The sequence below is a fragment of the Stenotrophomonas sp. CCNWLW57 genome (assembly GCF_037203925.1).
In the GTDB taxonomy this organism is placed as follows: domain Bacteria; phylum Pseudomonadota; class Gammaproteobacteria; order Xanthomonadales; family Xanthomonadaceae; genus Stenotrophomonas; species Stenotrophomonas rhizophila_A.
This window is the reverse complement of record NZ_JBBCBJ010000008.1, coordinates 1-57098: the sequence shown is the minus strand read 5'-3', so window position 1 is coordinate 57098 and position 57098 is coordinate 1. Positions and strand designations below refer to the sequence as shown.

51 protein-coding genes (1 of these 51 running past the window's edge) are annotated in these 57098 nt (G+C 66.9%); 18 read left to right on the top strand and 33 right to left on the bottom strand.

Going from position 1 to position 57098, the window contains the following annotated elements:
• The 5 genes from V9K91_RS17625 to V9K91_RS17605 form a co-directional block, all read right to left on the bottom strand.
• Positions 1–475 carry the 5' portion of an AI-2E family transporter gene (locus tag V9K91_RS17625; RefSeq protein WP_068848627.1) on the bottom strand. Its footprint begins 626 nt before the window's first position, so the window shows 475 of its 1101 coding nt (coding positions 1–475); the start codon lies at positions 473–475; the stop codon falls past the left edge of the window.
• Between the two features lie 95 nt (positions 476–570).
• Positions 571–1041 (bottom strand): protein sip-5, encoded by a 471-nt coding sequence (locus tag V9K91_RS17620; protein WP_336443672.1) that lies wholly within the window; start codon positions 1039–1041, stop codon positions 571–573.
• A complete protein-coding gene (locus V9K91_RS17615) occupies positions 1038–1544 on the bottom strand; it encodes a hypothetical protein (protein WP_093535002.1) in 507 nt (168 codons plus the stop codon). The genes V9K91_RS17620 and V9K91_RS17615 overlap by 4 nt, the downstream gene beginning before the upstream one ends.
• 6 nt (positions 1545–1550) lie before the next feature.
• Complete coding sequence (locus V9K91_RS17610; protein ID WP_068848632.1) at positions 1551–1913, bottom strand: hypothetical protein; 363 nt, start codon at positions 1911–1913, stop codon at positions 1551–1553.
• A 135-nt stretch (positions 1914–2048) separates the two neighbouring features.
• Positions 2049–3476: a Do family serine endopeptidase gene (locus tag V9K91_RS17605; protein WP_095362594.1), complete on the bottom strand. Its 1428-nt coding sequence runs from the start codon at positions 3474–3476 to the stop codon at positions 2049–2051.
• 256 nt (positions 3477–3732) lie between these two features.
• Here V9K91_RS17605 and V9K91_RS17600 point away from each other — a divergent pair, with 256 nt between their 5' ends.
• The 4 genes from V9K91_RS17600 (at position 3733) to V9K91_RS17585 (ending at position 9585) form a co-directional block, all read left to right on the top strand.
• Positions 3733–7014 (top strand): LAGLIDADG family homing endonuclease, encoded by a 3282-nt coding sequence (locus V9K91_RS17600; protein WP_095362595.1) that lies wholly within the window; start codon positions 3733–3735, stop codon positions 7012–7014.
• 181 nt (positions 7015–7195) lie between these two features.
• Positions 7196–8128, top strand: a complete 933-nt coding sequence (locus tag V9K91_RS17595) for a histone (protein WP_095362596.1) — start codon at positions 7196–7198, stop codon at positions 8126–8128.
• Positions 8129–8186: 58 nt separating this feature from the next.
• Positions 8187–8894, top strand: coding sequence for an NrdJb (locus V9K91_RS17590; protein WP_093534994.1), 708 nt, complete (start codon positions 8187–8189; stop codon positions 8892–8894).
• 10 nt (positions 8895–8904) lie between these two features.
• The gene (locus V9K91_RS17585; protein WP_320458444.1) at positions 8905–9585 is read left to right on the top strand and encodes a hypothetical protein; all 681 of its coding nucleotides are present in this window, start codon (positions 8905–8907) and stop codon (positions 9583–9585) included.
• 48 nt (positions 9586–9633) lie between these two features.
• Here V9K91_RS17585 and V9K91_RS17580 read toward each other — a convergent pair whose 3' ends face one another.
• On the bottom strand, positions 9634–9993 hold the full coding sequence (locus V9K91_RS17580; protein ID WP_068848644.1) for a DUF1428 domain-containing protein: 360 nt from the start codon (positions 9991–9993) through the stop codon (positions 9634–9636).
• A 710-nt stretch (positions 9994–10703) separates the two neighbouring features.
• On the opposite strand from V9K91_RS17580, the gene V9K91_RS17575 reads away from it, so the two are divergent.
• Positions 10704–11276, top strand: coding sequence for an Ax21 family protein (locus V9K91_RS17575; RefSeq protein ID WP_068848647.1), 573 nt, complete (start codon positions 10704–10706; stop codon positions 11274–11276).
• Positions 11277–11466: 190 nt separating this feature from the next.
• On the top strand, positions 11467–11892 hold the full coding sequence (locus V9K91_RS17570; RefSeq protein WP_093534986.1) for an NUDIX domain-containing protein: 426 nt from the start codon (positions 11467–11469) through the stop codon (positions 11890–11892).
• A 10-nt stretch (positions 11893–11902) separates the two neighbouring features.
• On the opposite strand, the gene V9K91_RS17565 is transcribed toward V9K91_RS17570, so the two are convergent.
• Genes V9K91_RS17565 through V9K91_RS17540 form a run of 6 tightly spaced genes read right to left on the bottom strand, consistent with a single transcriptional unit; the run spans position 11903 to position 20677 of the window.
• On the bottom strand, positions 11903–13006 hold the full coding sequence (locus V9K91_RS17565) for a sugar kinase (protein WP_336443673.1): 1104 nt from the start codon (positions 13004–13006) through the stop codon (positions 11903–11905).
• The gene (locus V9K91_RS17560) at positions 13003–14184 is read right to left on the bottom strand and encodes a GDSL-type esterase/lipase family protein (RefSeq protein ID WP_336443674.1); all 1182 of its coding nucleotides are present in this window, start codon (positions 14182–14184) and stop codon (positions 13003–13005) included. The genes V9K91_RS17565 and V9K91_RS17560 overlap by 4 nt, the downstream gene beginning before the upstream one ends.
• Before the next feature lie 29 nt (positions 14185–14213).
• On the bottom strand, positions 14214–14969 hold the full coding sequence (locus V9K91_RS17555) for a glucose 1-dehydrogenase (RefSeq protein WP_095362602.1): 756 nt from the start codon (positions 14967–14969) through the stop codon (positions 14214–14216).
• Positions 14970–15006: 37 nt separating this feature from the next.
• A complete protein-coding gene (locus V9K91_RS17550; protein ID WP_141236179.1) occupies positions 15007–16296 on the bottom strand; it encodes an MFS transporter in 1290 nt (429 codons plus the stop codon).
• Positions 16293–18530 (bottom strand): oligoalginate lyase, encoded by a 2238-nt coding sequence (locus tag V9K91_RS17545; RefSeq protein WP_336443675.1) that lies wholly within the window; start codon positions 18528–18530, stop codon positions 16293–16295. Before V9K91_RS17545 ends, V9K91_RS17550 begins: the two co-directional genes overlap by 4 nt.
• Entirely contained in the window at positions 18527–20677 is a 2151-nt protein-coding gene (locus V9K91_RS17540) for a polysaccharide lyase 6 family protein (protein WP_337308199.1), read from the bottom strand. The genes V9K91_RS17545 and V9K91_RS17540 overlap by 4 nt, the downstream gene beginning before the upstream one ends.
• A 409-nt stretch (positions 20678–21086) precedes the next feature.
• On the opposite strand from V9K91_RS17540, the gene V9K91_RS17535 reads away from it, so the two are divergent.
• Together V9K91_RS17535 and V9K91_RS17530 are read left to right on the top strand one after the other, a co-directional pair.
• The gene (locus V9K91_RS17535; protein ID WP_336443677.1) at positions 21087–23975 is read left to right on the top strand and encodes a TonB-dependent receptor; all 2889 of its coding nucleotides are present in this window, start codon (positions 21087–21089) and stop codon (positions 23973–23975) included.
• A 43-nt stretch (positions 23976–24018) separates the two neighbouring features.
• Positions 24019–24762, top strand: coding sequence for a FadR/GntR family transcriptional regulator (locus V9K91_RS17530; protein WP_068854509.1), 744 nt, complete (start codon positions 24019–24021; stop codon positions 24760–24762).
• A 7-nt stretch (positions 24763–24769) separates the two neighbouring features.
• On the opposite strand, the gene V9K91_RS17525 is transcribed toward V9K91_RS17530, so the two are convergent.
• Positions 24770–25159 carry a DUF6165 family protein gene (locus V9K91_RS17525; RefSeq protein WP_336443678.1) on the bottom strand — a complete coding sequence of 130 codons (390 nt, stop codon included), beginning with the start codon at positions 25157–25159 and terminating at the stop codon, positions 24770–24772.
• A 216-nt stretch (positions 25160–25375) separates the two neighbouring features.
• Between V9K91_RS17525 and V9K91_RS17520 the strand changes: the two genes are divergently transcribed.
• On the top strand, positions 25376–26041 hold the full coding sequence (locus V9K91_RS17520) for a TorF family putative porin (protein WP_095362651.1): 666 nt from the start codon (positions 25376–25378) through the stop codon (positions 26039–26041).
• 252 nt (positions 26042–26293) lie between these two features.
• Here V9K91_RS17520 and V9K91_RS17515 read toward each other — a convergent pair whose 3' ends face one another.
• Positions 26294–26764 (bottom strand): DUF1456 family protein, encoded by a 471-nt coding sequence (locus V9K91_RS17515; RefSeq protein WP_210133083.1) that lies wholly within the window; start codon positions 26762–26764, stop codon positions 26294–26296.
• 157 nt (positions 26765–26921) lie between these two features.
• Between V9K91_RS17515 and V9K91_RS17510 the strand changes: the two genes are divergently transcribed.
• Both V9K91_RS17510 and V9K91_RS17505 read left to right on the top strand, forming a co-directional pair.
• Positions 26922–27416, top strand: coding sequence for a hypothetical protein (locus V9K91_RS17510; protein WP_095362606.1), 495 nt, complete (start codon positions 26922–26924; stop codon positions 27414–27416).
• A 71-nt stretch (positions 27417–27487) separates the two neighbouring features.
• Positions 27488–28237 (top strand): SDR family NAD(P)-dependent oxidoreductase, encoded by a 750-nt coding sequence (locus V9K91_RS17505; RefSeq protein WP_093534970.1) that lies wholly within the window; start codon positions 27488–27490, stop codon positions 28235–28237.
• Here V9K91_RS17505 and V9K91_RS17500 read toward each other — a convergent pair whose 3' ends face one another.
• The 9 genes from V9K91_RS17500 to V9K91_RS17460 form a co-directional block, all read right to left on the bottom strand.
• Complete coding sequence (locus V9K91_RS17500) at positions 28238–28594, bottom strand: VOC family protein (protein ID WP_336443679.1); 357 nt, start codon at positions 28592–28594, stop codon at positions 28238–28240.
• Positions 28595–28629: 35 nt separating this feature from the next.
• Positions 28630–29304 carry an RES domain-containing protein gene (locus V9K91_RS17495; RefSeq protein WP_217539174.1) on the bottom strand — a complete coding sequence of 225 codons (675 nt, stop codon included), beginning with the start codon at positions 29302–29304 and terminating at the stop codon, positions 28630–28632.
• Positions 29305–29324: 20 nt separating this feature from the next.
• Complete coding sequence (locus V9K91_RS17490) at positions 29325–30218, bottom strand: hypothetical protein (protein ID WP_336443680.1); 894 nt, start codon at positions 30216–30218, stop codon at positions 29325–29327.
• Between the two features lie 171 nt (positions 30219–30389).
• A complete protein-coding gene (locus V9K91_RS17485; RefSeq protein ID WP_306989981.1) occupies positions 30390–31238 on the bottom strand; it encodes an SPOR domain-containing protein in 849 nt (282 codons plus the stop codon).
• Positions 31239–31256: 18 nt separating this feature from the next.
• Positions 31257–32945, bottom strand: a complete 1689-nt coding sequence (gene argS, locus V9K91_RS17480) for an arginine--tRNA ligase (RefSeq protein ID WP_068848682.1) — start codon at positions 32943–32945, stop codon at positions 31257–31259.
• Positions 32946–33099: 154 nt separating this feature from the next.
• Positions 33100–33798 (bottom strand): DNA repair protein RadC, encoded by a 699-nt coding sequence (gene radC, locus V9K91_RS17475; RefSeq protein WP_095362609.1) that lies wholly within the window; start codon positions 33796–33798, stop codon positions 33100–33102.
• A gap of 221 nt (positions 33799–34019) precedes the next feature.
• On the bottom strand, positions 34020–34430 hold the full coding sequence (locus V9K91_RS17470) for a hypothetical protein (protein WP_095362610.1): 411 nt from the start codon (positions 34428–34430) through the stop codon (positions 34020–34022).
• Positions 34431–34659: 229 nt separating this feature from the next.
• Positions 34660–36084 carry a hypothetical protein gene (locus V9K91_RS17465; protein WP_306989980.1) on the bottom strand — a complete coding sequence of 475 codons (1425 nt, stop codon included), beginning with the start codon at positions 36082–36084 and terminating at the stop codon, positions 34660–34662.
• Positions 36085–36173: 89 nt separating this feature from the next.
• Positions 36174–36407: a hypothetical protein gene (locus tag V9K91_RS17460; RefSeq protein ID WP_217538841.1), complete on the bottom strand. Its 234-nt coding sequence runs from the start codon at positions 36405–36407 to the stop codon at positions 36174–36176.
• A 226-nt stretch (positions 36408–36633) separates the two neighbouring features.
• Here V9K91_RS17460 and coaBC point away from each other — a divergent pair, with 226 nt between their 5' ends.
• Genes coaBC through V9K91_RS17445 form a run of 3 tightly spaced genes read left to right on the top strand, consistent with a single transcriptional unit; the run spans position 36634 to position 40717 of the window.
• Positions 36634–37890, top strand: a complete 1257-nt coding sequence (gene coaBC, locus V9K91_RS17455) for a bifunctional phosphopantothenoylcysteine decarboxylase/phosphopantothenate--cysteine ligase CoaBC (protein ID WP_068848698.1) — start codon at positions 36634–36636, stop codon at positions 37888–37890.
• Positions 37887–38360 (top strand): dUTP diphosphatase, encoded by a 474-nt coding sequence (dut, locus tag V9K91_RS17450; RefSeq protein ID WP_093532951.1) that lies wholly within the window; start codon positions 37887–37889, stop codon positions 38358–38360. The genes coaBC and dut overlap by 4 nt, the downstream gene beginning before the upstream one ends.
• 14 nt (positions 38361–38374) lie before the next feature.
• Complete coding sequence (locus tag V9K91_RS17445) at positions 38375–40717, top strand: phosphomannomutase/phosphoglucomutase (RefSeq protein WP_336443683.1); 2343 nt, start codon at positions 38375–38377, stop codon at positions 40715–40717.
• Positions 40718–40775: 58 nt separating this feature from the next.
• On the opposite strand, the gene V9K91_RS17440 is transcribed toward V9K91_RS17445, so the two are convergent.
• From V9K91_RS17440 to pyrE, 8 genes are all read right to left on the bottom strand, one after another.
• On the bottom strand, positions 40776–41495 hold the full coding sequence (locus V9K91_RS17440) for a response regulator transcription factor (protein WP_184126098.1): 720 nt from the start codon (positions 41493–41495) through the stop codon (positions 40776–40778).
• Positions 41476–44136 carry a sensor histidine kinase KdpD gene (locus V9K91_RS17435; RefSeq protein ID WP_095362619.1) on the bottom strand — a complete coding sequence of 887 codons (2661 nt, stop codon included), beginning with the start codon at positions 44134–44136 and terminating at the stop codon, positions 41476–41478. Before V9K91_RS17435 ends, V9K91_RS17440 begins: the two co-directional genes overlap by 20 nt.
• Positions 44137–44173: 37 nt before the next feature.
• The gene (gene kdpC / locus V9K91_RS17430; protein WP_249833616.1) at positions 44174–44851 is read right to left on the bottom strand and encodes a potassium-transporting ATPase subunit KdpC; all 678 of its coding nucleotides are present in this window, start codon (positions 44849–44851) and stop codon (positions 44174–44176) included.
• Positions 44848–46899 (bottom strand): potassium-transporting ATPase subunit KdpB, encoded by a 2052-nt coding sequence (gene kdpB / locus V9K91_RS17425; RefSeq protein WP_336443684.1) that lies wholly within the window; start codon positions 46897–46899, stop codon positions 44848–44850. The genes kdpC and kdpB overlap by 4 nt, the downstream gene beginning before the upstream one ends.
• Before the next feature lie 11 nt (positions 46900–46910).
• Positions 46911–48623, bottom strand: a complete 1713-nt coding sequence (gene kdpA, locus V9K91_RS17420) for a potassium-transporting ATPase subunit KdpA (protein WP_336443685.1) — start codon at positions 48621–48623, stop codon at positions 46911–46913.
• Between the two features lie 12 nt (positions 48624–48635).
• Positions 48636–48728 (bottom strand): potassium-transporting ATPase subunit F, encoded by a 93-nt coding sequence (locus V9K91_RS17415; protein ID WP_068848713.1) that lies wholly within the window; start codon positions 48726–48728, stop codon positions 48636–48638.
• Positions 48729–48872: 144 nt separating this feature from the next.
• Complete coding sequence (locus tag V9K91_RS17410) at positions 48873–49541, bottom strand: hypothetical protein (protein WP_068848715.1); 669 nt, start codon at positions 49539–49541, stop codon at positions 48873–48875.
• 15 nt (positions 49542–49556) lie between these two features.
• Positions 49557–50216 (bottom strand): orotate phosphoribosyltransferase, encoded by a 660-nt coding sequence (gene pyrE, locus V9K91_RS17405; protein WP_068848718.1) that lies wholly within the window; start codon positions 50214–50216, stop codon positions 49557–49559.
• A 163-nt stretch (positions 50217–50379) separates the two neighbouring features.
• Between pyrE and V9K91_RS17400 the strand changes: the two genes are divergently transcribed.
• The 3 genes from V9K91_RS17400 (at position 50380) to V9K91_RS17390 (ending at position 52794) form a co-directional block, all read left to right on the top strand.
• Complete coding sequence (locus tag V9K91_RS17400) at positions 50380–51180, top strand: exodeoxyribonuclease III (RefSeq protein ID WP_068848720.1); 801 nt, start codon at positions 50380–50382, stop codon at positions 51178–51180.
• Positions 51177–52472, top strand: coding sequence for an MFS transporter (locus tag V9K91_RS17395; RefSeq protein WP_336443686.1), 1296 nt, complete (start codon positions 51177–51179; stop codon positions 52470–52472). The genes V9K91_RS17400 and V9K91_RS17395 overlap by 4 nt, the downstream gene beginning before the upstream one ends.
• Before the next feature lie 94 nt (positions 52473–52566).
• Positions 52567–52794, top strand: coding sequence for a hypothetical protein (locus V9K91_RS17390; RefSeq protein WP_095362623.1), 228 nt, complete (start codon positions 52567–52569; stop codon positions 52792–52794).
• A gap of 10 nt (positions 52795–52804) precedes the next feature.
• Here the strand turns inward: V9K91_RS17390 and V9K91_RS17385 are convergent, their stop codons facing one another.
• Positions 52805–53929, bottom strand: a complete 1125-nt coding sequence (locus V9K91_RS17385) for an anhydro-N-acetylmuramic acid kinase (protein WP_336443687.1) — start codon at positions 53927–53929, stop codon at positions 52805–52807.
• Between the two features lie 66 nt (positions 53930–53995).
• Positions 53996–55459, bottom strand: a complete 1464-nt coding sequence (locus V9K91_RS17380; RefSeq protein WP_095362624.1) for a peptidoglycan DD-metalloendopeptidase family protein — start codon at positions 55457–55459, stop codon at positions 53996–53998.
• Between the two features lie 167 nt (positions 55460–55626).
• Here V9K91_RS17380 and tyrS point away from each other — a divergent pair, with 167 nt between their 5' ends.
• On the top strand, positions 55627–56838 hold the full coding sequence (gene tyrS / locus V9K91_RS17375; RefSeq protein WP_095362653.1) for a tyrosine--tRNA ligase: 1212 nt from the start codon (positions 55627–55629) through the stop codon (positions 56836–56838).
• The last annotated feature ends 260 nt before the right edge of the window (positions 56839–57098 follow it).

The window sequence follows — 57098 nt, the reverse complement described above, 5'->3', positions numbered from 1 at the left end:
ACGGGTCATCCAGCTGGGTGCGCACCACCTGCACCCGGCGGCTGCCCTCGCCACCCGCCACGCGCGCGAAATTCTCCGCCGCCTGGTTGGCCTGCTGCACCGGCTTGGTCAGGTTCTGCACCTGCCGGGCCACCTTGCGCAGCTGTTGCGGCGCTTCCTGTGCCCATTCCATCGCAGGGCCCACCAGCTGCACGCCCAGCGCGGCCGTGCCGCTAAGCCCCACCCCGATCACCAGCACCGCCGCCAGGAAGCGCGGAACCCACAGCCGGCCCAGCAGGCGCAGGATCGGGTTGCCGACCAGCGCGAAGAACATGGCCAGCAGGATCGGCAGGATGATTTCCTGCGCGGCCCACAGAGTGAACGCCACCGCCAGCATGGCCAGCACCACCAGCGACATCGGCGCGCGCGGGCGCGGCGGGGGCGGTACCGGTACCGGCAGGGGAGCGTCGGCAGGGGAGGGCGCAGGAACGCTCATGCAGGTCGCACGCTGGAGAGGAGACGCATTATTGGGCAACCCGGGTGCGTGCGGCGTGTGGAATGGGAGGGCCGGCCAACGGCCGGCGCTACCGGTTAACGTTCGGAAACGTCGGTGGCCGCTTCCGCTGGCAGTGGCTGCGGCTGCGCCGCCTCCTGCGTGGCGGTTACCCGTGCCCGCGGCGCAGCGGCATGGGCGGCGGCCCGAGCCGGTGCTGCAGGTGGCGTCGGGTCGACCGCTTCATCCACCTTGTCCGCAGCCTGTTCGGCGGTTTCGGCCGCCTCATTGGCCTGCATCGAGGCGAACGCCGCCTGTGCGCTGGCCATCAGGTTGGACACCGAACCAATCATCTGCAGCCAGCGGGCGCCGTGGAAACGGGTGCTGCCGGGCTCCAGCTTACCGGCCAGGAAACCACCGGCCAGGCCCACGCTGATGATGCGCAGCGGGGTCCAGCCTTCGCGCCAGGCCTGGCTCAGGGTGAACCAGCTGCACTGGGTCTGGTCGACCCGGATCGAGACCACCTGTTCAGCCCGCTTGACGCGGTGGCGAAGGGCTTCGAACTTCATGGCGTACGCTCCGGTGCCCGCACATCCGCATCGGGATCGTCTTCGGTGGGCTCATCGAACAGGCCCAGCCGCGACAACTGGCGGCGGGTGGCATGCATGCCGGTGTGGCGGAAGAAGAACGACACCCGCCAGATCGCATAGCCGGTCATCACCAGGCTCACCAGCGAGGTGATCAGCAGCGAATGGAACCAGGACAGGCCCCAGCGTTGCATCAGCGCAATCAGCGTGCCGGCCAGCAGCAGCCATGCCGAGGCGCCGAACACGATCGCCACCCCGCTCCACGCCAAGGCCCGACCGAACGCACTGCGTGCCAAGGCAAATTCAAAAGAGGCCAGACGGCGCAGCGAACGCAGCGTGTGCTTGGCCGAATCCACGGTTGCGCGGCCGGCCTGGCCGACCTCGCGGATGCTTTCATCCAGGCGCGGCGCGCGCTGCCCGGCATCGCCCTCCGGTGGAGGCGTTGCCGCCCCACCGTCAGGCGTCGACTGTGCTTGATCGCTCACGCCGACTTACTTGTCGCCGCTGCGGGCAAGCTTGGCGATGATCCAGCCGGCGGCAAACGCCACGCCGAACGAGGCCAGCGGGCGCTCGCGGATCAGCTCGGCGGCGCTGTCGACCAGGTCCTTGCCCTTGTCCATCAGCGCATCGACCTGTTCCTTGGCAGCAGCACCGCCGAATTCAGCAGCAGCCAGCCCGGACAGTGCGGTGTCGGAGAGTTCGGCCTTGACGTTGGCCTTGCCGATACGCAGTTCGTCGGTCGCCGCGCCGGTGGCGCCCTTGATTGCGCCGCCGGCAGCGGTGGCAGCCGACTTCAGGTGCGAACCGGCTTCACCCAGGTGTTCCTTGAGGTTTTCGGTATTGGTGGGGCTCATCGTGTATCTCCGTAGTAAGCGATGGGGAAGGTGACCGCAGGCCATGCCGGTCGAAGCGAACTGAAGGTAATAGCACTGGCAGGGTGTAGAGGGCGTCAGCTGGTGTGATCCGCGCGCGAAGGTTGCCTGACCGGTTCAGCGCATCTCCAGTTCGCCGCGCGCATTGCCGCGCACCACGCGCAGCACCAGCTGCTGCGGGCGCTGCTGGAAATTGGCGCGCCAGCTGGCCAGGTCGGCGAATTCACCCACGCTGGCCTGGATGATCAGATCGCCGGCGACCAGGCCCGAATTCGCCGCGCGGCTGCCGCGCTTGACCTCGCTGACCATGACCCCGCTGCTGCCGGCCTGGCGCAATGTCTCGGGCAGGTCGACGAAGGTGGCGCCGCTCAACCGCGGGTCCAGCGATTCACCGGCAACCGCGCGCGGCTGTTCCTTCAGCGTGGCCTTGAACGTCAGCGGCTTGCCATCACGGCGCACCTCCAGTGTCAGCGCGCTGCCCACCGGCTGCAGGCCCTCCACGTTGTGCAGCGCCACCGCGCCATCCACCCGCTGGCCATTGGCCGACACCACCACATCGCCCGGCTTCAGCCCCGCCGCAGCGGCGCCCGAACCGGCCAGCACGCGGGTGACAAGCGCGCCACGCGCTTCGCTCAGGCCCAGGTTCTGCGCCAGCGCCTGGGTGAGGTTCTGTGCTTCGATGCCCAGCGTGCCGCGCACCACCACGCCATGCTTGATGAGCTGGTCCACCACATCGCGCGCCAGGTTGGTCGGAATGGCCAGGCCCAACCCGATGTTGCCGGCCATGCTGCCCTGCGGGTTGAAGCTGGCGGTATTGATGCCCACCAGCTGGCCCTGCAGGTTGACCAGCGCGCCGCCGGAGTTGCCCGGGTTGATCGAGGCGTCGGTCTGGATGAAGTTCTGGTAGCCAAGCCCGCGGATGCCGGTACGGCCCACCGCCGAGACGATGCCCGACGTGACCGTCTGGCTGAAGCCGAACGGGTTACCGATGGCCACCACAAAGTCGCCTACGCGCAGCTGCGTGCTGTCGCCCAGCGGCAGCGCGGTGAGCCTGTCGGCCGGAATGCGGATCAGCGCAATGTCGGTATCGCGGTCCGAACCGAGGAACTCGGCCTTGACCGTGCGTCCGTCCGACAGCGTCACCTGCACATCGTCGGCGTTCTCGATCACGTGGTGGTTGGTCAGCACCAGGCCTTCGGCCGCATCGATGATGACGCCCGAACCGAGCGATTCATTGATGCGCTCCTGCGGCACTTCGGGGAACAGGCGGCGGAAGAACGGGTCGTTGAAGTACGGGTTGCGCACCCGCACCACCTGCTTGGTATTGACGCTCACCACCGCCGGCATCACCCGCTCCAGCATCGGCGCCAGCGACGGCACCGGCTGCCCGGCCACCGATGCAGGCAGCGCGGCGGTCGCCGGAATGGCCAGCGTGGCCGGCGCCGCTTCAGCGCGGTTGTCCAGATGGGCGTTGATGGCGGAAGCGACAAAGCCTCCGAAGGCGGCGGCAAGCGCGAGCGTGAGCAGGGTCGGGAGCGGTCGCATGGGAGTCCGGTGGGCGGAAAACACGTATACGGTAAATCAAGCTGAATGAGTCTGTGCGCTGCCGGCTAAACCGGCGATGAAATCGACCCCGGCCACTGCCGCCCCTGCGACCTTCCGTGCCGTTGACACGCCCCCGTGCCGGCGTAAGCTGGATCCAGGCCGGCCACTAGATGTTGCGTTGCCGACCCAGAGTGCCCCAAGGCGTTGGGTTCGCCAGCGGGTACACCCGGTGACCACGCGATGGAGCCTGCCTCGAATGCGTACGGTGCAAACGGACGTGATTCCCCCGGAGCTGGCCACGGGCGACGTGCCGCTGCAGCCGGCGTCGCTGGATATCTGGGACAAGAAGTACCGGCTCAAGACCAAGCAGGGCCAGGCGCTGGATGCGGACATCGACGCCACTTACCTGCGCGTGGCGCACGCCCTGGCCGACGCCGAACTCACCGAGGACAAGCGCCGGCACTGGCGCGAGCGCTTCACCTGGGCGCTGCGCCGTGGCGCCATTCCCGCCGGCCGCATCATTTCCAATGCCGGCGCGCAGGCGCACAAGCCGGCCACCAGCACCATCAACTGCACGGTCTCGGGCACGCTCGAAGATTCGATGGACGGCATCCTGCGCAAGGTCCACGAAGCCGGGCTTACCCTCAAGGCCGGCTGCGGCATCGGCTATGAGTTCAGCACGCTGCGCCCACGCGGCGCGTTCGTGGCAGGGGCTGGTGCACACACCTCCGGCCCGATGTCCTTCATGGATATCTTCGACAAGATGTGTTTCACCATCTCCTCGGCCGGCGGCCGCCGTGGTGCGCAGATGGGCACCTTCGACGTCTCGCACCCGGATGTGCGCGATTTCATCCGGGCCAAGCGCGAAGACGGCCGGCTGCGCCAGTTCAACCTGTCGCTGCTGATCACCGATGGCTTCATGCAGGCCGTGGACAACGACGCCGACTGGCCGCTGGTGTTCCCGCTGAGCCTGCACGAGGCGGGCGAGTTCGACCTGGCCGATCCGGCCGCCGTGCAGTGGCGCGAATGGCCCACCCACCGCGACTACGTGGTCCGCGAAGATGGCCTGGTGGCCTGCCGCGTCTACGGCCAGATCCGCGCCCGGCACCTGTGGGACATGATCATGGTGTCCACCTATGACTACGCCGAACCGGGTTTCATCCTGATCGACCGGGTCAATGAAATGAACAACAACTGGTGGTGCGAGGACATCCGCGCCACCAATCCCTGCGTCACCGCCGATACCTGGGTGCACACCGCCGCCGGGCCGCGCCAGGTGGCCGAGCTGATCGGGCAGGGGTTCCACGTGCGCGTGGAGGGGCAGGACCATGCCACCACCGATGCGGGGTTCTTCCGCACGGCGCGCAAGCCGGTGCTCGCCCTGCAGACCCGCGAAGGCCATCGGCTGCGGCTGACTGCCGACCATCGGGTTCGCCGGGTCACCCACCGCACCCGCTGGCAGGTGCAGAGCGAGTGGTGCGAGGCGGGCCAGTTGCAGGCGGGGGATGAGGTACTGCTGCAGGACCATCGCGCCGCCCCGCACTGGCCGGGTGCGCTGGCGCATGAGCAGGGTTACCTGCTGGGGCTGCTGATGGGCGACGGCACGTTGAAAGAGGAAGGCGCTGTGCTCTCGGTGTGGAGCCCAGCGGCAGTGGCCAATGGCGCGCCGGCGACGCCGGCACCCGGAGCGCTCGCGCTGATGGGTGAAGCGCTGCGCTGCGCGAAGACGCTGCCGCACCGGGCCGATTTCACCGGGTGGGCCGAGGTGGGCGGCCGGAGCGAATGGCGCCTGAAGTCCGCGGCATTGCGTGATCTTGCTCAGCAGCTGGGCATGTCCCCCGGTGATAAGCCGATTACCCCGGCGCTGGAAAAACTTTCCAGCGATGCCTGCCGTGGCTTCCTGCGCGGCCTCTTCGACGCCGACGGCAGCGTGCAGGGCAATCAAGGCAAGGGCGTATCCGTGCGGTTGGCGCAGTCTGATCGTCCGCGCCTGGAGGCGGTGCAGCGCATGCTGCTGCGGCTCGGCATTCCCTCCACCCTCTACGCCCGCCGTGAGGCCGGACACGCCGTGCTGCCGGATGGCCGCGGTGGCCAGCGTGCTTACCCCGCCCTGGCCCAGTTCGAACTCGTGATCAGCGGCGAAGGCATAGCCCGCTACGACGCGCTGATCGGGTTCGCCGACACCGACAAGGCCGCGCGCTTGACCCGGACGCTGGCCGCCTACCGCCGCACGCTCAACCGCAGCCGCTTCTTCGCCACCGTCGAAAGCGTGGACCCGGACGGGGTGGAAGACGTCTACGACGTCCAGGTACCTGGCATCCACTGCTTCGACGGCAACGGACTGCATGCCCATAACTGCGGCGAACAGCCCTTGCCCCCGTATGGCGCGTGCCTGCTGGGCTCGGTCAACCTCACCCGCTTCGTGCGCGAGCCGTTCACCGCCCAGGCCCGGTTCGACTGGGACGAATACAAAGAAGTGGTGCGGGTGTTCACCCGCATGCTCGACAACGTGGTGGAGGTCAACGGCCTGCCGCTGGAACAGCAGCGCCAGGAGATCCTGCGCAAGCGCCGGCACGGCATGGGCTTCCTGGGCCTGGGCTCCACCCTGGCCATGCTGCGCATGACCTATGGCGCGCCCGACGCCTGCGACTTCACCGAGGCCATCGCCCGCGAGATGGCCGTGGCGGGGTGGGAAACCGGGCTCAGCCTGGCCCGCGAAAAAGGGCCGGCGCCGATCATGCAGGAAACCTTCGAGGTCACCGCCGCCATGCTGCGCCAGCGCCCGGAAATGGCCGCCGATGGCTGGCGCGCCGGCCAGCAGATCGAGGGCAAGGTGCTGCATGCCCGCTACAGCCGTTACATGCAGCGCATCGCCAGCGTGGCCCCGGAGCTGGTGGAGGAGCTGGCCGAGATCGGCGCCCGCTTCACCCACCACAGCTCCATCGCGCCCACCGGCACCATCAGCCTGTCGCTGGCCAACAACGCCTCCAACGGCATCGAGCCCTCGTTCGCCCACCACTACAGCCGCAACGTGATCCGCGAGGGGCGCAAGAGCAAGGAGAAGGTGGACGTGTTCTCCTACGAACTGCTGGCCTACCGGCACCTGGTCAACCCGCAGGCCATGCCGTTCGCCGACGAGGATGGCGCCCGCCTGCCGGACTACTTCATTGCCGCCGACGATATCTCGCCCAAGGCGCACGTGGATGTCCAGGCCGCCGCGCAGAAGTGGGTGGACAGCTCCATTTCCAAGACCGCCAACGTCCCCACCGACTACCCCTACGAGCAGTTCAAGGACATCTACCGCTATGCCCACGCGCAGGGATTGAAGGGCTGCACCACCTTCCGTTTCAACCCCGCCGCGTTCCAGGGCGTGCTGGTCAAGGAGGCCGATCTGGAGAACACCACCTACCGTTTCGAACTCCAGGACGGCGCAGTTGTGGAGGTAAAGGGCAACGAACAGATCGAGTATGACGGCGAATTGCACACCGCCGCGAACCTGTTCGACGCGCTCAAGGAGGGCTATTACGGCAAGTTCTGATTGTGCAGCCGAAGCTGTTTTCAAGTGGTTTCATGCGTGATTCCCGTCCGCGCCGGATTCATGGCGCCGGCCGGGCAAGCACAAAGGCGGCTCACGGGCTGCGACAAGACCGTTCCACGATCGTCCGCGCCGGTATAGCATCGCCAGCGAAATCACTGACTGGCCCCTCAGGAGGCAAAACATGAGCAACGGAAATGGCGTCACCGCGACCCTGTCGCAGGGTGTGGAAACTGTGAAAGAAACCGCCGGCAACGTTGGCGAGACCATCGCCCACACCGCTGAAGAAGTGGTCGCCTCGGTGAAGAAGACCGCCAAGCGCGCGCGCAAGGCTGCCACCACCCAGGTTGCCAAGGTCAAGAAGGCTGTCAAGAAGGCCGAGAAGACCGTCGCCAAGAAGGCTGACAAGGCCGCCAAGTCGGTCGGCAAGAGCCTGGCCACGGCCAAGAAGAAGCTGGAAACCGCCAAGAGCAACGCCAAGGCCGAGGCCGCCGCGCTGACCAAGAAGGTCGCCAAGAAGAAGGCCGCTGCTGAAAAGGCCGTGACCAAGACCACCAAGGCTGCCAAGAAGGTTGCCGGCAAGAAGGTCGCCACCGCCAAGAAGGCCGTGACCAAGAAGACCGCCGCCGCCAAGAAGGTCGTGGGCAAGAAGGCTGCCACCACCAAGAAGGCTGTCGCCAGGAAGTCGGTTGCTGCCAAGAAGGCCGTGACCAAGAAGACCGCCACCGCCAAGAAGGTTGTTGGCAAGAAGGTCGCTACCGCCAAGAAGGCTGTCGCCAAGAAGTCGGCCACCGCCCGCAAGGTCGCTGGCAAGAAGACCGTGGCCGCCAAGAAGGTCGTAGGCAAGAAGGTTGCCACCGCCAAGAAGGCAGTCGCCCGCAAGTCGGCCGCCACCAAGAAGGCCGTGACCAAGAAGACCGCCACCGCCCGCAAGACGGTCGGCAAGAAGGTCGCTGTCGCCAAGAAGACCGTGGCCCGCAAGTCGGCCGCCACCAAGAAGGCTGTCGCCAAGAAGACCGCCGTTGCCCGCAAGTCGGTTGCCCGCAAGGCTGCACCGGCCAAGCGCGCCGCCAAGACCGTGGCCCGCAAGGCCCCGGCCAAGCGCGCCCGCAAGTAAGCAGGTAATGCACGGCGCCTGCCCCGCGCGGGCGCCGTGAACACCGAGGAAACGCACCATGGCTGTCAGGATCGATCAGAAGATCACCGGGTATGCCGTCGTCACCCCCGAGGAGACGCGCCAGGCAGCGCCCACCGCCGCCCCGCTCCCGGACGCCGCCAACGACATCGTGCAGATGCACGAGCGCATCGAGCGCCCCGACGTCCTGGTCGGTAACACCTACAAGATCAAATCGCCGATGGTGGAGCACGCCTTCTACGTGACCATCAACGACATCGTGCTCAACCCGGGCACCGAACACGAGCTGCGCCGGCCCTTCGAGGTGTTCATCAACTCCAAGTCGATGGAGCACTTCCAGTGGATCGTGGCGCTCACCCGGATCATGTCCGCCGTGTTCCGCAAGGGCGGGGACGTGACCTTCCTGGTCGAGGAAATGAAGGCCGTGTTCGACCCGCGCGGCGGCTACTACAAGATCGGCGGCGCCTACATGCCCTCGCTGGTGGCCGAACTGGGCAGCATCGTCGAACACCACCTCAAGTCGATCGGCCTGCTGCACGACCCGGAGATGAGCGCCGCGCAACGCGCGCTGATCGCCGAAAAGCGCCGCGAGTACGAAGCGCGGGAGAGCGAAGAGCTGGCCATCACCGGCGACGGCGCCAGCTTTCCGCCCAGCGCCAGCATGTGCGAGAAATGCTTCACCAAGGCACTGGTGTTCCTGGACGGCTGCGCCACCTGCCTGAATTGTGGGTATTCCAAGTGCGGGTGAGCTGACGCCGATGCGCAACCTGGACTTCAGCTCCTGGCAGGCCATGCTCTCCACCTTGGTCGGGCTGGCGGTCATCACCCTGATCGGCGTGGGCATCCGCCTGGTGTTCATGCAGACCCTGCAGCAGCGCCGCGAGCGCGAGAACCGCCAGATCAACGAGCGGCTGCGCACCCTGATAGCCGCCTACAAGACGCTCGGCGGGTCGTTCACCGGCGCGCTGCATGTCGATCCGCGCCACCTGCGTGACCTGCGCCAGGCACCCGGCGAGGGCGACGAAACGTTGAACCTGCCACTGAGCACCGGTAGCGACCGTGCACGCCGGATCCGCGATGCGGTGGAAGCGGCGCTCTCGGACATCGTGCTGCTGGGCACCGACGACCAGGTGCGGCTGGCCGCACATGCGGCCAACGAACTGGCCGCAGGCCGCGCGGTGCCGACCGCCGAGCTGGTGGTATCGCTGCGCGATTTCATCCGCGAGGCGCTGGACCTGGCGCCCATTCCCGCCAGCGTGGCGATTCCGCGCCAAGGCCCGGCGCGGCCTGCGGCCGGTGGTGCGCGGGGCAAGGCCGAGGCCGGCGACCGCGCCGGGGGCAAGGGCGGCGGCGGTGGTGGCATGGGCGGCATGGGCGGTGGGGGCGCCGGGATGGGCATGGGCCACGGCCAGGACGACGACAGCAGCCACGCGCGCTGAGCGGGGCGATGGCTGCCTGGGCCGTCGATTCGCCCGCTACAGCGCCTGCTACTTCCTGAGCTCCACGATCGGTACGAAGCCGCCATAGATCATCCGCTTGCCGTCGAACGGCATGGGATTGTTGGCCGGATCCATGCGCGGGTCCTTCATCATTTTCTCCATCCCCGCATCGCGGGTGGCCTTGTCCGGCCATTCGATCCAGGAGAACACGACCGTCTCATCGTCCTTGGCTTCTACGGAGCGGAAGAAGTCGGTCTGCTTGCCGTGGGTGACGTCATCACCCCAGCACTCCACCACGCGCAGCGCGCCGAATTCCATGAACACCGAATCGCCTTCGTTGGCGTGTTTGATGAATTTGTCTTTGTTGGCGGTGGGTACGGCCAATACGAAACCGTCGATATAGGACATCTGCAGCCTCCGGTAACCGGTGCACCACGGCGGGCACCTTCAAGGAATACGACGCGTGGGGGCGCGGGAAATCGACAGTGCCTCCACAGCAGGCTGGAGGCGGTGATGATTTCGTTAATCCGGCATGTGCAGTCGGAAAATCAACGGGTTAAGTCACTGATGCGCTGCATTGCAGCGAAGCAAGGGTAAGAAAACCCTTAACGACGGTGAGGAACATCCTGATATTCGCGCGCCGCTATCGGCCTCACTATGCAAGCGCCGGGCAGGCCACCCCAAGGGCCCTGCGGTTTGATGCCAGAGCTGCGTCAGCCGGTGCAACACGGAAGATGGACGCGTTAGCCGACTACTCCCCAAGAGCGGCTTCCCCAGCGCGTGACGCCCTGCAAGGGTATCGTCGTGACCGGATTCCCATCGCCCTGCCAAATCATTTCGGCATGAGTCCAGCGGCGATCTCTCGATCACTCCCACTCCCCTTGATCCAGGCGTTGTAAACGCGAGGTTCATCGTGTGCCGCGAACACACACAGCACACCTGAAAAATGCGCCGCGCGCGTATATGACACGACGCGTCTGAATGGTTGCCAAAAATTCGCGTAGCCGAAACCGGCTCACTTCAGGGCGCGTTGTGTCGAATAACGGAGAATTTACATTCCCGATGCAGAAGCCGCTTGTGCCACTGCACGAACGAAACAACAGAAAAGGTGTACCCCCATGAAGACCTCCTTGATTGCCCTGGCGCTCGCCGCCGCTCTGCCGTTCGGCGCTTCGGCCGCTGAAGGCCTGTCCTACAATTACGCCGAAGGCGATTACGTCAAGACCGATGCCGATGGTGGCAAGGCCGACGGTTGGGGTGTGAAGGGTTCGTACGGTTTCCTGCCGAACTTCCATGCGTTTGGTGAGTACAACCAGCAGAAGACCGACATCGGCAACTTCAAGGTTGACCAGTGGCGCGTCGGCGTGGGCTACAACCACGAAATCGCCACCAGCACCGACTTCGTGGGCCGCGTTGCCTACAACAAGTTCGACCCGAAGGAAGGCCTGGACTTCAACGGCTACAGCGCTGAAGCCGGTATCCGCACCGCGTTCGGCCAGCACGCCGAAGTCTACGCAATGGCCGGTTACGAGGATTACAGCAAGAAGCACGGCATCAATCCGGATGGCCAGTTCTACGGCCGTCTGGGTGGCCAGGTGAAGTTGAACCAGAACTGGGGCATCAACGGCGATATCAAGATGGATCGCCACGGTGACAAGGAATGGTCGGTCGGCCCGCGTTTCAGCTGGTAAGCGGCGTCTGATCGCTCCGCTGCGTGCCTGACTGGCGCAGCGACAAGGGCCCGGCACATTGCCGGGCCTTTTTTGTGGGCGCGAAAAGCGTACCGACCAACGGTCGGTACCTACCAGCACACCGGTAGGCGGCCACCGTTGGTGGTCGCGGGCCCGCAGGCGATAATGGCTCGGCCTCCCGGAGAACCCCATGTCCCAGCCGACCCCACTGCAACAACCCCGCGTCGGCTGTGGCGCCGTCATCCAGCGTGCCGATGGTGCCGTCCTGCTGGTCAAGCGCGGGCGTCCGCCCGAGCAGGGCCACTGGGGCCTGCCCGGCGGCAAGGTCGATTGGATGGAGAAGGTGGAAGACACGGTGGTGCGCGAAGTGCTGGAAGAGACCGGACTTCGCATCGCGTTGGAGCGGCTGCTCTGCGTGGTGGACCACTTCGAGCCGGCGCTGGGCCAGCACTGGGTGGCACCGGTCTACCTGGCGCGCACGCTGGACGACACGCCGGCCGCGTCGCTCGAACCCGAAGCAATCCTTGCCGTGGACTGGTTTGCGGCCGACGCATTGCCCGCCCCCCTGACCCGCTCGGCCACCGAAGGGCTGGCGCGGCTCGCCGAGCCGCGCTGAACCGCGCGCGCTATCGCCGCGCGGCGGCGCCGTCGCCGCGCGCCACCGCTTCCACTTCCTCGCGGCTGGTACACGCGGCATCCCCCGGCGTGGTCATCGCCAATGCGCCGTGTGCCGCGCCGAGCTCCACCGCCACCTGTTCGCCCAGGCCTTCCAGCAGGGCATGCACCACGCCGGCCACGAACGCATCGCCGCCGCCCACGCGGTCCAGCAGGTCGACTTCGCGCGCGGCGGAGACGAACAGCGCCTTGCGGTTGCGCAGCGCGCCGGCCCAACCGTTGCGGGCCGCGTTGCTGGCATCGCGCAGGGTGAACGCCACCGCCTGCAGGTTGGGGAACCGTTCCATTGCGCGGAGCGCGGCCGCATCGGCCGGTCCCACGTCCATCGGTGTCTCGCGCCGGCCCAGGTCGGCCAGGTCCATGCCGAGGCAGGCGGCAAAGGAATACTCATCGCCAATGAGCAGGTCGCACTCGGCGGCGATGGCGCAGTTGGCGTGGCGTGCCGCGTCCGGATCCGGGTGGCTGTTCCACAGGCTGGCGCGGTAGTTGAGGTCGTAGGACACCGCCACGCCATGCCGGCGCGCCGCGCGCACGGCAGCGATGGCCGTCTGCGCGCTGTGCTCGGACAACGCGGCGAAGATGCCACCGGTGTGCAGCCAACGCACCCCGTGCACGCCGAACAGCGTGTCCCAGTCGATCTCGTCAGGCTGAAGTTGTGAGGCGGCCGAGTACGCCCGATCAGACACCCCCAGCGGCGCGCGCACGCCGAAGCCGCGCTCGGTGAAGTTCAGCCCCATCCGCGTGTTGCGGCCAATGCCGTCGTACTCGCGCCAGAGGATCTGGCTGCTGTCCACGCCGCCGGCCTGGATCAGCTGCTGGGCCAGCAGGCCCAGCTCGTTGCGCGGCAGTGCGGTCAGCACCGCCGTGGCATGGCCGAAGGTACTGCTCAACCCGCGTGCCACGTTGTACTCGCCGCCGCCTTCCCATACCTGGAACTGGCGGGCGTTGCGCACGCGGCCTTCGCCCGGGTCGAACCGCAACATCACTTCACCCAGCGCCATCGCGGCCCAGCGTGGGCTGGCGTGCCGGGCCAGCTGGAACTGCTGCGTGCTCATCGTGCCTTGCACCCGAGCACGGCCAGGTCCACGCCCTCGGCCATGCGCCGGTAGCCTTCATCGTTGGGGTGCAGGAAATCGCGGGTGATGGCTTCCGGCAGGAACTCCGGCTTGGCCGGATCGCGCAGGATCTGGTCGAAGTCGATCAGCGCATCGAAGCCACTGCGGCCACCGCGCATCCAGGTGTTGAGCGTGGTGCGGGTGCCGGCCGATACGGGTTCGTAGCGGTCCGATCCGCCGAACGGCGTCATCGTTGCGGCAATGGCGCGGATGCCGTTGCTGTGCAGGCGCTCGGCCACCTGCCGGTAGCCCAGCACCATGTCATCGGCATTGCGGCCGGCCACCGGCGGGGTGCCGCCGTCATGGCGGATATCGTTGATGCCTTCGAACAGGATCACCCGGTCCACATGCGGCAGCGCGATCACATCGCGGTCCAGCCGGGCCAGCGCACTGTGGCTGCGGCCATGGTCCATCACCTTGTTGCCGCTGATGCCGGCGTTGACCAGCACCACCTGGTCCGGGCAGGCCTGCTGCAGGCGGGTGGCCAGCAGCGAAGGCCAATCGCCGTTGCTGCCGCGCGTGGCAGTGGCACCTTCGGTGATCGAATCGCCCAGTGCAACCACCACGATCGGCGTGGTGCTGCGCTCGGCCAGCACTGCCGATACCACGTTCTGCCGGTAGGCCAGCTTCACGTTGTCGGCAACCTCGGCCTGGCGGCCGTCGGCAATGCGCAGCGCGGTGCGCCGCACCGCTGGCTGGGTGGGTTCGGGGAAATACACGGTGAGTGAGACATCTGCCAGCGCCGGCACCGCCATCGGCACCGGGTCGCTGAGCAGCACCGCGCCCACCGGCACGGTGACCTCGCTGCGCCCGTTGAAGGTCACCAGCCTGGCCGGCGTGGCCGTGCCGGTGCGCTGTGCGGTGGCGCCGCCGATATGCAGCGGCGCCACGCCCAGCTCGTTGGTAATGCGGAAGCGCAGCGCGGTGGCCGAGCTGGCCAGGCGCATGTCCTGGCGCACGGTCTGGTTGGCGAACTGCACCGGTGCTTCCGGCGTGCCGTCCTGGCGGTCGGGCGCCGGCGAGGCGGTCCAGGCCGGTACCCAGACCTGGGCTTGGGTGGGCAGCGCCGCGGCGCTGGTGGCAAGTGCAAATGAAAGTGCAGTGATCCAGCGCAGCATGGCGGCCCTCCCAGGCGGTCAGCGGTCTATCAGGAGAAGTAGGTGCCGCCGTTGACGTCCACGTTGGCACCGGTGATGAAGCCGGCCGCGTCCGAGGCCAGGTATACGGCGGTGTCGGCCGCTTCCTGCGGGCGGCCCTGGCGGCGCAGCGGGGTGTTGCCGGCCACGGCGGTGCGCACTTCCGGCTTGGTGAACTCATCGTGGAAGCGGGTGGCAATCATGCCGCAGCACAGCGCGTTGACGCGGATACCGCGCGGGCCCAGCTCCTTGGCCATGGCGCGGGTGAAGGTCATCACGGCGGCCTTGGCGGTGGCGTAGATCGACGCGCCAGGTCCACCGCCGTCGCGGCCGGCCTGCGAGGCGAAGTTCACGATCGCGCCGCCTTCGGGCATGTGCGGCACCACCGCATGGGTGGTCAGGTAGACCGAGCTCATGTTGAGGTCCATCACCTTGTGGAAGAACGCCGGGTCGATCTCGGCCAGCGGGCGGCGCTGCACCATGCCACCGGCCACGTTCACCAGCACGTCGATCCGTGGCCCGAACGCAGCCTGGGTGGCGGCAACCATGCTGGCCACGGCCTGCGCGTCGGTCACGTCGGCGCGGTGCACGATGGCGGTGCCGCCGGCGGCCTGCACCTGCTGCAGGGTGTCCTGCGCGCTGGCTTCGTCGTTGGCGTAGTTGATGCAGACCTTGGCGCCGGCCGCGGCCAGCTTCAGCGAAATCTCACGGCCGATATCGCGGCCGCCACCGGTGACGATCGCCACCTTGTCCTTGAACTGATTCATTTGGTACTCCAGTGATGCGAGGGGGAAAAGGAAAACGTCAGCGGGAAGGCGGCGCGTCGAGCTTCTCGACGCGTCCGGTCACCAGCCACAGGGCAAGCAGGGAAGCGGGCACCAGCGCCGCCACCAGGATGAAAATGGGTGCATAGGAGTCGCGGGTCATCACCGGCACCAGCCAGGTGGTGATCAGCGTGCCGGCCACGGCGGCCATGCCGCCCAGCCCGGCCAGCGAGCCGACCGATTTGCCGTTGAAGATGTCGCCGGGCAGGGTCTGGATGTTGCCGATGGCGATCTGGAAGCCGAACAGCACGAAGGCAATGGTCACCACCGCCCACACCGGGTCGGTGGCCAGCACCGCGCCCAGCAGCGCCGGGGCCATGATCGCCCCGCCCAGGGTGATGACCCATTTGCGTGCGCGGTCCACGCTCCAGCCGGCCCCGATCAGCCGCCCGGACAACCAGCCGCCGCCGAGGCTGCCGATCATCGCGCCCACGTAGGGCACCCAGGCAAAGATGCCGATCTGCTTGATGTCGAAACCGAAGGTATCGGCCAGGTAGATCGGCAGCCAGGACACGAACAGCCACCAGATCGGGTCGATGAAGAAGCGCGTGGTGAGGATGCCCCAGGTCTGCCGGTGGCCCAGCAGTTGGCGCACGTTCGGCACGTATTCGACCTTGGGCACGGCCGGCTGTTCGGCCGGTGCATCCAGGATCAACGCGCGTTCGGCCGCGCTCACCCACGGGTGCTTGTCCGGGCCGGCGCGGTAGATGATCAGCCACGGCAGCAGCCAGACGAACCCGATGGCGCCGATGAGGATGAAGGTGCCGCGCCAGCCCAGCCACAGGAACAGCACTGCGATGAGGGGGGCGGAAATGATGGCGCCGATCGATGCGCCAGCGTTGAACACGCCTTGCGCCAGGGCCCGCTCACGTGCCGGGAACCATTCGGCGTTGGCCTTGACCGCACCGGGCCATGCGCCTGCTTCACTGATGCCGAGCATGGCGCGCACGATGCTGAAGGACAGGATCGAGTGGGTCACCGAATGCAGCGCGATCGAGATCGACCACACCGCAATCGACAGCGCAAAGCCCATGCGGGTGCCGATGATGTCGAAGAGGCGGCCGAACACGAACTGGCCGGCGGCGTAGAACAGCATGAACACCGTGACCAGCAGCGCGTAGTCTTCCTTGGTGGCGCCCACGTCCTTGGAAATCTGTGGCCACATCACCGCCAGGGCGTTGCGGTCGATGTAGTTGATCACCGTGGCCACCGCGATCAGCGCCACGATCAGCCAGCGCACGTAGGAACGGGTTCGGGTGCTCACGTTCATTTGCCGCCCTTGCCGGTGGCCGTATCGAAGCGCTTCCAGCCGCCGTTCCAGGTCCAGCGCTGGCCGTCGCCGCTCACCTCATGGCTGCCGCCCTTGGACGGGTCATCGGCGATGCCCAGCGCCAGCCGCTGGCCACCGGCCAGGTCCAGCACCAGCACGCTGGCGTCCTTTCCGCGGTAGTGCACCAGCCGGTCGATGCGGCTGTTGGCGCCGCGCACGGTTTCGGCGGTGCCGTCGTACTGGCCATGCGGCTCCAGCACGCCATAGAAGGTGGTGGACGCCTGCCCATCCACGCGCTGCAGCAGCAGCGGTTCGCGGCGCAGGTTGAAGGAAGGATCGTTCGCACCGCTTTCGCCGATCAACGCCCGTGCCGGGGCGGTGCTTGCGAACCGGTAGGTATAGAAGCGCCCATCCAGCAGCCAGGTCAGGCTGCGCGCCTCGGTGCCCGGTTCGCTGGAGGCATCCACCCACACGTGCTGGTAGCCGTTGGCCTTGCCCAGCACCGGGCGCGTGGTCACCGCCGACTGGGCCTTGAAGCCCACGTCCATGATGTGGCCGTTGAAGTGCAGCGGCAGGTCGTAGCGGGCCGGCGTGCTGCCGTCCACGTGCAGCAGGTCCAGCACCACCGGCTGGCCCAGCGACGGGTGCGCGAGCAGCGCCTGGGTGCGGGTGAAGCTCACCCCGTCATACGCACCGTCCATGCGTGCCGACACGATCTGGGTGTCGTCGGTCACCGCGAACAGCAGCGGAGCGGGGGCCAGCGGCTGGCCCTTCTTCCAGTCGCCGCCGAAGTGGCTCTGCTCGTTCACCACCAGGGTGTTGTGCGCCAGCGTCTGCCGCGCCCAGCTGTTGTTCTCGGGCAGGTAGATGCCACCCGACTTGGCTTCGATGTTGAGGAAGCGGGCGGCGCCGTAGTCGGTGACCACACGCTGGCCGTTGTCGTAGAACAGCCAGTTCAGCTTGTCGAAGTGGCCGTGGCCCATGCCCTGCTTGGTGTTCTTCATCACCAATGTTTGACCGTCTTCGCCACCCATGCGCAGGATGGCCAGCGCGCCTTCGGTGCCGTCCGGGCCATCGCGCAGCAGGGTGGGGACGAAGGCGTAGGGCCTGGCCTTGTCTTCAGCCAGCGCCTTGGCCACCTGCAGCCCTTCGGGAGAGAGCAGCACGCGCTTCTGGCCCTTGGCGACCGACAGCAACCGTGCATCGCCGGTGTTGGCGTATGCGATGTCGATGCCCGCCACCAGCTCTTCGGTGTCCAGGCCCTTGTCCAGGATCGAGTCGTTGATCGGGATGAAGTAGCCGCCGTAGCTGCTCTGTACCAGCGCATCCACCGCCTTGAGCAGCACCCCGTCGCGACGCTTGAAGATGCCGCGTTCGGGTTCGTTGCGCTGTACCGCATTGGCGAACAGGATGAAGGGCGCCAGCGCATAGCGCTGGTAGTAAGGGCCCTCTTCGTAATAGCCATCGGGCGAGAACAGCTGGTCCACCTGCTTGAGGAAGCCGGCGTTGCCATCGCGCTTGCTCCCCTTCAGCGCCTGGTCCACCAGCACCGGGTCGCGCAGCACGTAGCCGGTCATCCCGGTGGCGGCCACCGCCCAGGTGGCGTGGTTGTGGATCTTGTCGAAGTTCTCCGGGTTGCCGCGCAGGAACTGCGCCATCGGCCGGAACACGTTGTCGTCGATGGTGCGGCGCTCATCGGCGCTGAGGCTGTCGCGGATCGCGTCGTAACCCTGCACCGCGTTGACCAGCCACACCGAATCATTGAGCGTCTGCCAGAACAGACGCCCGGGAATCTGCCCGCGTCCTTCCGGATGCGCGCCCAGGCCGGGGTACAGCGTGGCGTAGCCGAGGAGTACATCGCGCGCGAAGTTCGCATACGCCTTGTCGCCGGTGAGCCGGTACAGCGCGCCTGCGGCCTGGATGGCCTGGTAATTGCGCTTGTGCTGTTCGTGGGTGTAGCCGCCGCCCTTGTCCTTGGGCACCGGCACATCGATGCCGGCCTTCATCATCGCGCGCACGAGCTTCTCGGCACGGGCCTGTTCCCTGGCGAACATCGGGTAGCCGGCGCCATCGCGGCGCATCTGCTCCCACTGGGCGGCGGTGACCAGCACCGGTGCGCTGCCGGCTTCGGCACCGCGCGTGGCGGCGTTGGGCGCCTGGGCGTGCGCGGCGGGCAGCGCGGCGGCGCTGAAGGTGGCCGCCAGCAGCAGCATCAGGGGCGTGGAACGCGTCATGGCAAAGTCTCGGCTGGGATATCGGACTGCAGCGCCGCCGTAGCGGTGAACGTGGTGTTGCGCAGGCGCAGGTGCGGCTCGCCTGTCTGGTGGGTGAAACGCACCCGGCCGCTGCGCAGCCAGGTGGTGTCGCTCAGGTGGGCCTGCTGCACGCCGTGCAGGCGCAGGCTGGTGTCGCCCACGTTGCCGACCTGTTCCAGGCGGCTGCCGCGCAGCGCGAAGGCCGGCCCGAAGGTGCTCTCATCGATGCCGCCGCGGTACAGGTTCACCAGCGGGCCACCGATGCGCTGGAAGATCGAATCGACAATCTCCACCGTTTCGGCGTTGTAGGTGCCCAGGTCGTCGGTCTCGGCGGCGGAGGCGATCACGCTGCCGCTGATGTCGTTCACCGTCACGCCGTGCAGCCGGATCAACGCGGCGAACGTGCCCTTGCCGGTGTTGATCACATCAAAGGCCTTGTTGCTGCTCAGGTCGTGGATGCGGCTGTTGGCGATCTCCAGCGTGTAGTCGAAGGCCTGGCTGCCCGGCGGTACGCGGATCACCGCGTTGCCGGCGGCATCCGGCGCCAGGCTGCCGTCGATCTCCAGCCCGGCCAGGCGCAGCGAGCCGCCGGGGCGGATCTCGAACAGCGAGGGCCGTGAGAAACGCAGCGTGGCCTTGCCCTTGGCCGGGCCGATCACGCTCAGCGGGTGGTTTACCGCCAGTACCTGGCTGATGCGGTAGTCACCGGGCTGAAGCTGCAGGCGGTCTCCCGCGGCGCTGGCCGCCACGGCGGTCACCAGGGTGTCTTCGCCCGGCGCGACGCGATGCGCGCGGCCGCTGTCCAACGCGGTCTGGGTGACCTGTTTGGGATACCACGCCACGCCGACCTGTTCGCGCGGCACCGGCGCCAGGTCGCGCGGTGCGCCAACCTCAATACCGGCCGGCGGATACTGCAGGCCGTTGGCCGCGCGCTGCAGGGTGAGGCTACGGCCCTGAACGCCGTTGGGGAAACCGGGCGACGCCGCCGGGCTCTGCACGTTGCCACTGAAGGCAAAGCCGGCAAGGTCGCCCTGCGTGCGCAGCAGCTCGCCGCTGCCATCGCCGACGAACAGGTTGTCGGCGATCTTGCTGCGCACCGGCATCGCGTTGCGCTCCTCGTCCAGCCCGGCGCCGAGGAACAGGTAGCGCGCCTGCACGAAGCTGTTGTGGCTGATCAGCGCGTTGTCCACCTGCTCATAGCGGTTGAGTGGCGCATCGCGGGTGCCGGCCATCACCGCCAGCGCCGAGGCAAAGCCATCGCCGGCCACGCCTTCGAAATAGTTGTCGCGCACGATCTGGTCGCGGTTGATCACCCGCACCCCACCGGTATGGGGCTTGCCGTTGCCCAGGAAGATGTTGCGCTCCACCACGTTGCCGTGGCCGTGGCGCAGCACCATCGAGCCGCGCGATTCCTTGAACACGTTGCCGCGGTAGAGGTTGCCACCGGATTTGTTGGAGACGATCTCCACCTCGCCATCGCAGTGCTCGAACCAGTTGTTCTCCACCACCGTGTTGGAGGCCGACTGCGAATCGTGGCTGGTGCCTACGCGGATGGTCTCGCCGCCGTTGCTGCCCAGGTTGGGGCGCGGCCCGAACCAGTTGTGGTCGATGCGGTGGCGGTTGTCCAGCCCGCTGGTGGCATTGCGCACCACCACCAGGGTGGTGCCGGCGTTGGTCTTGCCCACCAGCTGGTTGTGGTCGAAGCGATTGAAGCGGCCGTACATCGCCACCCAGTTGTCGGACTGGGCGCGGTCGGGCTTGTTGTAGCCATCAATCACGATGCCGGTGACCCGGCTGTGCTCGGCCCAGGCCTTGGAGGAGCTGCGGAAGCTCACCACCTCACCACCCGGCGCCCAGCCATCGCGGAACACCAGGTTGGAGACTTCCAGGTAGGCCCCGGCCAGCCGCAGCTGCGATTGCCCGCTCAGGATCACCTTCCCGGGCGTCTGCGCGGTCAGACGAATTGGTTGACCAATTGTGCCGGTACCCGTCAGCAGAAGATCCACATCCCGCCACGTTCCATCGGCCAGAACGACAGTATCGCCGGGCTTAAGGCCCTTCGCAGCGGCAGCGTACCCAGCCGCGTCGTGCACAAGGTACTCAGCCGACCAGGCAGCGCCAGGCATGAGCGCCAGCACGGTAGCGGCGGTTCCCAAACGCCGGCCAGCACGGCCGATCGGCCCCATAACGCATGGACCCCACCGAAACCAACGCTGTACCGCCCTACTCACACCCACATCTTGTTGCTGTGCCACAGGTTAACCCTCCCAGATCACCATGGACGCCAACGCGAGTCAGGATGGTAACAGCCTCGACCGCAACAACGTCAACCACAATCGCATACCACTTTAGGCATATGTGGTTGGCCATTTGCGCAAATATCTGCTGCATCCGCACATAAAATTGGTTGTAACTGGCCTAGGTGCATCACCGGGGTAGACTTTAGTACCAATTCATTGACATTGGTCCTCCAACCGTGAATCTTCCGGATCGAATCCGTGTAGTCGGACGATCCATCCTGGGAGGGAGATCACGATGTTGCATGACCGCCGTACGGCCTCGCCACGAGGCTTCCGCCACACCGCGCTGCACAGCGCGCTGTTCTATGCCCTGTGCGCCACCGCGGCCCTGCCGCTGGCGCACGCACAGGACGCCGCCCCGGCCGCCGCGCCGGCGCAGGCCACCACACTGGACCAGGTCCAGGTGACCGGGACCCGCGGCACCATCCAGACCTCGATCGACAAGAAGCGCGACGAGACCGTGGTGTCCGACGTGCTCTCGGCCGAAGACATCGGTGACCTGCCGGCACTGTCCATCGGCGAAGCCATCGAAACCATCACCGGCGCCTCCACCCACCGCGAGAAGGGCGGCGCCTCGGAAATCTCGATCCGTGGCCTGGGCCCGTTCCTGGGCTCGTCCACCTTCAACGGCCGCGAGGCCACCAACGGCAGCGGCGACCGCTCGGTGAACTTCAACCAGTTCCCCTCGGAGCTGATCAACACCGTGGCCATCTACAAGACCCAGCGCGCCAACTTCGTCGAAGGCGGCACCGCCGGTACGGTCAACATGGAAACCGTCAAGCCGCTCGAGTACGGCAAGCGCACCTTCCACCTGGACGGGCGCGGCACCTGGCAGGAATACGACGACCGACTCAAGGACGGCGACGGCGTGGGCTGGCGCGGTACCGCCAGCTACATCGACCAGTTCGATTTCAGCGGCGGCGGCAAACTTGGCGTTTCGCTCGGCCTGCAGGCGCTGGAAGGCAGCAATCCCGAAGAAATGTTCTCCAGCAGCACCACCTGGGCGGCCTGCGATGGCCGCGAAGTGGTCGGCGCCACCCGCAACTGCACCCAGGTCAACGGCAACGACGTGGCCAACGGCGTGCCGTACTACCTGGTGCCCGGCAGCCGCCTGTATCGCCAGTTCATCGAACACGACAAGCGCGATTCGCAGTTCGGCGCGCTGCAGTGGCGGCCCAACGACGCGGTGGAAGTGAACCTGGATTACCAGCACTCCAAGCGCGATTACACCGAAGACCGTTCGGACCTCACGCTGTCGTCGATGATGCGCAACCTCAACAACCGCGTGGTCAGCGATGACGGTGCGCTGATCAGCCACACCGGCAGCACCACCATCGATTCCACCGGCAACTTCCTGGAACGCAACGAGGAATACACCGGCGGCGGGTTCAACGTGATCGTGCGGCCCGGCGCGGCGTGGATGTTCTCCACGGATCTGTCCTACTCCAACACCCAGCGTTCGCAGATCGAGCGCTCCACCCGCCTGCGTGCCGGTCGTACCGACGTCAACGGCAGGCCGGTGGCCGGCATCAAGAACACCCGCTATGTCGACTACACCTACGACTACAGCGGCGATGTGCCCAGCATCTACCTCGATCCGGCGTTCGACGTGAACAACCCGGACAACTTCACCGATTCAGCCCTGATCCGCCGCCGCCAGCAGGACCGCGAACACACCATCCGCGCCGGCCGCTTCGATGCGGCATTCACCCCGGAAAGCGGCTTCTTCACCGCGCTCAAGGGTGGCCTGCGCCGTTCCGAAGCGACCTACACCGACTTCACCGACACCGTGGATGTCACCACCACCAATGTCGCCGCGATCCGCGCCGCCAACCAGGCCTGCCGCCAGGCCTTCCCGCAGGATGATTTCCTGGCCAACGCCAGCGGCAACACCATCGACCAGTGGGCCACCTTCGACAGCCGCTGCCTGTTCAAGGCCTTCACCGGCGTGGATGACACCGGCCTCAGCGCGGACCTGCGCGACCCGGCCAACAACGATGTGACCGAGAAAACCAGCGCCATCTACCTGATGGGCGACTACAGCAGCGAGTGGTTCGGCGTGCCGGTCACCGGCAACATCGGCGTGCGCTGGGTGCACACCGACGTACGTTCGATGGGCCTGCGCAGCGGGCTGGACGTGGTCAACAATCCCGACGGCACCGTGACCCTGCGACCCACCGGCGATTTCACCCGGCAGGTGCTCAAGGCCAGCAACAACGAATGGCTGCCCAGCTTCAACGCCGCCTTCGAACTGCGCCCGGACCTGCTGCTGCGCGTGGGTGCCTACCGCGCGATGTCGCGCCCGGACCTCGCCGCGCTCGGCTACGGCCGCAGCTTCAACCTGGACGAGGTGGATACCGAGTTCGGCAGCGTGGCCGATGCACTGGGCAACATCACCGCCACCGGCAACCCGCGCGCCACCCCGCTGATGTCGTGGAATGCCGATGTCTCGCTGGAGTGGTACGCCAACGCCGATTCCATGCTGTCCACCGCCGTGTACTACAAGCAGTTCAATGGTGGCTCGGTGCCGGTGGTGGTGGGCGAGAACTTCGACATAGACGGGGTGAGCGTCACCGTGCCGGTGGAGCAACTGGCCACCAGCGACCAGAAGAGCGACCTGATTGGCTTCGAGCTCACCGGCTCGCACAGTTTCTCCTACCTGCCGGGCATCTTCGCCGGGCTGGGCGTGAAGGCCAGCTACAACTACGCCCATTCCAACTTCAAGACCGAAGACCTGCGCCTGGGCGAGTCCACCGATCCGGTCACCGGCATCGTCACCCCGGGCATCGTGGAGCCGGCCAACATCTTCGGCCTGTCCAAGCACGTCGCCTCGGCGCAGGTGTACTGGGGCCTGGGCAAGCTGGACCTGCAGGCCATCTACAAGTACCGCTCCGATTACTACCAGCAGTTCGTGGGCGACCCGGCGCAGAACCGCTACGTGCGCGACAATGGCTCGCTGGACTTCCGCGCCACCTACAAGGTGAACAAGCACCTGTCGGTATCGCTGTCGGCCAGCAACCTCACGGACGAGCCGCGGGTGTCGGATATGCCCATCCTGGGCAGCTTCCGCGAGTACACCACCTACGGCCGGCGGTATTATCTGGGGGTACGCTACCGTTTCTAAGCGCAACTCCGGTTCCCAGCCACCGTACAGCCAGGCCTTGAAGATGTCCGAACCCCGCCTTTACCAGTCCATTGCCGCTGAAATCGTCGCGCTGATCGAGAAGGGCGAATTCCCGCCCGGCTCGCGCCTGCCCGGCGAACGCGACCTGGCCGAACGGCTGGGGGTGAGCCGGGTCACGGTGCGCGAAGCGGAAATTGCCCTGGAGGCGCAGGGCCTGATCACCATCAAGACCGGTTCGGGCGTGTACGTGAAGGCACGTCCGGCGGCCGCCCCTGGCGCGCTGCCGGATGTATCGGCATTCGACCTCACCGCCGCCCGTGCGGTGATCGAAGCCGAGGCGGCGGCCATGGCCGCCAGCCGCATCACCGATGCGGAAGTGGAAATGCTGGAAGGGCTGATTGCTGCCATGACCGACCCGGCCTCGAGCGAGGCGGCGGCCAGCGAGGCCGACCGCCAGTTCCACCTGGCCATTGCACGCATTGCCGGCAACCCGGTGGTGGAGCACTGCGTGCAGCTGATCTGGCGCATGCGCAACGAGTTGCCGCGGGTGCGCCAGGTGTATGCCAACGTGTGCCACAACGACGGCGATACCCGCAACGACGAACACACCGCCATCCTTGATGGCCTGCGCCTGCGCGACCCCGGCGCGGCGCGCACGGCAATGCGCAATCACTTCCAGCGGCTGTTCGAATCGATGCTGGAAGCCACGGAAAACGAAGCGCTGGCGGAAATCCGCCGGCGCACCCAGCAGGACCGCGAACGGTTCCTGGCCGCCACCGCGCGATAAGGGGGGCTTATTCCCCCTGGTACTGCTTTTCTTCCACCAGCTGTGAGCCGGCAATCCGGTTGATCTCGTTCTTTACCTTCACCCGCTCGCCGTTGGTGCCATAAACACCGCGCGCCAGCTGGATGAACTGATCATCGAACACCTGCGCCGCTTCCTTGTCGCGCAGCTGGTCCTGGATGTCCCACATCCGCACGTTGATTGCCTTGAGCTGGGTCTTCAGCGCCTCCAGCCCCGGCTGCGCGGCCAGCTGTTCCTGCAACAGCGGCAGCAGCCCATCCAGTTCGGTGCGCACGTTGGCCACCTTGCCGGCATCGGTGATGCGTTCGGCCTTGATTTCCAGGATGGTGATCTTGTCGATCAGTTCGCCAATCGATACCGGGGTCAGGATCGCGTCCACGCGTTTCTCGCTGCAGGTCAGTCAGGGCCGCCATGATAGCGCGGGCCGCCTGAAGGCCTGGTGGGCAGCTTTTACGCCGAATTTGCGCGCCCCGCCGCTGCGGCGCATGGCGCCTTTACGGCCACGCTCACCACACTGTGCGCTTCAACGGCGCGGCCGTTTTCAGGAGTGGTGGACGTGGTGGCAAAGCAGGAAACAGGGCGCGCACTGCGCCGGATGAGCGGCGTGGTACTTGGCCTGGCGCTCAGTGGCTCGGCGCTGGCGGGCGTGGACGGTAACGCCACGCTGACCTCCGATTACGTCTGGCGCGGCAGCTCGCAGACGATGGAAGATCCCACGGTGCAGGCCGGGGTCAAGCTCAGCAGCGAATCGGGCTGGTATGCCTCGGTCTGGGGCTCGGGGGTGTCGTTCGAACCGGATGCCGGTGCACGCAGCGAATTCGACATCGTCGCCGGCTGGAGCGGTGCGCTGGCGCCGGATTGGGCGCTGGACGTCAACCTTACCCATTACCTGTACCCGTCCACCGACGTGGACCTGGACTGGACCGAGCTCAACAGCACGCTGACCTGGCAGGAGCGCTACTGGGTGAGCGTCGGCGTTTCCGACGACGCCCTGGCCAGCGGCCGCACCGGCACGTACGCCCAGCTGGGTGCACGGCTGCCGCTGAGCGAGCAGTGGCGCATCGAAGGCGCGGTGGGCCAGTACTGGCTCGACAGCGCGTACGCCGACGACTACCTGCACGGCCAGCTCAGCGCCATCTGGAAAGTGCATGGCCCGTGGGAGCTGCGCCTGACCGCACACGACACCGACCGCGCCGCCAAGCGCCTGTTCGGCAGCAACGCCGGCTCCCGCGTGGAATTCGCGATCCAGACAACGTTCTGAGGTGCGGGCGGTGATTGAAACCGCACCGTTTCGCCAGCGGTCATGCCTTACCGGGGTACCCACCCGCGCGTGCGGTCGATAGGGATGCGACCCTACCGGCGTCGCCCATGCCGCATCGCCAATGCGCACCGACCAGGGCCGGTGCGCAAAAACCTGCCCGTCGGCGCGCCGGGAGGGTAGGGTCGGTTCCCAAACGACCGCCGATAGGGTCCATCAGCGCATTGACGCATGGACCCCAATCGAAGCAGCGCCTTACGCTGGACGAACGCGCAGCGTCAAACCCTTCAGGAAATTACGCAGCAGCTGATCGCCGCACGCGCGGAAATTCTTATGATCCGGCTGCCGGAACAACGCCGACAGCTCCGGCTTCGAGACCGGGAACCCGGCGCTCTCGAAGATCGAATGCATATCCACATCCTTCAGCTCGAAGGCCACCCGCAGCTTCTTCAGCACCAGGTTGTTGGTGATGCGCTTTTCCACCGGGCGCAGCGGCTGGCTTTCATCGCGGCCGCGGAACTGCACGATCAGCCCGTCCAGGAAGTGCGCCAGCGTGCGGTCATCGCAGGCCACGAACCCTTCCTCGTCTTCCTTGCGCAGCCAACCGGGCACATCGGCCTTGTCCACCACGAATGCCGGGTCGGCCAGGGCACAGATTTCCGCAATCTTTCCGTCGCTAAGGTCGAGCATGTAACGGATGCTGCGCAGTACATCGTTGTTGATCATGAGACGTCCAATACCGCCGACGCGGCTGCGTGGCTGGCGGCCATTTTACCCCCACCAGCCACCGGGCCCCGAAAAGGCTCGTTCCGGCTGTCATCTGGCTGCCATGAAAGTGAAGCACAGTGCGCTCCTCAGGCATCAACAGGCAGTGGAGCAGGCAATGCGCAGGTGGCAGGTTCTGGCGGGTGTGGGCATGGTCTGGCTGGCCGCAACGGCCTCGGCCCAGGCCCCGTATGTGGCGATTGAACAGCGCGTGGACCCGCAGCAGCTGGCCCGAGTGGGGCTCACCCCCGCCCAGCTGCAGACCTTGAACCGCCTGCTGCGCGAGGCCGACGCCCGCGCCCCGGCGCCGGCTCCGGTGGTTGCCGCGGCAGCCCCGGCACCGCTGCCCGGCGCGCCCACCCCGGCCCCGATGTTCCCCGGCCTGGACGATGGCCCCATCCATGCCAGCGTCACCGGCCAGGTCGATGGCTGGCAGCCGGGCACCGTGTTCACCCTCGACAACGGCCAGCAGTGGCAGGTGCTCAAGGGCGAGATGAAGCTCAAGGCCAGCCGCAGCAACCCGCCCATCGTGGTGGTGCCGGGCATTGCCGGGCGCTGGTTCCTGCAGGTGGATGAAGACCTGCCCAAGGCCCGGGTGTTCCGCATCCGCTGATTCCGCCAGCGCCCGCCAACACAGCGCGGCGCAGGGTGCGAAAATGGTCGGGAATCCCACGGAGACCCCCGATGACCCGTACCGCTCTGATTACCGGCGCCACTTCCGGCTTTGGCGCCGCCGCCGTCCATCGTTTCGCCCAGGCCGGCTGGCGGGTCATCGCCACCGGGCGCCGTGCCGAACGGCTGCAGCCGCTGGTCGACGCTTACGGCCCCGAGCGCGTACATGCGGCGGTCTTCGACGTGCGCGACAACGCCGCGATGGAAGCGGCCCTGGCCGCGTTGCCGGCCGGCTTCGCCGACATCGACCTTCTGGTCAACAACGCCGGCCTGGCCCAAGGCACCGCCCCGGCCCAGAGCGCCTCGCTGGAAGACTGGCGCACCATGATCGACACCAACGTCACCGCGCTGGTCACGCTCACCCACCGCCTGCTGCCGCAGCTGGTGGCGCGCAAGGGCGCCATCATCAACATCAGCTCGGTGGCCGGCGTGTACCCCTACCCGGGCGGCAACGCCTACGGCGGCACCAAGGCCTTCGTCAGCCAGTTCTCGCTGGGCCTGCGCTCGGACCTGCACGGCACCGGCGTGCGCGTGACCACCATCGAACCGGGCATGGCCGAGACCGAATTCACCCTGGTCCGCACCCACGGCAACCAGGCCGCCTCGGACACGCTCTACACCGGCGCCAACCCGATGACCGCCGAGGACATCGCCGAGCAGATCTTCTGGGTGGCCAACCTGCCGGCGCACCTGAACATCAACCGCCTCGAACTGATGCCGGTCAGCCAGTCGTTTGCCGGATTCCAGGTCGCCCGCGACTGATCAGGCAGCCGTCCATACCGCGAGCTCATACCCATCGGGGTCGTGGAAATGGAACCGGCGCCCGCCCGGGAAGTCGAAGGCCGGCGTGGAAATGGCCGCACCGGCCTTTTCCACCCGCGCCTGCGTGGCGTCGAGGTCATCGGCATACAGGATCACCAGCGGCCCGCCAGCGCGTACCGGCCCATCGGTGGTGAAGCCACCGCGCAGGCGGCCGTCGTTGAATTCGGTGTAGCCCGGGCCGTAATCGGTGAAGGTCCAACCGAACACCTCGCCGTAGAACGCCTTGCTGCGCGCGATGTCAGCCACGTTGAATTCGATGTTGTCGATGCGGTGGTTGTTGCCGTCTGAGCTGCCCATGCGTGTTCCGTACTGAGGGATAGGTGGATACCGTATCAAACCGCGCTGTCATTGATGACGTGGGTCGGTAGGGTGTTGAGCGGTGTCCACTCGAACTTGTGCCTGCCCAGCGCTGCCTGGATGAGTGCCATTCCCGCCGGAGTATCCAAGGACTGGGAAGCGCCAACGTGTTCCCACCCAGACGGAGCGCCGTGCCGGTGATAGGACAGATACACCGTCGAATCTTCAAACTGGCGTGACTTCCAGCTCAACATCGGCATGTCCTCGATCGGAGGTGTCAGGCCCAGCAAGCAGGCATGCAGTTCGGCCGCCTCCACATGGGTGGCGGTGTGATCAGGTGTGGTGGTCAGGAACTTGACTGCCTGCACAGCCGCGCTGTCTCCATCAGGAAACAAGTGCTGCAGGCCGGGGCGACTGAGCGGCAACAGCCTGGATCGGGCCGCCTTGAAGCGAACCCGCGATACAACCTGACCCTTGAGCTTGGCGGTAGGGAACTCGCACAGGCCTTTGCGTCCGATCACCGTGTAACGCAGTAACGCTTCCCACAGCGCCCCTTCAAGCGAATCAGCCGCATAGAACATGGCATGGGTGCCCGGCAGCGCGAAGCGAGCCCTGCTCGCAGGATTGGGCAGGGCTGCATCAAACACGCCTGGGTGAACCCGATAAAGCTCCCCGGTAGGGGGCTCGAACCAAACCGGTTCGTCGGTCAACCAAGGTGTACCACCCGGCATCAAGGCTCCTCGCTGAACTCGGCTTTGGCCGCGGCCAACACACGATGCGGATCGGTTGCCAGCACCTCGGCGGGCGTGTGGCCATCCAGCAACACGTGGCCGGACTGAAACCATTCCACTTCGCCCCAGCCGGTACTGCGGCGATCAGTATCAAGAAATGGACCCGGCTCGTGCAGCACCTTCAGGATCTCTTCGAGGTGCATGACGGGCTGCCCATCGCGTTGGAACTGCCACTGCGGAAAGCGCCAGCTGCCACCCGGCACGGGAAGATAGACACCGAGCAGTTTTCCTGAGCGACGGTACTTGGTTGCCAGATGGCTGGCGTTCCCGGCGGACGAGCCCAGGTTGCGGCTTACCTCCGCTGCGGTTGGCCATTGACTGGCGAGTTTCATCCGGCGCGCAGCCGCGTCCTGTTCGAGCTGCTGCGGCTCCGCGTGCTCGGAAGGCTGGCCGTACACACGCCGATAGAGCTCTTCAATCGCGAACAGCCTGGCCTCTGCAACGCATGAGAAGTCGATCAGCAAGTGATCATCCGCGGCGCTGCCCCGAAGTGCTTTCAGCGAATCCTTGATCGACGTCCCGTGCATATGTCTGGCGGTACTGTCCGTGCCCAGCAGAACGTAGTGATACGTCGGCTCGCCCTCGCGAGGAAGAGGGATATTGGCATGTCTGGTGTAGTGCAAAGACATGAAGGCTGTAAGAAGGGCACTTTGGAGATGGTCGTGCGCTGTCTCGCCACGGAGATCGATGACGCGAATGACTTCCTCGCGTGCGCGCTGCGCGGCACCCAATTTGAGGGTGAGCTCCTTCATCGGCTTGATGCCGATCCTGGAGGTCAACTCGCCATTGGATTCGCTCACTTCCAGATAGGAAACGTCATGGGCGATACGCATGGGGCTCTCCGATAACCAGTGCAGTGCCGATCCCCGGAAGGGGATGCAGGAGCATAGGTTAAACCGGTTAAACCGACAATGAGCGAGGCGCTGCACCATGAAAAAAGCCCCGCAATGCGGGGCTTTCGGGGTAACTCGCAGCCGACTGACAGTCGGCTCTACCTGTCGGCGCTACTGCGCCTTGATGGCCATCGCCTGCAACCCGGTACCGTCCAGCTTTTGCTTGGCTTCTGCCAGCTCGCCGGCGGTGCCGTACGGGCCCATGCGCACGCGGTATACGGTCTTGCCGTTGATCTGCGCCGATTCCACCCGCGCCGCCAGGCCGATCATGGCCAGCTTGGCCTTGGTGGCTTCGGCATCGCCCGATGCCCCGAAGGCGCCGGCCTGCAGGATGTAACGCACGTTGTTGGCCGGCTCTGCTGCCGCCGTAGCCGGCGCGGCAGCAGCAGGGGTTTCCGGCTTGGGCGTGGCCGCAGCCGCAACCGGCTTCGGCTGTGCAGCGGCGGCTGCCGGGCGCTCGGCCACCGGCGCCGGCAACGGGGCCGGTGCAGTGGTGGCGGTGGCTGCGGTAGTCGGTGCCGGCGTGGCCGCGGGAACCGGGCGGCCTTCCAGCGCGGCCTGCGCGCGCTGCGCTTCGGCCTTGGCCCGGCGCTGGTCTTCGGCACGCGCGCTGGCGGCCAGCTCCGCATCGGACATTTCCACTTCCTTGCCCGGAAGCAGGGTGTAGAAGTCGTACTGCGTGGCGGCGGGCTTGGCCGGCTCGGCAGGTTTGGCGGCCGCACCCGGCTTGGGCAGTTCGGCGCCCACGTCGGTGTCCGCGTCGCTGACCGGGGCCGGCTGCGCGTTCGGGTCCGGCTGCGGGCCTACCCGCAGGAAGCCGTCGCCATCGTTCTTGAACAGGTTCGGTGCCGCCAGGAACACCACCGCGGCAATCGCCACGCCAGCCACCAACCACACCCATCCGGGCGTGCCTTGGCTGGTGTTGCGTCGGGCCTGGGTCTTGCCGCGTCGTGCTGCCATTTACTGCTTCTCCACTGCTTACATTTTTTCCGGGGCGGAAACGCCCAGGATGTTCAGACCATTGGCCAGCACCTGGCGGGCGGCACACGCCAGCGTCAGCTTGGCATTGCGCTCGGCCTCGTCAGCCACCAGCACCTGCGTGCCGTGATACCACGTGTGGAAGGCGTGCGCCAATTCACGCAGGTACTGCGCGATCAGGTGCGGTTCCAGCGCGATGCCGGCCGCTTCCACCACTTCCGGGAAGCGCGACATTTCCACCATCAGCCACAGCGAAGGTTCGTCGTTCAGCGTCGACAGGCCGGCAAGACCCTCGGCCGGGGTGTACGACAGCCCCTTCTCCTGTGCCTGGCGCAGCAGGCTGCACACGCGGGCGTGCGCATACTGCACGTAGAACACCGGGTTGTCATTGCTTTGCTGGCGGGCCAGGTCGATATCGAAGGTCAGCTGCGAATCGGGCTTGCGCGCAATCAGGAACCAGCGGGTGGCATCGCGGCCGGCTTCCTCGATCAGGTCGCGAAGAGTCAGGTAGCTGCCGGCCCGCTTGGACAGCTTCACTTCCTCGCCGCCGCGCATCACCGTCACCATCTGGTGCAGCACGTACTCCGGCCAGCCCTTGGGAATGCCCACGTCCAGCGCCTGCAGGCCGGCGCGCACGCGCGCCAGCGAACCGTGGTGGTCCGCGCCCAGCTCGGTGATGGCGCGCTCATACCCGCGCTGCCACTTGCTCAGGTGATAGGCCACGTCCGGCAGGAAGTAGGTGTAGGTGCCGTCGGACTTGCGCATCACGCGGTCCTTGTCGTCACCGAAATCGGTGGAGCGCAGCCACAGCGCGCCGCCTTCCTCGTAGGTATGGCCAGCGGCCTTGAGCTGGGCCACGGTCTCTTCGACCTTGCCGTCCTTGTACAGCGAGCTCTCCAGGAAGTAGATGTCGAAATCCACCCCGAACGCGGCCAGGTCCTGGTTCTGCTCGTTGCGCAGGTAAGCCACGGCAAAGCGGCGGATCGCGTCCAGGTTGTCCGGGTCGCGCTCGCCCACCACCGCATGGCCTTCCAGCTCCACGGTGGCGCCGGCCAGGTAGGCCTTGGCCACGTCTTCGATGTAATCGCCGCGGTAGCCGCCCTCCGGCCAGCCGGCGTCGTCGGGCTTGATGCCCTTGGCGCGTGCCTGGGTGGACAGTGCCAGGTTCTCGATCTGCACGCCGGCGTCGTTGTAGTAGAACTCGCGCTTGGCGTTCCAGCCGTTCACATCCAGCAGGCGGGCCAGGCAGTCGCCGATGGCCGCTGCGCGGCCGTGGCCCACGTGCAACGGACCGGTCGGGTTGGCCGACACGTATTCCACACCCACCGTGCGGCCGTTGCCGCTCAGGTTGTGGCCGTAATCAGCCCCTTCCTTGAGCACGCTGACCGCTTCGCGCTGGTAGGCGCTGGGGGCGAGGTGGAAATTGATGAAGCCCGGGCCGGCGATCTCAACGCGCAGCACATCGTCGCTCTTGGGCAGCGCATCCAGCAGGGCCTGGGCCAGGGCGCGCGGGTTGCTGCGCGCCGGCTTGGCCAGCAGCATGGCGGCATTGGTGGCGAAATCACCGTGTTCACGGGTCTTCGGGCGTTCCACCACGAATTCCGGGGTCAGGGTATCGGCCGGCAGAGTGCCGTTGGCGCGCAAGGCTTCGATGCCTTGGCTGATCAGGGCGCGGAGGAGATTTTTCACAGGGCCTGCTTTGAGACTGGAGCGGCGGAATCGGTAATTTTAGCCCAGAAGCCGCCCCGATCCATTGAACCGGGGCACAGCGGGGGCGGGAAGGCGGGCGTGGGGTGGGGCGGGAGGCCTTGGGGGGAGGGGGGCAATGAGCTGACCGGGCCGTTCAGGTGCGGGCGAACGGGTCGCGCTTGAGCCAGCCCCGTTCGGCCATGGACACCGGCGGGCCGTCGCCCACCACCACATGGTCTACCAGCCGGACCCCGACCAGCCCCAGGGCTTCAAAGAGTTGGTAGGTGATCTCCCGGTCGGAGGCCGACGGCTCGGCCCGGCCGGACGGGTGGTTGTGGCTGACAATGACCGCTGCCGCGTTGTGCAGCAACGCCCGCCTCACCACCTCCCGCGGGTACACGGTCGCCGTGTCGATGGTGCCGGTGAACAGCTCTTCATACGCCAAGGTGCGGTTGCGCGTGTCCATGAACAGCACGGCGAACACCTCCTGGGGTCGCGCTCGCAACCGCAGCTTGAAGTAGCGCCCGGCCGAGCCGGGATCGCAGATGCTGTCGCCGCGCTCCAGGTCGGCCAGCAGATGGCGGCTGGCCAACTCCAAGGCGGCGACCAGCTTGCAGGCACGCGCGGGGCCGAGAGCAGGCAGCTTCCTCAGCCTGATGGCATCCATGTCCATGAGCCTGCGCAGCGGGCCATGGTTTTCGAGCAGGCGACGGGCACTCTGCACCGCATCCAGCCCATTGCAGCCGCTGCCGATGAACAGGGCCAGCAGTTCAGAGTCAGAGAGGGCTTCGGGGCCCAGCTTGACCAGCTTCTCCCGCGGACGATCGTGCTCGGGCCAATGTTTGATTGCCATTCGGCCAGTGTCGGCGTTCGGGCAAGCGGAGGGCATAGGAAACTGCCGCGTGACTTGGTGGGGAAGCACCATTGCCATGCCTTCCATTTTCGTCGCAGATCATTCAGCGTGATCGCGTTCCCTTTGGCGTTGCACGTCTTTGTGCGATTGAATCAACGTCCATGCTGCGAAGCCGAAACCTGCGATAGAGATTACTACCGTGGCGGCGATGAGTGCTGTTGTCATGGGACACGCTCCGGATGGTCCATTTGGATTTTCGAGATGCGAGTGAACAAGGAATAGCTGATCGCGAGCGAAACCAGTGCGATGACAGCGACGCAGTACATGATTGCCTGCTGATTAATGGCGTCGCCCCCGATCAGGGTTGAGCAGAAAAGAACGCCATGAATTGCAATAAAGAAGGCGGATACGGTGTTCTGGGTTGTCTTCCATGCCCTGTCAGCACTGACAAGATGCTCAATCTCGTTGATGTTGGAGATATGAAGAACCAGCCCGAATGCAATGAAATCCTGGGGCGCGAAGGGTTCGAGGCTGCCTTCTTTGGTCACGAGCCACACGAGTAGCCTGGAGCAGATCGGTATCAGGCCGACGAGCACTGTATATGCAAGCCATTTGGTCTTCGCTGATTGCATCTGCAGCCCCTTGCATCAATTCTTTGCTGAATCCGTATGGCGCGAATTCTATGGTCGGGTGACACCTCAAGTTGAAGAGCTCGTCCCAGTTTCGGAAGAATCTATGGATCAAAGTTGCAGGCTGTCGGGACCGGCATCGTTTCGCGGGTAGTCAACGACAAGGCACGAAGCAGCCTGCTGTTTGAGCAGAGCTTCGGCTGCGACCAAACCTTCCCGCACGCTGGAAGGATCAGGCTGGCATCTTGAAATAGCGGGAAGTCATTCCCCCCACCGCTTGCGCTACGACCTCGATGCCAGGCTGCTGCTCCGGCGACATCGGCATGACGATCTCCTCTCGGCAGATCAGGTCATCTCCATCTAGATGCGAATAGCTGATACGCAGGCTGTCCCAGGTCACGATGTCCGGCTTCACCGTCACCACCCCGCTGCGGCTGATCCAGTCCTTGGTCTTCGACAGGCGCAGCGTGCGTAGCGCGTCGGTGTAATCGGCGTACAGCAGGTTTACCGGAATGGCCGGGTGGCCGCCGCTGGCCAGGTGTTCGAACAATGCTTTGTTGTAGGCGCAGAACCAGGCAGGGCGCTGCCATGCATCAGGGTGGTTCATCTCCTGGCGCGCGCGGTCCCATGAAGCGGCCTGCGCGGCACCCACCGGCTTCGCCTGCGTCCTGGGCGGCTTGCTCGTGCGGCCGCTGGTGGCCAGTGCTGCCACCTGCGCCTCCACCTCCGTACCTTTGAACCGGCGCACATCCGCTTTCAGAAGTTTGCCGTGTCCCGCGAGGGCTTCTGCCACCACCGCCGCCACGTCAACATTGCCGGCGTTCAACGCCAGCGTGAGCGGCGTGCGGCCGCGATCGTTGGCAGCGGCCGGATCCAGGCCCCATTCGATCAACAGGCGGGCAACGGCCACCGGGTCGCCCATCCGGTGCCATGTGGTGGAGATGCCACCGCGGCTGGCTTTCAGTCCGTCCACATCGCCCGCCGCATACATCAGCGCGTTGGAACCGGAGGGATTGACCACGTGCACGTTGGCACCGCGCTCCGCGAGGAACCGCAGCAGCGGCACACTGCCAAGGTACGCGCCGATCAACAGCGGTGTATACATCTGCCGGTGGTCCATGGCTTCCATGCTGGCGCCGGCCTGCAGCAGCGCGTCGATGGCCTCGAAGATGTAACCCATCTCCGCCGGATCTGCATCCGCATCAAACGCCGAGTTCCACACTTCGCCGCGCATGTCGCGCAGGCCAAGCACAGTGCAGATCGGCGAATCCTTGGTCAGGCGAGGGTTCGCTCCGGCGGCGAGGAGCCGGCGCAGTTTCTCCACCGCCCACGCGGCCGGGCTGAAGATGAAGTCCCGGCAGGTGGTCGAGAGGGGTGTGGCGCCACGTCCGGCTGCCTTGTTGGGATCCGCACCCTTGGCCAGCAGCAGGGAGATCAGCGCCAGGTGCGCCTCGATGCGCCCGACAATCGTGGCCTCGTCCGGACCGTCATGGTGAAGCAGGCTGCTGTTGCACACCCAATACAGGGCGCGCTCGTTATGGCCCAACCGGATGCGGTCGGGATGCACGCCGGCGCGAACGCGTCGTTCGATCTCTGCGAACGCGTCCTCGCAGGTAAGGGGGGTGTCCAATACAACAGGGGAAGACGAGGTGGCCACAGGCAGTTCACGATCCTTGATCTACTGCATTCAATGCTAACAACCGCAACGCGCGATGCACTGGACAAGTTGTCAACTTGCCTGGACGGCTATGCCAGTGTGGCGCGATAGATTCCGAACACGGTCAGCGCAATCAGAGCCCAGGTGATCAGGCCGGCAGCAGCACAGGCATTCTCCGAACGCTCCTTATTCGGCGCCAGCACGCTCAGGACCATATAGCCGGTGCCCAATATGACGGTATGGAACAGCAGGTCAACGAACATCCAGGCAATGAACCTGCCAATGCCGCCGAGCAGGCTTCCTGCAATTTCTTCAACAGGCATCGTGATTTTCCCTTGTCACGCTTCAGAGCTGACCTGCCGGAGTAATTCCCCGTCCGCCGGTAGGTCGCAAGCGCAGGATGTTCGCATACCGCAAGGGCAGGCCGCCCCACGAGAGGCACCCGCCAGGCCTTCATGACCAAAAACCCACTCCTTATGCCCCTGGGGCATCAGCCCCGCACACCCCATCGGGTAAGCTAATCGCCTCGGTTCGACAGGAAATTCGCAGGTGGCTGACTCCCCCCAGGCTTCCCCGGCGCAGGCGCGCCCGCTGGCAGGCCAGAAGCTGTTGTTGTGCGTGGGTGGCGGCATTGCGGCCTACAAGTCGCTGGAACTGGTGCGCCGCCTGCGCGACGCCGGGGCCCAGGTGCAGGTCGCCATGACCGCCGGGGCCCAGCAGTTCGTTACCCCGCTGAGCTTCCAGGCCCTGTCCGGCCAGCCGACCCGCACCACCCTGTGGGACAGCGCGGCCGAACAGGCCATGGGCCATATCGAGCTGGCCCGCTGGGCCGACCGAATCATCGTCGCCCCGGCCACGGCCGATCTGCTGGCCCGGCTGGCCAACGGCCATGCCGATGACCTGGTCACCACCCTGTGCCTGGCCACCACCGCGCCGCTCACCGTGTGCCCGGCGATGAACCACCGCATGTGGCTCCACCCGGCCACCCAGGCCAACATCAGCCTGCTGCGCGAACGCGGTGCGCAGGTGGTCGGCCCGGAAGACGGCCCGCTGGCCGAGGGCGAATCCGGTCCCGGCCGGTTGACCGAACCACATGCCATCGTGGCCGCGCTGGCCGCCCTGCAGGGCCCCGCCGATGCGCCCGAATCCCCCCAGGAGCTGAAAGGCCTGCGCGTAGTGATCAGTGCCGGCCCCACCTATGAAGACCTGGACCCGGTGCGCTACGTGGGCAACCGCAGCAGCGGCAAGATGGGCTACGCGCTGGCCGCCGCTGCCGTGCGCCAGGGCGCGCAGGTGGTGCTGGTCAGCGGCCCGGTGCACCTGGCCACCCCGGCCGGGGTGCAGCGGGTGGACGTGCGCTCGGCCGCGCAGATGCGCAGCGCCGTGCTGGATGCGCTGCCGGCCGACATCTATATAGGCGCCGCCGCCGTCTCCGATTACACCCCCCGCCAGGTGGCCCCGCAGAAGCTGAAGAAAACCGCCGGCACCCAGACCCTCACGCTGGAGCTGGTGCGCACCCAGGACATCCTGGCCGAGGTGGCCCAGCAGACCAACGCGCTCAAGCTGGTGGTCGGCTTTGCCGCCGAAACCCACGATGTGGAGAAGTACGCGCGCGGCAAGCTGGTCGACAAGCGGCTGGATCTGGTGATCGCCAATCAGGTGGGCATCACAAACGGCGGCTTCGAAAGCGATGAGAATGCAGCCACCGCCTATTGGCAGGGCGGGGAGCAGGTGTTCCCCGGTACCACCAAGGCGCTGCTGGCCGAACAACTGTTGTCCCTGATTGCCCAGAGGTTGCACGCATGACCCAAGCCCCGTCCCTGCACGCGCTGCAGGTGAAGCTGCTCGATCCCCGCTTCGGTGATACCTGGCCGCTGCCGGCCTACGCCACCGAAGCCAGCGCCGGCATGGACCTGCGCGCCGCGCTGGAAACCGAGCTCACCCTGCAGCCGGGGGATACGGCGCTGATTCCCAGCGGCATCGCCATCCACATTGAAGATCCGAACCTGTGCGCGGTAGTGCTGCCGCGCTCCGGGCTGGGCCATCGCCACGGCATCGTGCTGGGCAACGGCACCGGCCTGATCGACGCCGATTACCAGGGCCCGCTGCTGATCAGCGCCTGGAACCGCGGCCGCGAAGCCTTCACGCTGCAACCCGGTGACCGTATTGCACAGTTGGTTGTGCTGCCGATTGCACGCGTCGGCCTGCAGGTAGTGGATACTTTCACCGACAGCGCCAGGGGAACGGGTGGATTCGGCCATACCGGGGTGCGCTGACAGGGGGAACATCAATGAGCAAGGCAACGGCGGAAGGACAGCCGCGATTGACAAGCAAACGTAACGGGCTGTTGCTGGTGGGGTTGCTGACCCTGCTGGCGCTGTGGTTTGCCTGGAGCGGGGTGCGGCAATGGCGGCAGGCCTCGGTAGGGCAGGCGCTGGAACAGTCCCGCGACCAGATCGTGCAGGGCGTGGACGCCGCACTCAAAGGGCAGAGCAGCCAGCTGGGCACCCTGGTGAAAAGCGAACGGGTCAGTACCGCGCTGGCCGCCGGCGATGCCGATGCCACCGCACTGGCCGTGCGTGAAGGCTGGCCGGGCACCGAAGACGTGCAGGTGCTCACCGCCGACCTGGACCAGGCCTATGCCGACCCCAAGGCCTTCGGGTATGCCCGCCTGGGCCTGCTGGAATCGGCCATCGCCGGCGATACCGTGGTGGCGCGCGTGGTGCGCGACGCCGGTGGCCAGCGCCTGGGCCTTGCCGTGCCGGTGCAGCTGGGCACCACGGGGCCGGCCGTGATCTACGTACGCCAGCCGTTGCTGCGCCTGACCGGCACCTTTGACCAGGTGCGCGTGCCGTCCGCTGGCTACCTGGCGCTGCGCCAGGGCACCCACAACATCATTGAGCAGGGCGACACCGCCCTGTCGCAGGGCGCCGAAGGCCTGGCCCGTCCGATCGGCAAGACCGGCCTGCGCCTGGCGGCCGCCGTGCCTGACATCGAACCGGGTCCGCTGGGCCTGGGCGCGATTCCGTCCATCATCGTCGCGCTGTTGCTGCTGGCCATCGCCGGCATGCTGCAGTTCGGCAAGGGCCGCGTGCCCCTGCCGCGCCGCCGCGCCGCCGCCAGCGAGGCCGACCATGGCCCGACCCTGCGCGAAAGCCTGGTACAGGAGCCGCTGCTGGAGCCGGCCCCGGGCGCCGGTTCGGGCGTGGCACCGCCGCCGCTGCCCACCGGCCCGGGCCATGAGGTGCCGGAAGGCATCTTCCGCGCCTATGACATCCGCGGCGTGATCGGTCGCGAGCTCACCCCGCAGGTGGCGGTGCTGATCGGCCAGGCCATCGGCTCGGTGCTGCAGGTGCAGGGGCTGCGCGACATCGTGGTGGGCCGCGATGGCCGCCTGTCCGGCCCGGAACTGAGCGCCAGCCTGATCGAAGGCCTGCGCCGCGCCGGCTGCGATGTCACCGACATCGGCCTGGCGCCCACCCCGGTGGTGTACTTCGCCAGCTACCACCTGCGTGCCGGCAGCTGCGTTGCCGTCACCGGCAGCCACAACCCGCCGGACTACAACGGCTTCAAGATCGTGGTCGGCGGCGAGACCCTCTCCGGCGATGCCATCACCGAGCTGTACCAGCGCATCCGCGATGGCCAGCTGCACGTGGCAGCCGAACCGGGCAGCCTGCAGCAGCGCGACGTCAACGCCGATTACATCCAGCGCATTGCCGATGACGTGCAGCTGGACCGCCCGATCAAGGTGGTGGCCGATGCCGGCAACGGCGTTGCCGGCGAACTGGCCCAGCCGCTGCTGGAAGCCATTGGTGCCGAAGTCATTCCGCTGTACTGCGATGTGGATGGCACCTTCCCCAACCACCACCCCGACCCGAGCGACCCGGACAACCTGGAAGACCTCATCCAGACCGTGAAGCGCTTCGATGCGGATATCGGCCTGGCCTTCGATGGCGATGGCGACCGTTTGGGCGTGGTTACCCGCGAAGGCAGGATCATCTACGCCGACCGCCTGTTGATGCTGTTCGCGGCCGATGTGCTGCAGCGCAATCCCGGCGCGCTGGTGATCTACGACGTGAAGTGCAGCGGCAAGCTGTCCGATTACGTGCTGCGCAACGGCGGCAGCCCGATGATGTGGAAAACCGGGCATTCGCTGATCAAGGCCAAGATGCGCGAAACCGATGCCGAGCTGGCCGGTGAGATGAGCGGTCACTTCTTCTTCAAGGAGCGCTGGTTCGGCTTCGATGATGGGTTGTACGCCGCCTCGCGCCTGCTGGAAATCCTGGCCCAGCGCGAAGAAACCCCGTCGGAAGTGCTCGACGAGCTGCCCGACAGCGTGTCCACCCCGGAGCTGAAGGTGCCGGTGGAATCGGGTACCCCGCACGCGCTGGTGTCGATGTTCGTGTCGGCCGCGCAGGTGGAGGATTCGCCGTTCGCCGGCGCGCGCCTGTCCACCATCGATGGCCTGCGGGCGGACTTCCCGGACGGCTGGGGCCTGCTGCGCGCCTCCAACACCACCCCGGTGCTGGTGCTGCGTTTCGAAGGCAACGACGAGGCCGCGCTGGAGCGCATCAAGACCCTGTTCCGCGAACAGCTGCAGCCACTGCTGCCGGGCGTCGAACTGGGGTTCTGAAAGGAGTACCGACCAACGGTCGGTACCTACCGGGTGATGCCCGACCTGTGGTCGGCCATCACCCTTTGAACCGCAAACCCACGCCGGGCTCGGTGAACAGGTAACGCGAATCCAGCGCCGAATCACCCAGCTTGTGCCGCAGCTTGCCCACCAGGATGCGCAGATAGTGCGTGTCGTGCTGGTGGGTCGGCCCCCAGATCTCGGCCAGGATCTGCGGCTGGGTCACTACCCGGCCGGCGTTGCGCAGCAGCAGCGAAAGCAACGCGTACTCCTTGCGGGTCAACGCCACGGGTGCGCCGTCCAGGTGCACTTCGCGGCGCACCAGGTCGATATGCAGGTGGCCGTCATCGAAATGCGGCAACACTCCATCGGCCGATACCGTGCGCGTGCGCAGCAGCGCACGCACCCGCGCCATCAGCTCCTGGGTGCCGAACGGCTTGGTCACGTAGTCGTTGGCGCCGTTGTCCAGTGCCAGCACCTTCTCGGTTTCGCTGGCGCGCACCGTCAGCATGATCACCGGCACCTGGCTCCACTGGCGCAGCTCGGCCAGCACCTGGTGGCCTTCCATGTCCGGCAGGCCGATATCCAGGATCACCAGGTCGGCGCCTTCGCCCACCAGCAGTTCCAGTCCCGCCTGCCCGGTCGCGGCCTGCAGCACCCGATAACCCTGCGCGCGCAGGCTGATGTCGAGGAAGCGGCGGATCTGCGCTTCATCGTCGATCACCAGCACGCGCGCCGGTGGCACGCCATGGGAAGGGTCAGGAATCGTCGGGGTCATCGGCAGGGTGGGGTTGCAGCAGGGGGAGCGTGATGCGGATCAGGGTACCGCGTCCGTCGCGGCCCGGCAGCGCCTGCACGCTGCCGCCATGCGCGCCGACCATGCCCTGGGTGATGGTCAGGCCCAGCCCGGTGCCATGCCGGCCGCGGTCGCCGCGCTCCACGCTGTAGAACATGTCGAAGATCCGCGCGCGTTCGTCATCGGGAATGCCGGGGCCGGCGTCGAGCACATCGATGCGCAGCTCGCCGTCCACCAGCCGCGCCTGTACTTCCACCGCCGCGCCGGGCGGGGAGAATTTCGCTGCATTCTCCATCACGTTGAACACCGCCTGTTCCACCAGCGCCGGGTGCACCCAGATCGGCCCCAGCGTGCTGGGAATATCCAGCTGCAGGCGTACGTCGGGCTGGTAGCGCTGCAGGCGGCGCGCGGCCGAGCCGACCAGCTCGTCCACGCCGATCCAGTCGCGGTTGATCTTCAGTCCTTCGTGGCCCAGCCGGGTCATGTCCAGCAGGTTCTGGATGTAGCGGTCCAGCCGCTCACCTTCCACCAGGATGGTATCCAGCAGTGCGCGGCGGTCGCTGGCATCCATCGCCTCGGCATAATTGGACAGGCTGTCGGCCGAGCCGATCATCGCCGCCAGCGGCGAACGCAGGTCGTGCGACACCGACGACAGCAGTGCCGAACGCAGCCGCTCGGTCTCGTTGTTCACGTGCGCCTTTTCCAGGTCGGCCACCAGCCGCGTGCGCAGCGCGGCCTGCGCGATGTCATCCACCATCGCCTCGGCCAGCTGGCGCTGTTCCGGGGTCAAGCGCGGCGCACTGCGCGGGAAGCGCATGCCGGCCACGCCGATGGCGCGCTCGTCGCCATCCAGCAGGGGCAGGAACCACCACTCCGCGCCGGCCAGCGTGTCGGTGAAGCGGCCGCTGGGCTGGCCGTGGCGGTGCGCCCAGTCGGCCGCGGCCAGATCGGTGTCGCCGGGCGCAGCACTGCCGCTGGTGCTGGTGTCGGCACCAATGCGCAACCAGGCGGGCGCATCCAGTGCCTGCTCCAGCGCCTCGCGCCCGGCCTGCGCCACCGCTTCGTTGTTGGGGGCACGGGTCAGCTGGCCCCCCAGCACCTGGCGCGCGTTCGCATGCCGGTTGGCCGCCCGCAGCGCCACCACCTGCATGCGCAGGCGCGAGGCCAACCGCCCGGCCACCAGCGCCGCCACCAGGAACAGGAACACGGTGATCACGCCCTGGCGCGCGCTGATCGCGAAGGTGAAGCGCGGGGCGATGAAGAAGAAGTTGTAGGCCAGGAAACACAGTGCCGCGGCCATCACCGCCGCACTGGTGCGGCTGCGCGCGGCCACCACCACCACCGCCACGATGAACACCATCGACAGGTCGTACAGCCCCACCCAGCGTTCGGCTACCAGCGCCACCAGGCAGGCCAGCGCGGTGGCCACCAGCGCCAGCACGGTGTCGCGGCCGGTGCTCAGCGTGGGCATCGACAACCCATGGCGGCGCGCACGCGCGCGCGCCTGCGGGGTGCCGATGATGGTGATTTCAAAGTGCGCGCCGCGCTGGATCAACTGCTGGGTCAGCGTGCGGTTGAGCATGCGTGCGAACGGCCGTTCGCGGGTGCGGCCCAGCACCAGGGTGGACACGCTGTTGTGCGCGGCGTGGTCGAGCAGTGCATCGGCAATGCTGGGCCCATGCAGCAGCTCGGCCTCGCCGCCCAGCCGCCGCGCCAGTGCGAAGGCAGCGTCGATCTCGCGGCGGGTGCTGTCGTCTTCGCGGCGGCGCTGCACGGTCACCACGGTCCAGGGCGCATCGCGGCGCTCGGCAATGCGCCGGCCCACGCGCACCAGGTACTCGCTCTGGCCGCCGCCATCGATCGCCACCAGCACCCGCCGGCGCAGCGGCAGGTTGCCTTCCCCGCGCGCGGCGCGGGTTTCACGCAGGCTGTTGTCGACCCGGTCGGCCGCCTCCTGCATCGCCAGCTCGCGCAGCGCGGTCAGGTTGGCGGGCGAGAAGAACGCCTGCAGCGCCTGCGCGGCTTGTTCGGGCACGTACACCTTGCCCTGCTGCAGGCGCTCGATCAGTTCGCGCGGCGGCAGGTCCACCAGCACGATATCGTGCAGGCGGTCCAGCACCGCATCGGGCACGGTCTCGCTGACCCGCACCCCGGTGATACGCATCACCACATCGTTGAGGCTTTCCAGGTGCTGGATGTTGAGCGTGGTCCAGACGTCGATGCCGGCGTCCAGCAGCTCCATCACATCCTGCCAGCGCCGCTCGTGGCGGCTGCCCGGCACGTTGCGGTGGGCCAGCTCATCCACCAGCACCAGCGCCGGGCGGCGGGCCAGCACTGCATCCAGGTCCATTTCCTGCAGCGCATGCTGCTGGTACTCACGCTGCAGCAGCGGCACCTGCGGCAGGCCCTCCAGCAGCGCCGAGGTCTCGGCGCGGCCGTGGGTTTCCACCAGCCCCACCACCACGTCCACGCCGCGGCGCAGCTGCTCGTGCGCGCGGCCGAGCATGCTGTAGGTCTTGCCCACGCCGGGGGCGGCGCCCAGGAATACGGTGAGCTTGCCGCCGGCCTCGCGCTGCAGGCTCTCCACCAGTGCGTCGGCCTGTCGGGTGCGGGAGTCGGTCATGGGGGCAGAGTGTGCGCCGTTCGGTGGCAAGGCGACATCATCGCGTAGTCGTCTCCGTCGCACCGGGTGCCGCCTGGGTGTTCTTCAACCCGTCCAAGGCAAGGTTCAACGTCATCACGTTCACCCGGGGCTGCCCGAACACGCCCCACTGCGGGCCCTGCGTATGCGCCTGCACCAGCGCCTGCACCTGTTCCACGCTGAGGCCGCGGTTGCCCGCCACGCGCTTGACCTGCACCGCAGCGGCGGCCGGCGACAGCTCCGGGTCCATGCCCGCGCCCGACTGGGTGACCAGGTCGCTCGGCACGTCGTCCACGGCGATGCCTTCGCGCGCTGCCACGGTCCGGGTCGCCTCGGCGACGCGTTCCTGCAGGGCAGGGTTGCTGCGCGCCAGGTTGCTGCCGGCGGCGGCCATCGGGTCGTAGTTGGCCGCCGACGGGCGCGTCTGGAAGTAGCCGTCGCCCACGAACGGCTGGGCCACCAGGCGCGAGCCGCGCACCTGGTGGTTGTCCAGCAGCAGGCTGCCCTCGGCCTGCACGGGGAACAACGCGGCACTGAGGCCGGTGGTGGCCACGGCATACGCCAGGCCGAGCAGCAGCAGGCTGGCCACGCCCAGGCCGATGGCCGGGCGCAGCGCACCGGTGTGCTGCAATGACACCGGAGTGGCGGCGCGCGCACGCGCCGGGCGGGAAAGCGAAGCAGCAGCGGAGCGGTTCATGCGCCAAATACCGAGAAGAGGAGGAGGTCGATCAGCTTGATGGCCGCGAACGGCAGCAGCACGCCGCCCAGCCCGTACACCAGCATGTTCCGGCGCAGCAGCGCGGTGGCCGTGGCCGGGCGGAAGCGCACGCCACGCAGGGCGAGCGGAATCAGGGCCGGAATCACCAGCGCGTTGAAGATCAGCGCCGCCAGCACCGCGTTGCGCGGGCTGGACAGGTGCATCACGTTCAACGTGGACATGGCCGGCAGGGTGGCGGCGAACAGCGCCGGCAGGATCGCGAAGTACTTGGAGACGTCGTTGGCCAGCGAGAACGTGGTCAGCGCACCGCGCGTGATCAACTGCTGCTTGCCCACTTCCACCACCGCCAGCAGCTTGGTCGGGTCCGAATCCAGGTCCACCATGTTGCCGGCTTCCTTGGCCGCCTGCGTGCCGGAGTTCATCGCCAGGCCGATGTCGGCCTGGGCCAGTGCGGGGGCATCGTTGGTGCCATCGCCCACCATCGCCACCAGCCGGCCACCGGCCTGTTCGGCGCGGATGCGGGCCAGCTTGTCTTCCGGGCGCGCTTCGGCGATGTAGTCGTCCACGCCGGCTTCGGCCGCAATCGCCGCGGCGGTAAGCGGGTTGTCGCCGGTGATCATCACCGTGCGGATACCCATCGCGCCCAGCTGCGCGAACTTCTCGCGCATGCCGTGCTTGACCACGTCACTCAGCTCGATCACGCCCAGCACGTGGCGGCCTTCGCAGACCACCAGCGGGGTGGCGCCGTTGCGTGCCACCTGTTCCACCCGCCCGGCCAGCTCGGCCGGCACGGTGCCGCCCAGCTCGCGGACATATGCAGTGATCGCATCGGCCGCGCCCTTGCGGATGCGCCGGCCGCCGTCCAGGTCCACGCCGGACATGCGGGTCTGTGCGCTGAAAGCGAGGTAGTCCGCGCGGTCTGGCTCAGCGGTGGTGCAGCCCTGCTCGCGTGCCAGCCGCACCACCGACTTGCCTTCCGGGGTCGGGTCGGCCAACGACGACAGCAGCGCCGCTTCGCGCAGCTGCGTCGCTTCAATGCCGGCCAGCGCGTGGAAGTGGGTCGCCTGGCGGTCGCCGTGGGTGATGGTGCCGGTCTTGTCCAGCAGCAGCACGTCCACGTCGCCGGCCACTTCCACCGCCTTGCCCGATTTGGCCAGGATGTTGGCCGCCAGCGCACGGTTCATGCCGGCGATGCCGATGGCCGGCAGCAGCCCGCCGATGGTGGTCGGAATCAGGCACACCAGCAGCGCGATCAGCAGCAGCGGGTCGACCTTGACCCCGACGAAGGCGCCGATGGCGGGCAGTGTGGCCACCACCACCAGGAAGGTCAGCGTCATCGCGGCCAGCAGCAGGGTCAGCGCCACTTCGTTCGGCGTCTTCTGCCGGTTGGCGCCTTCCACCAGCGCGATCATCCGGTCCAGGAAGCTGTGGCCCGGCTCGGCGGTGATCTTCACGATGATCTGGTCCGACAGCACCTTGGTGCCGCCGATCACGCCACTGCGGTCGGTACCGGCCTCGCGCAGAACCGGTGCCGATTCACCGGTCACCGCCGCTTCGTTGATGGTCGCAAGGCCCTGCACGATCTCGCCATCTGCCGGCACCAGCTCGCCGGCACTGACGATCACGTGGTCGCCCGGGCGCAGCTCGGCGGCCGGCACCTGGGTTTCGCTGGCCCCGGCATGGGCGGCGGCCAGCCGGCGCGCGCTGAGATCCTGGCGGGCACGCCGCAGCGAGGCGGCCTGGCCGCGGCCGCGCGCCTCGGCCACCGCTTCGGCGAAGTTGCCGAACAGCACGGTCAACAGCAGGATCGCGGTCACCACCAGGCCGAAGCCCAGCGGCGCGTTGCCGGTCAGCGTGACCAGCAGGCTCACCAGCGTGCCCACCATCACCACCGCCATCACCGGGCTGTGCACCAGGTGGCGCGGCGACAGTTTGATCACCGCATCGCGCAAAGCCCGGCGCAGGCCGGCTGCGTCGAGCAGGCTCGGGCGGCGGGAAGGAGCTGCATTCAAGGGATAGGTACTCATGGTTTCACGTCTCAGCGCAGCGTCAGCGACAGGTGGTCGGCAACCGGGCCCAGCACCAGCGCCGGCATGAACTGCAATACGGTCAGGATGACGATCAGCGCGATCAGGGTCAGCGCGAAGGTCGGGGTTTCAATCTGCAGCGTGCCGGCCGATTCCGGCGCACGCCGCTTGGCGGCCAGCTGGGCGCAGACGATCAGCGGAATCACCAGCACCGGGTAGCGGCCCAGCAGCAGCACCAGGGTGCAGCTCAGGTTCCACCACGGGGTGGCATCGCCCAGCCCTTCGAAACCCGAGCCGTTGTTGGCGAACGCCGATACGTACTCGTAGAACACCTGGCTCACCCCATGGAACGCGGGGTTGGAGGTGCCGGTGATCGACGGAATGGCCAGGGTGATCGCGGTGAACGCCAGGATGGTGATCGGCTGCAGCAGCACCAGCAGCGCCAGCAGCTTCACCTGCGGGGTTTCCAGTTTGCGGCCCAGCAGCTCGGGCGTGCGCCCGGTCATCAGCCCGGCCAGGAACACGCCCAGCAGCAGGTACACGATGAACTGCTGCAGGCCGCAGCCGATGCCGCCCCAGATCGCGTTGATCAACATGTTGACCATCGGCACCGCGCCGGCCAGCGGGCTCAGCGAGTCATGCATGCCGTTGACCGAGCCGTTGGAAACCTGGGTGGTGATCGCCGCCCACAACCCGGTGCCGTCCGCACCCAAGCGTACTTCCTTGCCTTCCATCAGCAGCGGGCTGGCGGCGGTGGCCGAATGGCCCTCCAGCCACACCGTGGCGGCGATCGACACGCTCGACATCGCCAGCATGCAGCCGAACACCAGCGCCGCCAGGCGCTTGCGACCGGTGAACGCACCCAGCATGAACACCACCGCGATCGGGATCAGCAGGATGCCGATCAGCTCCAGCGCGTTGGACAGCGGGGTCGGGTTCTCCAGCGGCATGCTGCTGTTGGGGCCGTACCAGCCACCGCCATTGGTGCCCAGCTGCTTGGCCGCCACCATCGCCGCGACCGGGCCCAGTGGCAGTTTCTGGGTTTCCATGCCCGCGGCTGCATCGATCGGCGTGGCAGTCGGACCACCGGCCAACGTCGAGGGCACGCCCTGGCTGGTCAGCAGCACCGCCCACAGCAGGCACAGCGGCAGCATGAAGCGCACGCACGAACGCACCACGTCGGCGTAGTAGTTGCCCACGTCGATCCGGCGGTCGGCAGGCAGCGCGGGTTCGGCGGCATCGCCTTCCGGCGCCGTGCCGAACAGCGCACGCAACGTGGCCACCACCAGCGCCAGCCCCATCATCGGGGTGACCACCTGCAGGCCGGTGATCGCGGTCATCTGCGAGAAGTAGGACAGCTGCGCCTGGCCGGAGTAATGCTGCTGGTTGGTGTTGGTAAGGAACGACACCATCGTGTGCAGCGCCGTATCCCAGCGCATGTTGGGAATCTGGTCGGGGTTGAACGGCAGCCAGGCCTGGGTCATGAAGACCGCCTGCACCAGCACGGCAATGACCAGGTTGCTGAGCAGGAACGCGCCCACATAGCCACGCCAGGACATCCCGCGCGCCGGGTTCACGCCCAGCACGCGGTACAGCGGCCTTTCAATCCAGCCGAACAGCGCGTCGCCGCGCATCGGCCCACCGCGCATCACCCGGGCCAGGTACAGCCCAAGCGGAAAGGCCAGCACGATGCTGGCCAGCACAATCAACAGAATCTCGGTCATGGTCGGCTCCGGTCAGAACTTTTCGGGCGCAAGCACGACGTACAGCAGGTAGGCGGCGGCAACGAGCACCAGCACGCCGCTCACGAAGGAAAGCCAGGCAGGCACGGGGCGTTCTCAGTAGTAGGGAAGGGAGGCCGCCATCGTGTTCCCCAACGGCGTAAACGCTCCACGCCCGCCCCGTGCCCAACCCGTAAAGAGTGCATAAAAAAAGGCGGATGCCCGCGCATCCGCCCTTTCGCTGCTTTCACCTTACCCGCGTGGGTCGGTAGAAACGCCCTTCAACAGCCGGTACCGCTGCAGGGTTTCCTCGATCTCCACATCCAGCGCCTTGCGCTGCTCCACGTAGGAGTCCTGCATGCGCTTCTGCGCCACCAGCTCGGCGTGGCGCAGGCGGATGTCCTCGGCCTGCTTGGGGGCCACCGGCTGGCCGGCCAGTTCGCGGTCGCCCGCGCTGCCGAGCAGGGTCACCAGCGCGCTGCGCAGGCTGGCCACGTTGTAGTTGGCCGTCTGCACGTTATTGTCCAGGATCCCGGTGCGCTCCACGAACACCCGGCGCAGGTCGGCCTCGTCCTGGTAGGTGGACAGCATGGCCTGCTCGGTGCGCTGGCGGGTATCTTCGGCGGCCTGGTCGAGCTGGCGCTGCGCGGCGGCCACGGCGGCATCGGCGCGCTCCTGCTCGGTCAGGGTGCGGTCCACCCCGCCCTTGCGCAGGCCGCTGTTGACGCTGAACTCCTCACGGGCGCTGTTCACCGCGTCCTGGGGCAGGGCATCGCTGCAGATCCGCTCCTTGCCCTCGTTCCAGCAGAACAGCTTCTTCGGTTTGGCCGGCGTGTTGCTGTGTTTGCTCTGGGCCTGGGCCGTGAGCACAGGCGCGGCCAGCAGCAGGCCAATGATGGTGAACGTGGCAATCCTGGACATGGGAGCCCCCTGCTCTCAACGCGTAGGACGGCTGCCGTAACGGGACCGATAGTCCTCCAGCGGCTGCCGGTATCCGACAAGTTCCGGATTTCCGGAGGCAAAATCAAGCAGGTCGGCCAGCGTGGCCACGGCCACCACCGGAATGCCGGCCTCTTCGGCCACGGCCTGGGCAGCCGAACGGCGGTCGTCTTCCGAGGCGATTTCCTGGCGGTCCAGCGCTACCACGATGCCGGCCGGGGTGCCGCCAGCCTGCTTGATGATGCCCAGCGCCTCGCGGATGGCGGTGCCGGCGGTGATCACATCGTCCACGATCAGCACGCGCTTGCCGTTCATGTCCGCGCCGATCAGGTTGCCGCCTTCACCGTGGGTCTTGGCTTCCTTGCGGTTGAAGCTCAACGGCAGGTCGCGGCCGCGCTGGGCGAATTCACAGGCGGTGGCGGTGGCCAGCGGAATGCCTTTGTAGGCTGGGCCGAACACCACGTCGAACTTCAGCCCGGTGGCTTCCACCGCGTCGGCGTAGCAAGCGGCCAGCTGGACCATGCTGGCGCCCGAATCGAAGCGGCCGGCATTGAAGAAATAGGGGCTCAGGCGGCCCGACTTGAGGGTGAACTGGCCAAAACGCAGCGCATCGGCGGTCAAGGCCAGCTGCAGGAAACGGTGACGGTGGTCGCTCATCTAACGCTCTATTCAATTCTCTTGGAGCGCAGATCGTAAAGCATGACCGGCAATTCAGGCTCGCGACCGGCCGCCGCAGGCCCCTGCAATGGCCGGATCCGGCCAGCCGATGGGCCGGGCAACCCGGTATGCTTTGCCCGTTACGTACCAGACCCGGGTCAGCATGCGCATCATCAGTTTCAACGCCAATGGCATCCGTTCCGCCGCCACCAAGGGTTTCCTCGAGTGGTTCCGTGCCCAAGATGCCGACGTGCTCTGCATCCAGGAGACCAAGGCCCAGGAAGACCAGCTGACCGATCCCATGTTCCGCCCGGACGGCCACCACTGCTTCTACCGTGACGCGATCACCAAGAAGGGCTACAGCGGCGTGGCCATCTACAGCAAGCGTGAGCCCGACCAGGTCATCACCTCGCTGGGCTGGGCCCCGTTCGACGACGAAGGCCGTTACATCGAAGCCCGCTACGGCAACCTCAGCGTGGTGTCCTTCTATATCCCCTCCGGCAGTTCCGGCGACCTGCGCCAGGGCTTCAAGTACGAAGTGATGGAGTGGCTGCGCCCGATCCTGGCCCAGTGGCTGGCCAGCGGCCGCGACTACGTGCTGTGCGGGGACTGGAATATCGTCCGCTCCGCGCTGGACATCAAGAACTGGAAATCCAACCAGAAGAACTCCGGCTGCCTGCCGCCCGAGCGCGACTGGCTCAATGGCCAGTGCGTGGATGCCGGCCAGGCGCTGGACGTGGCCGGCGGCCAGGGCTGGACCGACGCCTACCGCCTGCTGCACCCCACCGGCGAGGATTACACCTGGTGGAGCAACCGCGGCGCGGCCCGCGCCAACAACGTCGGCTGGCGCATCGATTACCAGTTCGTCAGCCCCGGCCTGCGCGATCGCCTGCGTGGCTGCTCGATCTACCGCGATGAACGCTTCTCCGACCATGCCCCGTTCACGGTGGACTACGCCCCATGAGTGAAGCGGCAGTGCCGGTGAGCTACAAGGGCTGGGCCGGGATCAAGCGTGCCTTCGGCACGCCGTCGGCGTTGACCATGGCCTTCCTGGGTTTTGGCAGCGGCCTGCCGTTCCTGCTCATCGCCTCGCAGACCCTGTCCACGCGCCTGCGCGATGTCGGGCTGGACCTGCACAGCATCGGCCTGATCAGCTTGGCCAGCTTCTTCTACCTGCTCAAGTTCCTCTGGGCGCCGCTGATTGATCGCTATGCCTTCCCGCTGATCGGCGTCCTGGGCCGCCGTCGTTCATGGCTGCTGGTCTCCCAGTTGGGCGTTACCGGCGGCCTGTTCGCGCTGGCCTTCGTGCGTCCCGAGCTTGGCGTAACCCCGCTGGTGCTGTGGGTGCTGGTCGCGTCCTTCGCCGGTGCCACCCAGGATTCGGTGGTGGATGCCTATCGGATCGAGATCGCGCCGGAAAGCGCGCAGGCCGCGCTGGCCGCCACCTACACGCTCGGTTACCGCATCGGCCTGATCCTGGCCGGCGCCGGTGCGCTGTACCTGGCTCAATTCGAAGGGTGGATCGTGGCCTACCTGGCCATGGCATCGCTGATGCTGATACCGATCATCACCACTCTGGTGTGCCGCGAACCGGCCCAGCCGGAAGTGCGGATCCAGCGCCGGATCGATTTCTTCGGCGCGTTCTGGCAGCCGATTGCCAGCTTCTTCAGCACCAATGGCGTGGTCCTGGCGGTGGTACTGCTGGCATTCGTGGGGCTGTTCAAGTTCCCCGACCAGGTGATCGGCGTGATGGCCGGTCCGTTCTACCTGGATTCGGGGTTCACCAAGGCCGACATCGCCACCGTGTCCAAGCTGTTCGGGGTGTGGATGGGCATCGGTGGCGCCTTCCTCGGCGGTATCGCCGTGGCGGCGTTCGGCTTCCGCCGCATGCTGCTGGTGGCCGCGCTCGGCGTGGCACTGTCCAATCTGGCCTTCCTGCTGATGGCGCAGAACCCCGGCCAGCTCTGGGCTTTTTATGCAGCACTCTGTGCCGACAACCTGTTCCAGGGCTTCGCCGGCACCGTGCTGGTAGCGTTCATGTCTTCGCTGACCGACCGGAACTTCACCGCCACCCAGTACGCCCTGCTGGTGTCGCTGGCCAACCTGCCCGGCAAGTTCGTCGGTGGCGCCTCGGGGTACATCGTCGAGGCGACCTCGTACAGCACCTTCTTCATCCTGAGCTCGGCCACGGTCATCCCGACCCTGCTGCTGCTGGTCTGGCTGTGGCCCCGCATCCGCGACCGCAGCGCTGCCTGACCGAACAGGCGAGCGGTTGCCGCGCGGCGTACAGTGGGCCATCATCGACCCCGTTGTGCCGTGGGGGCGGTGCGTTGCCAACGGGGGAATACACATGGCTGATCTGGTGCTGCGCGATCTCGATCCGCTGCTGAACGAGCGCATCCGCCGGGTCGCCGTCGCACGCGGCTGGACCCGCGAACACACCTGCGTGGTCCTGCTCGAGCAGGGCCTGTTCGCCAGCGAACTGGAAGTCCGCAGCGGCTTCCACGACCCCGAAGTGAATGCCCTGGCCGACGCAATAGCAGCCCTGCAGGCGCTGCCGGACGTAAAGGCGTTCTAGGCAGCACCCATCACGCTGGGTGAATGGCGCCCAATATCCGCGGCCCGCGCGCCCCGGTCACGCTGGGCAGGTTGCCCGGCAACCCCTGCAGCGTCCGGTGCGCCAACCACGCAAACCCCATCGCTTCCAGGTAATCCGGGTCCAGCCCGTGCACTGCACTGGACTCGACCACCACCCCGGGCAACCGCGCGCTGAGTCTGCGCAGCAGCTGCGGGTTGCGAACACCGCCGCCGCACACCAGCACCCGCGTTGCTTCCGGCAGGTGGGCCAGCAGCGCGTCGGCCACCGTGGCCGCCGTCAGTTCCAGCAGCGTCGCCTGCACGTCCGCCGGCGCCAGGGTGCGGCCGGCCATCGCCGCCTCGGCCCACGCCAGATGAAACTGCTCGCGCCCGGTGCTCTTCGGCGGCGACAGCGCGAACCACGGTTCGGCCCGCCAGTGCTCCAGCAGCACTTCATCCACCTGCCCGCTGGAGGCAAACGCGCCATCGGCATCGAACGGCGTGCCGGTATGCCGCTCGCACCACGCATCCATCAGCGCGTTGGCCGGCCCGGTATCGAAGCCACGCGGGGTGCCCACGCGCGGAATCAGGGTCAGGTTGGCGATCCCGCCCAGGTTCAACACCGCCCGGTCCTCATCGGCCGTGCCCAGCATCGCCAGGTGGAAGGCCGGCATCAGCGGCGCCCCGTGCCCACCGGCGGCCACGTCGCGGCGGCGGAAGTCGGCCACCGTGGTGATGCCGGTCAGCTCGGCAATCCGGTTGGCATCGCCCAGTTGGCAGGTGAATGCCGGATCGGCCAGCGGCCGGTGCCGCACCGTCTGCCCGTGCGAACCGATCGCCCGCACCTGCGCCGGGCTCACCCCGGCCTGTTCCAGCAGGCGGTTGGCGGCGGCCGCGAAGGTGATGCCGATCTGCGCATCGATCCGGCCCAGCGTATCCAGTGAGCCCAGCTCGCCGCCTTCGCCCAGCGCCACCAGCTCGGCGCGGATGGCGGGGTCCCAGGGGTGGGTGAGCCCATCGACGAAGCGGCAGCCGCCCTCGGCGGGAAACTGCACCAGCGCGGCATCGATGCCATCGGCGCTGGTGCCGGACATCAGGCCCAGGTAGAGCGGGGTATGCGGATCAGCTGAAGTCATGGCCAGGCGGTTCAACAGGGTGCGTGCAGCTTCCGCGCAACCTGTTGCCGCCGTCAATGCATGCGATCAGCCGCGGCTGCCCTTGGCCGGCTTGGCCGCGCTGGCCGTGGTGGTAGCGGCCTGGTCGGCCTTCGGCGCCGGGCTGGCGTCGGCGTAGATCAGCTTCTCCATGCCCTGGATGCGGGCCAGCGCCGGCGCGGTCTGCGCGCGGAAGGCGACCAGCTCGCTGCCCTGCAGCGGCTCCGGCGGCGGCATCGTCACCGACAGCGGGTTGCGGTGCACGCCGTTGACGCGGAATTCGTAGTGCAGGTGCGGGCCGGTGGCCAGGCCGGTTGAGCCCACGTAGCCGATCACCGTGCCCTGCGCCACGCGCTGGCCGGTCTTGATCTTGCCAAAGCGCGACATGTGCCCGTACAGGGTGGTGTGGCCACGGCCGTGGTCCAGGATCACCACGTTGCCGTAGCCGCGCTGCACGCCGGCGAACTGCACGCGGGCATCGCCGGCGGCCATGATCGGGGTGCCGGTGCGCGCGGCGTAGTCCACGCCCTTGTGCATGCGCATCTTGCCCAGCACCGGGTGCTTGCGCGCCCCGAACGTCGAGCTCAGGCGGGCGAAGGGAATCGGCATGCGGATGAAGCTCTTCTTCAGCGGGCGCCCGCTCACGTCGAAGTACTCGGACTTGCCGTTGCGGTCGAAGCGGAAGCCGCTGTAGGTCTTGCCGCCGGAGGTGAAGGTCGCCGCCAGGATCTTGCTGGTGTCCACCTTCTCGCCTTCGCGCCAGGTCTCATCCATCACCACGCTGAAGCGGTCGCCCGGCTGCAGGTCCTTGGAGAAGTCGATGTCGTACTTGAAGATCTCGTCGGTCATCGTCGCGATGGCCGACGGCGACAGCCCGGCCTTGCGCGCCGCCGCGTACAGCGAACTGGTGATCTCGCCGCTGGTCACCACCCGGCGGGTGGAGCTCTCACGCTTGCTGACCTTCTCGGTGATCTGTTCGCCCTTCAGCGACAGCTCCACCCGGTTGTCGGCATCGCGGTCGAAGCGGATCGTGCGCAGCTCCCCGCTCAGCGGCAGGTCGAAGGCAATTTCCGCGCCGGGGCGCAGCTTGGTCAGCGCGTCGCGCGCACCGGGGTGCTCCAGCACCTGGTGCATCACCGTGGGCGAAATGCCGGCCTCGTCGAACAGGTTGCTCAGGGTCTGGCCGCGCTGCACGCGCAGTACCTGCCAGCTGTCGCCCGGCACCTGCTGCAGGCGCTCCTGGGACAGCGGCGGCAAGGGCAGGGCCAGCGTGGAATGGCTGACCGAGTAGGGCGACTCGATGGTGTGCGAGAAGCCGGGGACAATAGTGGCCACCAGGGCGCCGATGGTGGCGAACAGGCTGGCGTGCATCCAGTGGCGGCGGGTCCAGCGCTCATTGAAAGCAGCGGGAAGATGCTGTCGAAGCTTCCGATGCAGGGCGGTGTCGTGGAGAACGTGAAGGCGTTCCTTGAAGCGCTGCTTGCGCGCGCGGCCTTGATCGGTATTCAGCATCGTCGGTGTGTTCCTGGCTGACCCGGGAGCGCGGGCCCAAACGTCGGTAACATAGACAGGTATAAATATCGCGTCAAACCCTTGTGCCTATTGGCTTTTGTGAAGCGCTTGCGGTTAACTTGTACTTAACGTCATTCATGTAAATAAGGCATCGCCGGGAGTTGCACGTGTCCTCGATTGAACAAGCCCTTGCCCAGATCGGCCGTGGCGCCGATGAAATCCTCAAGATCGAGGAGCTGCGCCAGCGGCTGGAAAGCGGCCGCCCGCTGCGGGTCAAGGCTGGTTTCGACCCCACCGCCCCGGACCTGCACCTGGGCCATACAGTCCTTCTGAACAAGCTGCGTCAGTTCCAGGACCTCGGCCACCAGGTCATCTTCCTGATCGGCGACTTCACCGGGATGATCGGCGACCCCTCGGGCAAGAACGTCACCCGCAAGCCGCTCAGCAAGGACGACGTGCTGGCCAATGCGCGCACCTATGAAGAGCAGGTGTTCAAGGTACTGGACCGCGAAAAGACCGAAGTGCGCTTCAATTCGGAGTGGTTCGGCAAGATGGGCGCGGCCGACATGATCCGCCTGGCCGGCCAGCACACCGTGGCGCGCATGCTCGAGCGCGACGACTTCGCCAAGCGCTATGCGGCCCAGCAGTCCATCGCCCTGCACGAGTTCCTGTACCCGCTGGTGCAGGGTTACGACTCGGTGGCGCTGGAAGCGGACGTCGAACTGGGCGGTACCGACCAGAAGTTCAACCTGCTCATGGGCCGTGGCCTGCAGGAGCACTACGGGCAGAAGCCGCAGATCGTGCTGACCATGCCGCTGCTGGAAGGCCTGGACGGCGTGGCCAAGATGTCCAAGTCGCTCAACAACTACATCGGCATCAGCGAACCGGCGATCGACATGGTGACCAAGACCATGAAGATCGGCGACGACCTGATGTGGCGCTGGATCGAGCTGCTTTCCTTCGAGATCAGCCAGGCCGAGGCGGTCAGCCTGCGCGAGCAGGTCGCCGCCGGCACTCTGAACCCGCGTGAGGTGAAGCTGCGCCTGGCGCGCGAGCTCACCACCCGCTTCCACGATGCCGACGCGGCCGAGCTGGCCATTGCCGGCTGGAACGCTGCCGTGACCGGGCAGGGCGATGTGACCCTGTTGCCCCTGCAGGAAGTGGCCATTCCCGTTGAAGGCCTGCGGATTGGTGCATTGCTCACCGCAGCCGGCCTGACCCCGAGCAACTCGGAGGCCTCGCGCAAGCTCAAGGAGCGTGCGGTGAAGGTGGACGGCGAGGTGGTGGACGACGCCCAGCAGCTGTTCGTGCCCGGCTTCGAGGGCTTGCTGCAGGTCGGCAAGCGCAACTTCGCACGCGTGTTGTTGGTCGCCGCCTAAGCGCCACAAGGGTTTCGCGCCTTCGGGCGCGGAACCAGCATGAATGAATGCACAAAACCGTGAAAAAAAGTCATGCACCCCCTTCACAAACGAGGCGGTTGGGGACATACTTTCCCTCCCCCGACGCAGGGGCCACCGCAAGGCGGCAACCGCGAAGGAACAGGACTTCAACTTCTTCGAAAGAAGGTGTTGACGGAAACGAAAAGCCTGACATAATAGGCGGCTCGCTTCGACGAAAAGACCTCCGGGTCGCACGACGA

Bases quoted from the DNA above. Each gene is read 5' to 3' on its own strand.
- V9K91_RS17620 (WP_336443672.1), bottom strand. From the start codon at position 1,041: ATGAAGTTCGAAGCCCTTCGCCACCGCGTCAAGCGGGCTGAACAGGTG.
- V9K91_RS17610 (WP_068848632.1), bottom strand. From the start codon at position 1,913: ATGAGCCCCACCAATACCGAAAACCTCAAGGAACACCTGGGTGAAGCC.
- V9K91_RS17605 (WP_095362594.1), bottom strand. From the start codon at position 3,476: ATGCGACCGCTCCCGACCCTGCTCACGCTCGCGCTTGCCGCCGCCTTC.
- V9K91_RS17600 (WP_095362595.1), top strand. From the start codon at position 3,733: ATGCGTACGGTGCAAACGGACGTGATTCCCCCGGAGCTGGCCACGGGC.
- V9K91_RS17595 (WP_095362596.1), top strand. From the start codon at position 7,196: ATGAGCAACGGAAATGGCGTCACCGCGACCCTGTCGCAGGGTGTGGAA.
- V9K91_RS17590 (WP_093534994.1), top strand. From the start codon at position 8,187: ATGGCTGTCAGGATCGATCAGAAGATCACCGGGTATGCCGTCGTCACC.
- V9K91_RS17585 (WP_320458444.1), top strand. From the start codon at position 8,905: ATGCGCAACCTGGACTTCAGCTCCTGGCAGGCCATGCTCTCCACCTTG.
- V9K91_RS17580 (WP_068848644.1), bottom strand. From the start codon at position 9,993: ATGTCCTATATCGACGGTTTCGTATTGGCCGTACCCACCGCCAACAAA.
- V9K91_RS17575 (WP_068848647.1), top strand. From the start codon at position 10,704: ATGAAGACCTCCTTGATTGCCCTGGCGCTCGCCGCCGCTCTGCCGTTC.
- V9K91_RS17570 (WP_093534986.1), top strand. From the start codon at position 11,467: ATGTCCCAGCCGACCCCACTGCAACAACCCCGCGTCGGCTGTGGCGCC.
- V9K91_RS17565 (WP_336443673.1), bottom strand. From the start codon at position 13,006: ATGAGCACGCAGCAGTTCCAGCTGGCCCGGCACGCCAGCCCACGCTGG.
- V9K91_RS17560 (WP_336443674.1), bottom strand. From the start codon at position 14,184: ATGCTGCGCTGGATCACTGCACTTTCATTTGCACTTGCCACCAGCGCC.
- V9K91_RS17555 (WP_095362602.1), bottom strand. From the start codon at position 14,969: ATGAATCAGTTCAAGGACAAGGTGGCGATCGTCACCGGTGGCGGCCGC.
- V9K91_RS17550 (WP_141236179.1), bottom strand. From the start codon at position 16,296: ATGAACGTGAGCACCCGAACCCGTTCCTACGTGCGCTGGCTGATCGTG.
- V9K91_RS17545 (WP_336443675.1), bottom strand. From the start codon at position 18,530: ATGACGCGTTCCACGCCCCTGATGCTGCTGCTGGCGGCCACCTTCAGC.
- V9K91_RS17540 (WP_337308199.1), bottom strand. From the start codon at position 20,677: ATGCCTGGCGCTGCCTGGTCGGCTGAGTACCTTGTGCACGACGCGGCT.
- V9K91_RS17535 (WP_336443677.1), top strand. From the start codon at position 21,087: ATGTTGCATGACCGCCGTACGGCCTCGCCACGAGGCTTCCGCCACACC.
- V9K91_RS17530 (WP_068854509.1), top strand. From the start codon at position 24,019: ATGTCCGAACCCCGCCTTTACCAGTCCATTGCCGCTGAAATCGTCGCG.
- V9K91_RS17520 (WP_095362651.1), top strand. From the start codon at position 25,376: ATGAGCGGCGTGGTACTTGGCCTGGCGCTCAGTGGCTCGGCGCTGGCG.
- V9K91_RS17515 (WP_210133083.1), bottom strand. From the start codon at position 26,764: ATGATCAACAACGATGTACTGCGCAGCATCCGTTACATGCTCGACCTT.
- V9K91_RS17510 (WP_095362606.1), top strand. From the start codon at position 26,922: ATGCGCAGGTGGCAGGTTCTGGCGGGTGTGGGCATGGTCTGGCTGGCC.
- V9K91_RS17505 (WP_093534970.1), top strand. From the start codon at position 27,488: ATGACCCGTACCGCTCTGATTACCGGCGCCACTTCCGGCTTTGGCGCC.
- V9K91_RS17500 (WP_336443679.1), bottom strand. From the start codon at position 28,594: ATGGGCAGCTCAGACGGCAACAACCACCGCATCGACAACATCGAATTC.
- V9K91_RS17490 (WP_336443680.1), bottom strand. From the start codon at position 30,218: ATGCGTATCGCCCATGACGTTTCCTATCTGGAAGTGAGCGAATCCAAT.
- V9K91_RS17485 (WP_306989981.1), bottom strand. From the start codon at position 31,238: ATGGCAGCACGACGCGGCAAGACCCAGGCCCGACGCAACACCAGCCAA.
- radC (WP_095362609.1), bottom strand. From the start codon at position 33,798: ATGGCAATCAAACATTGGCCCGAGCACGATCGTCCGCGGGAGAAGCTG.
- V9K91_RS17470 (WP_095362610.1), bottom strand. From the start codon at position 34,430: ATGCAATCAGCGAAGACCAAATGGCTTGCATATACAGTGCTCGTCGGC.
- V9K91_RS17460 (WP_217538841.1), bottom strand. From the start codon at position 36,407: ATGCCTGTTGAAGAAATTGCAGGAAGCCTGCTCGGCGGCATTGGCAGG.
- dut (WP_093532951.1), top strand. From the start codon at position 37,887: ATGACCCAAGCCCCGTCCCTGCACGCGCTGCAGGTGAAGCTGCTCGAT.
- V9K91_RS17445 (WP_336443683.1), top strand. From the start codon at position 38,375: ATGAGCAAGGCAACGGCGGAAGGACAGCCGCGATTGACAAGCAAACGT.
- V9K91_RS17440 (WP_184126098.1), bottom strand. From the start codon at position 41,495: ATGACCCCGACGATTCCTGACCCTTCCCATGGCGTGCCACCGGCGCGC.
- V9K91_RS17435 (WP_095362619.1), bottom strand. From the start codon at position 44,136: ATGACCGACTCCCGCACCCGACAGGCCGACGCACTGGTGGAGAGCCTG.
- kdpC (WP_249833616.1), bottom strand. From the start codon at position 44,851: ATGAACCGCTCCGCTGCTGCTTCGCTTTCCCGCCCGGCGCGTGCGCGC.
- kdpB (WP_336443684.1), bottom strand. From the start codon at position 46,899: ATGAGTACCTATCCCTTGAATGCAGCTCCTTCCCGCCGCCCGAGCCTG.
- kdpA (WP_336443685.1), bottom strand. From the start codon at position 48,623: ATGACCGAGATTCTGTTGATTGTGCTGGCCAGCATCGTGCTGGCCTTT.
- V9K91_RS17410 (WP_068848715.1), bottom strand. From the start codon at position 49,541: ATGTCCAGGATTGCCACGTTCACCATCATTGGCCTGCTGCTGGCCGCG.
- pyrE (WP_068848718.1), bottom strand. From the start codon at position 50,216: ATGAGCGACCACCGTCACCGTTTCCTGCAGCTGGCCTTGACCGCCGAT.
- V9K91_RS17400 (WP_068848720.1), top strand. From the start codon at position 50,380: ATGCGCATCATCAGTTTCAACGCCAATGGCATCCGTTCCGCCGCCACC.
- V9K91_RS17395 (WP_336443686.1), top strand. From the start codon at position 51,177: ATGAGTGAAGCGGCAGTGCCGGTGAGCTACAAGGGCTGGGCCGGGATC.
- V9K91_RS17390 (WP_095362623.1), top strand. From the start codon at position 52,567: ATGGCTGATCTGGTGCTGCGCGATCTCGATCCGCTGCTGAACGAGCGC.
- V9K91_RS17385 (WP_336443687.1), bottom strand. From the start codon at position 53,929: ATGACTTCAGCTGATCCGCATACCCCGCTCTACCTGGGCCTGATGTCC.
- V9K91_RS17380 (WP_095362624.1), bottom strand. From the start codon at position 55,459: ATGCTGAATACCGATCAAGGCCGCGCGCGCAAGCAGCGCTTCAAGGAA.